Below are 57,671 nucleotides of genomic sequence, written 5' to 3'. Positions count from 1 at the left end.
CGCCGGGCCGGCTTTGTACCTGTATGCTTCCTTTGTGCAGTAACATAATCTGCTTGCAAAGACTGAGACCAATACCGCTGCCGGTTTTGCGTGTACTGAAAAATGGAATAAAAATTTTGTCCATCACTTCTTCATCCATACCTACACCGTTATCAGCAATCTTCATAACTGTTTTATGATCGCCCGATTCGTAAGCTGATAATACGATACGTGGTTCAGCTTTATCTTTTACAGCTTCAATGGCATTTACCAGCAAGTTAATCAGTACCTGTTCAATCAAATGCATATCCACTTCCAGTGTAATGGCAGGATCTTTTAAAATAATTTCCAGCTCAATATTTTTTTGCTCAAGCGTTGGCTGCATCAACTGGTGCAGGTTTTCAAAAAGATCGAGCACCTGTACTTTCTTTACATTAAGCGTGGTAATCTTATTCAGATTGCGATAGGTTTCTGCAAACTTCAGTAAACCTTCGCTACGGCGTTTAATGGTTTCAATGCCCAGCTCCAGGTCTTCCAGCGAGCCATCATTGTTTTGCAAATGCGGAGTGGAGAGTTGCAGCCGGTTTTTTAATGTGTCGGCCAGCGAAGAAATTGGCGCAACAGAATTCATGATCTCATGCGTCATTACACTCAGCAATCTTCTCCATGCCTGTGCTTCGGTTTCATCCAATGCTTCGTTTACGTTTTGAAAGGCAATAAGCTTGAATACTTTGCCATCGGTTTGAAAAGCCGTTGCAGACAGCAACAGTTTAAACGAAGATTTATCGGTATTCACTTTTACAATTCTGTTCTCTCCCGATTTTAAACTGATCACTTCTTTGTACAACGATTCATCTCTTTTTTCTAAGCTGTGGATTGTTTTTAAATAAGGAATACCAAGTAACCGTTTAAAGGTCTCGTTCATCCAGGCAATTTCACCTTCATTTATTTCGTACGAAAGGATGCCGGTATCAACCAACTCTAATATTTTTTGCAGGTACACATATTGTGTTTCCCTTTCTTTGGTAATTACTTTAAACGTGCTGTTGATTTCGTTAAAACCGGCACGCAAAGGTTGCAACTCGGCAGGCGCCTGCTTTACATTGAAGTAACGGGAGAAATCACGGTAGTGCACGCTCTCGGCAAATTCTTTTACTTCGTCTTGCGCCTTTTTTAATAAGCTATATAAATCGTATAACTGGAATAATAAAACAGGTGCAAGAAAAATCGTATAGAAATAATAAGCTTTCACCAATAGCCATGCAGCTACCGATAGTACCGCAAACAGCAGTATTACACGTATCAGTAAACGTCCTTCGTATTGTTTAAATATCATACTTCGTTAATCTTCTGTATAATGCTGTTCTTGTTAAGCCGAGTTCTTTTGCGGCTTTGGTGATATTGCCGTTATGTTTTTCAATTACTCGCAGGATGGTATTCTTTTCCACACTGCTTAATTTTAAATCGTGTTGTTCTTCTTCCTGCTGACGTGCTGTTTCAATAGGCGAAAAGATGATGTCTTCAGCTTGTAACGATTCACCATCGGCCATAATTACTGCCCGTTCAATACTGTATTGCAGCTCCCGCACATTACCGGGGAAATGATAGCTCATTAATTTTTCAACAGCCTTTTTATCCAGCTCCATTTTGGGCTTAATGTATTTATCTGCATAGATGTTGGCATAATGCTGTGCCAGCAGCTGAATATCTTCTTTGCGGTTGCGCAATGGCGGAACCGTTATTTCTACAGTATTGATGCGATAGATAAGATCTTTACGAAAGCGTGCTTCGTTTGCCAGTTCAGTTAAAGGGAGATTGGTTGCACAGATCAAACGGATATCAATGGGCACCGGCTCGTTACTACCCAGCTTTATTACTTGTCTGTTTTGTAAAACCGATAACAGCTTGGCCTGTTGCTGTAAGGTAATGTTGCCAATCTCATCTAAAAAAATGGTACCACCATTCGCTGCTTCAAAACGACCGATGCGGTCTTCTCTTGCATCGGTAAACGCTCCTTTTTTATGACCAAACAATTCGCTTTCAAACAAACTTTCTGTTAGTGCACCGGCATCAACTTTAATAAACGGTTTATTATTGCGTAACGATTTTTGCTGAATAGCCTGTGCAATCAAATCTTTACCTGTACCATTCTCCCCAAGTATCAGCACATTGGCATCCGTGGGTGCAATTTTTTCGATCTTCAAAAAAATATCACTCATCGCCTCGCTTTCGCCCAGCAGTTGTGTGCCAATGATGGAATCGGCCGAACGGGTTACTGAACTTGTATTTGTTTTCTGGCTGTTTCGCTTTTTAATGGCTTCGCCGATGGTGCTGATGAGTTTTTCGTTGTGCCAGGGTTTGATCATGAAATCGGATGCACCTTCTTTTAACGAGCGCACAGCCAGATCAATATCGCCATAAGCTGTAATCATAACAACTGCAGGTGAATTGGCAAATTCTTTGATCTTTCGTAACCAATACAAACCTTCATTGCCTGTATGAATGGTACTGTTGAAATTCATATCAAGCAAAATGAGATCGAACTCCTGCTTTGCTAACAGATGACGGATATTTTCCGGGTTCTTTTCAGTTACTACTTCTTTTGCCTCTGTCTTCAGCAGTAAGCGCACTGCAGTAAGTACATCGGTATCATCATCAATAACAAGTATGCGGGAATTTTTTAAGCTCATTTGCTGAATGGTCAAAAGTGAATAGCGAAACACAACGATGTAACAACGGCATCTGTTTGGGTTTCACAGCTACAAGTTTACCATAATCGTAAAGCATTAGCAATAAATAGCGAAGAAAAAAATGGCCGTACAAAAACTGTATCAAAACCGTACACCTGTTGTAGCAAAAGCGAACAGTTACAACAACCGGCTTAAAGTAACGTCTTGATTTTCATAGCTAAGTTGAGTTGGCACGGCTTTCACAGGTAACGGACAGTTCCTTATCATTAAACCTTTTCACTGTAACAGACCAATCATCCGGTCTTCAGCCAACCGGGTGGTTTTTCTGTAACAGTTATACAAGCAGAAACGTATTTTAGAATCATGGACAGAGTTATAGCAAAAAAGAAATGGAGCACCAAACGCCTCTTAACCATTGCCGGCATAGCCGGTATTGTTGCGTTAATTGCAGGTAGCATTTATTTTACTTCAGGTAAGTCGAGATTGAATGTTGATACCGAACGTATAACCATCAGCGAAATTAAAACAGGCAGCTTCCAGGAGTTTATTACAGTCAATGGTGTGGTGTTACCCATCAGCACCATTTATCTCGATGCCATGGAAGGTGGCCGTGTAGAAGAAAAATATGTGGAAGATGGTGCCATGATGAAAAAAGATCAACCCATTCTCCGTTTATCCAATACCGATCTTGAACTGCAGCTTGCCAATCAGGAAACACAGGTGTTTAATGTATTAACGCAAATGCAGATAAGTAAAAACAATGCAGAACAAAACTCCATTAACCGCCAGAACCAGGATGCAGAAGTGGATAATGCATTGAAAGAAGCTGAGCGTGTGTATAATCTCAACAAAAAACTCTTCGAGCAAAAAGTAATTGGTGCGCAGGAATTCCAGAGCAGTAAAAATTTGTACGAATACCAGTTACGCCGTAAAAAACTTACTGAGCAGATTATGAAAACAGATGCAGTGAGTATGAAGCAGCAGGTTGACCAGGCAGGCGAGAGCTATCAGCAAATGAAACGTACACTTACGTTGATGCGTAAAAAAGTGGGCGATTTAATTGTGCGTGCTCCTGTTGACGGCCAGCTGACTTCACTGGATGCAGAAATTGGTGAGAATAAAAACAAAGGACAACGTTTAGGACAAATAGATGTTATGAGTGGTTACAAAGTACGTGTTGATATTGATGAGCATTACATCAGTCGCATTTTTGCCGGCCTTGTTGGTAATTGCGATGTAGCCGGTAAAAACTACCAGTTGAAAATTAAAAAAGTATACACGCAGGTGTTGAATGGCCGTTTCCAGGTTGATATGGAATTTACCGGAGCTGTACCCGAGAGTATCCGTCGTGGACAATCGTTGCAGATACGGTTAGCGTTGAGTGATGAAACAAAAGCATTGCTGTTACCCAAAGGCGGTTTCTACCAGCAAACAGGAGGCAACTGGATTTTTAAAGTAAGCGAAAATGGTAAAACTGCATATAAAATCGATATACAACTTGGTCGCCAGAATCCTGACTATTACGAAATACTGCAAGGTTTAAAACCCGGCGATAAAGTAGTAACCAGCAGTTACGAAAGTTATGGCACCATGCAGGAATTGATCTTAAAAAAATAAAACAAACAAGATGAAACCGCATAGTTTATTTCTGTTGTTGTTCTTTTTACTTACAGGCGATGGATGGCTAACACCTGTAAATGCCTGCAATAAAAATAAAACTGCAAAAGCAGTGCTGCACAAAATTGCAGAAACACCAGGCTTTACCGAACTGGTTCCTTTTAATCACATGTTACTTTAACAAACGTAAAACCATATCATAGTATGATAAAGATTACAAACCTGGAGAAATATTACCGTACCGAAGAAGTGGAAACGGTGGCATTGAATAAACTTTCCTTCGAAGTTAAGGAAGGAGAGTTTGTTGCAGTGATGGGACCGAGTGGTTGCGGTAAATCAACACTGTTAAATATTGTAGGCTTGCTCGATGACCCCGATGGAGGCAGCTTCCTGTTTAACGGCATTGAAGTGGCAGGCTTCAATGAACGTAAACGGGCCGATCTGCGTAAGCACAATATCGGTTTCGTGTTCCAGAGTTTTAATCTTATTGATGAGCTTACTGTTTTTGAAAATGTAGAACTCCCGCTCATTTATACCGGTGTAAAAGCAGCCGATCGTAAAGTACGTGTTGAAGAAGTGCTGGATAAAATGCAGATCATGCATCGCCGCAATCACTACCCGCAACAGTTAAGCGGTGGTCAGCAGCAGCGTGTGGCAGTAGCAAGAGCAGTTGTTAATAATCCCAAGCTTATACTTGCCGATGAGCCTACCGGTAATCTTGATTCATCGAATGGTAACGAAGTAATGCAGTTGCTTACCGATTTAAACGAACAGGGTACAACCATCATCATGGTTACGCACAGTGAGCACGATGCCAAATACAGTCACCGTATTATCCGTATGCTCGATGGGCAAACGGTTACGGAAAATATACTCGTATAACCATAAGCCTTATCACCTTATCATCTTTCTATGTTTAAAAATTACATCAAAATAGCCTGGCGCAGTTTGTTTAAAAACAAATTTCATACAGGTATTAATCTTGTTGGTTTATTTATCGGCTTCAGTATTGGTATACTGGTGCTGTTGGGTGTATATGGTCAGTTCAGTTACGATAAAGGCCATGCTAACCGTAAAAAAATCTATCAGGCTTACCAGGTGTATAACAAAGAGTCGGGTTCGCAGATAGGCAATGTATTTGGTTATCCTGCAGCACCCATGTTTAAAGCCGAAGTGCCTGCCATTGATAAAGCAACACGCTATTTGTTCGGAAGCAATCTTATTGAGTATAAAGAGAAAGAGATCGACATCAGTACCATGTTGGTCGATGAAGATTTTCTGCAAATGTTCAGCTTCCAGGTGGTAAAAGGAAATGCGGTCAACCCTTTAAAAGATCTTACAGGCGTGGTACTCACTGAAAACGCAGCAAAGCGTGTTTTCGGCAACGAAGATCCGATTGGCAAAACCATACAATCGCCTTATGGTGGTGGTAAAAAGAAAGCAATGACGGTTGTAGCGGTGCTGAAAGATGTTTTTAATAACTCCAGCATACGCTTTGATGCGTTGGCTCGTATAGAAAATGCAAACAGTTACGCAGCAGATAAAAACAATTGGGATAATCAGCACCATGCAGTTTTTGTAATGCTGAAGGATAATGCCACACAGCAGCAGGCCGAGAAGCAATTAATTGCATGTAACCAGAAAAATTTGCCCGGCTGGTACGAAACGCTGAAGCAAGAAGGAGCTAAACCCGATAGCCGTGGCGATATTTTTGCCACACGGTTACTTCCGTTAAGTGAATTACATTTTTCGCCACGCATCAGTGGTTTAGGCAATGGTGTAAACAAAGCTGAAATTTATGTGGTGTTGCTGGTTGGCTTACTCATTATCCTCATTGCCTGTTTCAATTTTGTAAATATTAATCTTGCCAATGCATTTACACGTAGCAGGGAAATCGGCGTGCGTAAATGTTTGGGCGCAGCCAAAGAAGGATTGTTTGCTCAATTGTGGAGCGAAAGTTTCCTGCTTTGCTTTATTGCGTTTGTATTATCAATGTTATTTGTAAAAGTGCTTGTTGTTGTTATACAGGAACAAACAGGTGGCGGTATGCCGTTAGGCGAAATGATGTTAGAGCCTGCCTTCCTTTTACTTGCGTTGGGTTTGCTGCTGCTGGTTTCGTTTATTGCAGGCGGGTATCCTTCCTGGCTGATGAGTAAGTTCCAAGTGGTGGAAACACTAAAAGGAAAAGTAACCTTGAAACGAAAAAGTTTTGTACGCAGTGCATTGATAGTTGTGCAGTTTGTAATTGCCTGCATTATGATCAGCTGTACATTTATTATTTATCGCCAGTTTAAACATTTACAAACTGCCGATCTGGGTTTAAACCAGGAATATCTCATCAGTATTCCATTTCATAAACCCGAGAATGGAAGAAAAAATATTGAGAAACTCCGCACACGTTTAGCGTCTAATCCCGGAGTGTTGTCTATCTCCGGCAGCCACGTCAATATTGGCATGGGGCTCGATGGGTCTTCTACCAAATTAACGAACTCTTTTGGTTACAAAGGATCAAATATTACCACCAATGTCAATTTTGTGGATGCTGATTTTTTACAAACATTCGGCATCAAACCAATTGAAGGAAATGATATTGATATGCGTTATGCTGCTGATACCTTGCAGCAGGTAATACTCACCGAAAGTTCTGCCAAACAGTTTAACGAAAAGGAATTGGTAGGCCAGCAAATATTGGTTGACAGCGGTGCACCTGCATGGAATATTGTTGCCATCATTCCCGATTTTCATTTGTATTCGCTACGTGAAAAGAAAGAGCCGCTGGCAATGATCTACACAAAAAATACACCTGTGCGGTATTGTTTCGTACGTACCAATGCACAAAACGGCGAAGCTGTAATGGATGCATTGAAACGTGAAATGGCTATGCTGGAACCCGGCCGTGAGTTTAAAGGTTCGTTTGTAGATGAGAATGTAGAGAACTGGTACAAGCAGGAAAAAATGATGTCGCTCCTGTTTAGTATTGCGGCTGTTATTGCCATCGTACTTTCTTGCCTTGGTTTATTGGCAATGGTACTGCTGATTATTCAGCAGCGTGTAAAAGAGATTGGAGTACGGAAAGTATTAGGTGCAGATGTGTCAACACTTTCATTCATCATTTCCAAAGATTTTTTAAAGCTGGTGTTAATTGCAGTGTTAATAGCAACGCCTGTTGCCTGGTTGGTCATGAACAAATGGCTTGAATCGTTCCCGTACCGCATAGCTGTACAGTGGTGGATGTTTGTACTGGTTGCGCTTACAGCTTTGCTTATTGCCTTTATTACCATCAGTTATAACACAGTAAAAGCAGCAATGCAAAACCCGGTAAAAAGCTTGCGTACCGAATAAAAACCTATCATCATGTTTAAAAATTACATCATTGTTGCCTGGCGAAATCTTCTTAAAAACAAAACGTTTTCGTTGTTGAATATTGTTGGCTTGGCAGTTGGTCTTGCCTGTTTCATTCTTATTACAATGTACGTAATGGATGAGCTGAGTTACGACAAACACAATGAAAAGGCAGAGCGCATCTATCGCATCAATTCTGATATACGTTTTGGCGGAAATGATCTGCGGCTTGCAGTGTGCAGCGATCCCATGGGTGCTACACTTAAAAAAGATTATCCGCAGGTAGAACAGTTTGTGCGTATCTATAATTCCAACGGTTCAAAAATGCTGAAGAAAGGAACGGCATTTATTGAAGAAACAAAAGTGGCGCATGCCGATTCTACAATTTTTGATGTGTTTACGCTGCCGATGATTGCAGGTAATCCGAAAACGGCTTTAAGCGAACCCAACACAGTAGTAATAAGCAAATCGGCTGCTGAAAAATATTTTGGTACAGTTGATGCGATTGGTAAGGGTATTGAAGTAAATGATGAGCAGCATACGGTGTACAAGGTAACGGCAGTAATAAAAGATATGCCACAGAATGCGCACTTCAATTACGATTTCATTTTTTCAATGGACAATGTGGAATACGGATGGGGTAATTTTTTGAGCCATAATTTTCAAACCTATGTGTTATTACAGCCCGGCACCGATTACAAAGCATTTAATAAAAATTTTAAACAGGTAATTGATAAATATATTCTGCCGCAGGCAAAACAACTCATGCAGATCAACAGCATGGAAGATTTTGCACGCACAGGTAATAAGCTGGAGTATTCATTAATGCCAATGCTCGATATCCATTTGTACTCCGATCGTTTTCCGGAGCTTGGGGTTAACAGCAGTATTCAGTATGTATACATTTTTTCGGCTGTTGCATTATTTATTTTGCTCATTGCCTGTGTAAACTTTATGAATCTTTCTACAGCACGTTCCTCAAACCGTGCAAAAGAAGTAGGTATCCGTAAAGTATTGGGCACCGGAAAAAAATTACTCATTGGCCAGTTTCTTACAGAATCTACATTAATGGTATTTATTGGTTTGCTGATTGCGATTGGATTGGTTTGGCTGAGTATTGGTTACTTCAACAATATCGCCGGAAAAACGCTAGGTATAACCATGTTACTAAAACCTGGTTACTTGTTGTTTCTTTTATTGATACCGGTTGTAACGGGTGTGTTGGCAGGTTTGTATCCGGCATTTTTTCTGTCCTCATTTCAGCCAATTGCAGTATTAAAAGGGCGGACAGGCAAAGCGTTCAGCCGCAGTAATTTCAGAAGTGCGTTGGTGATATTCCAGTTCTTTACATCCATCGTACTCATCATCAGTACCATCGTTGTGTTTAAGCAGTTGAATTTTATACAAAATGCCAAGATCGGTTTCAATAAAGATCAGATGCTGATCGTGAATGGCACATGGGCATTGAATAATAACGCCGATGCATTCCGTAACGAAGTTGCAAAGATGAGTGGTGTAAAAGCATCTTCCTTTGCAGGATATCTTCCGGTAAGTAATTCGTCACGCAACGATAACACCTTTTCTACAGAAGCTGTGATGAATGAGAAGAACGGATTTAACATGCAGGTATGGAATGTTGATTATGATTATATACCGGTAATGGGAATGGAAGTGTTGAAGGGTAGAAACTTTTCAAAAGAGTATGGCTCCGATTCAACAGCTCTTATCATCAATGAAACTGCGGCAAAAATGCTGGGGTTCGATGATCCTGTTGGTAAAAAGCTGTATACTCTGGTCGGCAATGACAACGAGCTTGTGTCTTACACCATTGTTGCTGTAGTTAAAAATTTCAATTATGAATCCTTACGTAAAAACGTGGGCCCGCTTTCGATGCGTCTTGGTTATAACAAATGGGCAACTGCATTTAAGGTATCGGCAACCGATGTAACGGCGCTGCTGAAAAATATTGAAACAAAGTGGAAATCGATGGCTCCCGATATGCCGTTCAGTTACCAGTTTCTCGATGACTCGTTCGATAATATGTACAGGGCCGAACAACGTATTGGTAAAGTAGCATTGTCGTTTGCATTGCTGGCCATTTTTATTGCCTGCCTTGGTTTATTTGGCCTGGCAGCATACATGGCCGAACAACGCACAAAAGAAATCGGCGTACGTAAAGTACTTGGCGCATCGGTAACCAGTATTACAACTTTACTTTCAAAAGATTTTGTAAAGCTGGTTTGCATTGCATCGTTGATTGCATTTCCTGTAGCATGGTGGGCAATGAGCACCTGGCTGCGAGACTTTGCATACCGTGTAAGCATCAGCTGGTGGGTATTTGGATTGGCGGGATTTGTGGCCTTGTTGATTGCCGTGCTTACAGTGAGTTCACATGCAATTAAAGCAGCCTTAACCAACCCGGTAAAAAGTTTGCGAAACGAATAAAACAAAACGGTATGCTCCGAAACTATTTTAAAATTGCTTTCCGCAACTTATGGCGTAATAAGCTGTACAGTTTCATAAATATAGCTGGCTTGGCTATGGGCATAGCAGCATTCATACTTATACTGCAGTATGTAAGTTTCGAAAAAAGTGTTAACGGATTTCACCGAAACATTGCAACAACCTATCGCTTATTAAACGAAAACCCCAAAGGCGAAACATGGCCGCAGGTTGAACCGGGTTGGGCACAAAAAGCAAAAGAACGTTTTCCTGAAATAAAAGCATATTGCAGGTTTGAAGAAGGAGTAGGACAGGGTATTGTTCGGCGTACGACTGAAAATGCTGAGCCGTTCAGGGAAACAAATGTTGGATATGCAGAAGGGAATTTCTTTGAGTTTTTTAGTTTCAATTTACTGGAAGGTAATGCGGCTGCATTTAAAAAGCCAAATGTTGTTTTCCTGTCTAAGGCTGCTGTTAAAAAGTATTTTGGAAAGGATGAACCGATCGGTCAGTCGCTTATACTTTATAACCAGTTTGGAAAAGCAACATATACTGTTAATGGTGTGTACGAGATTCCGGTTAATTCAGATATCCGTTACGACATGGTTTTCTCTCTTGAAACCTTAAGTAATCCAGCCAATCTGAACGATAATGATTGGGCACAATTAGATAACCTCAGCTCCCAGTACATCAACACTTATTTTCAGATAAACGAAACAGCCGACTATAAAAAGCTGGAACAAAAGCTAAACACACTTCGCAACGAACTGAAAAAAGACAAAGATGGTCTTGTGTTTCGTTTGCAACCATTTGCCAATGTGCATTTGCCTGCATCCTTCAGCGATAACTATCAAACCACCGGTAACTTAAAATATGTTTATATTCTCAGCATCATCGCAATCCTTATTCTGGTAATTGCATGGTTCAACTATATTAATCTTTCAACCGCTAATGCATTAAAGCGTGCAAACGAAGTAGGTGTACGCAAAGTGGTTGGTGCATCAAGAGGTTCACTTGTTTTACAGTTTCTTGGCGAATCGGTATTGGTAAACATGATCAGCTTCGGGTTAGCACTTTTGATTGTACAACTGCTGCAGCCATTATTCAATACCATTATTGAAAAAGAACTTGCTTTTACATCGTTACTGTCTACGCCGGCATGGGTTGCAGGATTAGGTTTGCTTATTGTTGGTTCATTGTTGTCGGGTGCATATACAGCGTACAGTCTTTCGGGTTTTAATCCGGTTGAAACATTAAAAGGTAAACTGGTAAAAACAAATAAAGCAGTAGTACTGCGTAAATCGCTTGTGGTGTTCCAGTTTTCTATTTCTATTGGTTTGTTGCTTGTTACAGCATTTATTTACCGGCAGCTGAATTACATGCAGCATAAAAGTCTTGGTGTAAATACCGATCAGCTGTTGGTCATTCGTGGTCCGCAGGTAGATAAAGACAGCACCTACAAGCAACGCCGCACAGCTTTTATCAATGCTCTTGCACAGCAAAGTTTTGTAAAAGATTATTCGTTGAGTGGCAGTGTACCGGGTAATGGATACAATTTCGCAACATCAGGATTTTCGCAGCCGGGCTCGAGAAAAGGCGATGAGCTAAAATCATTTTCTTTTGCCTTGATCGACGACCGCTATCTCAATACTTATGAAATAGGTTTGAAGGCAGGTCGCACATTTACGCAGCCGGAAACCATGGTTGAGTGGAATGACAATGACAAAGTGCTGATGAATGAAAAAGCAATTGAAGAACTCGGCTTTAAATCGGCAGAAGAAGCGTTAAACACAAAAGTGCAGTGGGATGAACGCAAGCTGCAGGTAATTGGTGTTGTAAAAAATTATCATCACGTGGGATTGCAAAAAGCAATCGATCCGATTATCTTTTATCCGCAGAGTAACAGCGCCTATTTTACAGTACGTCTGCAAACAGACAGGATAAAAGATAATGTTGCACAGATGGAAACATTATTCAAATCGTATTTCCGCAACAATCCCTTTGAGTATTTTTTTGCTGATGAGAATTTCAACAAGCAATACATTTCCGAGCAACAGTACAGTAAGTTATTTACAACTGCTTCGGTATGGGCTATTGTTATTGCCTGCCTCGGTTTATTTGCCCTCGCAACTTATACAGTAGAAGCACGCACCAAAGAAATTGGTGTACGCAAAGTGCTGGGTGCAAATGTGTTTACGATTGCCCGTTTATTATCGAAAGATTTTTTACAGCTGGTATTTATTGCGTTTGTAATTGCAGTGCCGGTTGTGTGGTATACCATGTATCGCTGGCTCGAAAATTTTGCGTACAAGGTTCAGCTATCGTGGTGGGTATTTGCAGCGGCAGGCATTGTGGCGATTGGGATTGCCCTGTTAACGATCAGTTTTCAGGCAATGAAAGCTGCTTTTGCAAATCCGGTAAAAAGTTTACGAACAGAATAAGCCTTATCATCTGCAGTGCATTTGCAACTGTAAAACTGTATATACTATGTTCAGGAATTATTTAAAAACAGCCTTCCGGAATCTTGCGAAGAACAAAGTGTATTCGTTCATAAATATTGCCGGATTAAGTATTGGGCTTGCATGTGCAATGCTGATTCTTTTGTACACCAAAGACGAAGCCAGTTACGATCGGTTTCTTCCTGGTGTAAACAATATTTACCGTATTGTATCTAAAGAGGTCAATCCCGATGGAAGTATTCTGATGCAGAGCGGCAACACCGGTAGCTTTCATGGTCCGGCCTTTGCATCGGGGGTGCCGGAAATTGTTTCCTTTGTACGTTTCCAGGGCGATTATGTAAATATCAAGAAGGGAACAGAAGTACTTGGTCAGGATGCACATCGTGTAGACAGTAATTTCTTTTCCATTATGCAGTTTCCATTAGTGTATGGCAATGGTAAAACAGCTCTGCAACAACCCGATGCAATCGTGCTGAGTGAAACAGTTGCCCGTAAATTTTTCGGTTCTGCAGATGTTGTTGGTAAAACCTTACAGTTGCAACGTAACGGCACGTTTAAACCATATACTGTAACAGCTGTAGCGAAGGATTGTCCGCAGAACTCGTCGATTAAATTCCAGATGCTAACAAAAATGGAATTGAGTGCCGAAGAAATTTCGGATCGTATGAACTGGTTCAATTTCTTTCTCAATACGTTTGTAGTACTGGCGCCGGGTGCCGATGCAAAACAGGTAGAGAAAAAGATGATGCGGTTTTATGAAATGGATGCCAGGGAAACGATTAAAATTGTAGCGGAGAAATACAATTACAAAGCCAAAGCACAATACACGCTGCAGCCTTATACCGATATTCATCTGAGTAAAGAGTATCGTGCCGATAACGGAATGGTTGGCGCCAGCAACCCGATGTATTCTTATATTCTGTCGGGTATCGCCTTGTTTATTTTGCTGATCGCCTGTATCAACTTTGTAAACCTTACAGTAGCCCGTTCGTTAAAACGTGCAAGAGAAATTGGTGTACGCAAAGTTATTGGCAGCGATCGTCGTCAACTTATCGGACAGTTTTTAGGTGAATCGTATATTCTTTGTTTTATTGCATTTGTACTCGCATTGGGCATTGCACAGCTATTGTTGCCTTTCTTCAACGATCTTTCAAATAAAGCGTTGTCGCTTACTTATCTTTTCGATGTAAAACTGGTAAGCAGTTACGCAGCGTTGTTTTTAGTTACCGGATTTTTAGCAGGATTTTACCCGGCGCTGGTACTTTCCGGTTTTAACCCTGTGGAAACGCTGTACAATCGTTTCAGGTTAACAGGAAAGAATTATTTACAACGATCGTTGGTTGTATTACAGTTTTCGTTAGCTACGCTGCTCATTATTGCAACCGTTGTTATGTACAGGCAGTTTCAGTTCCTGGTTTCGAAAGATCTTGGGTATAACGATAAACATGTACTTACTGTTCCGAATGTTACAGGTAATAAAATTGCTGTTTTTCGGCAGGAGTTATTAAAGAACCCTAATATTGAACAGGTTGCTATTCGTAATAATGGATTCAATGTAACATTAGCAAGGATAAATGGTAACAAGGAACTGGAGTTTACAATGGATTGGGTTGATGCTGATTATTTGCCGCTGTATAAAATACCTGTTATACAAGGTCGTAACTTTTCCCGTTCGTTTTCGTCTGATACTGCTTCTGCAGTGATAGTAAATGAGGCTTTTGTAAAAGCTGCAGGCTGGAAAGATGCTGTTGGACAGGTAGTTGATTTTTGGTACAATAACAAAAAGTATACAGTAGTAGGTGTGGTTAAAGATTATCACTACGCAGCCTTAAACGAAGTTATCAAGCCGCAGTTGCTGTGTAATAACGAAGACAATTTCGGCCTTGCTGTCATCCGTATTAAAGAAGGTTCAGCAGCAGCTGTGTTGCCGTTTATTGAGCAACAATATAAAAGCATTGTGCCTTTGCAACCGTATAGTTACGAGTTTAAAGACATCAGCAATCAACGACAATATGAGGCTGAAGCCAAGTGGAAAAAAATGCTGTTGTTTGGAGCGGTTCTTACCATTTTTATTTCCTGCATAGGTTTATTTGGATTATCTGTATTAGCAGCAGAAAAGCGGTTAAAAGAAGTCGGGGTACGTAAAGTGTTGGGTGCATCTGTAACAACAATTGCAACAGCTTTGTCGAAAGATTTTTTATTGCTCGTGGTAATCTCTCTTTTTATTGCTATGCCAATTGCATGGTTACTTGCAAATAAATGGCTGCAGAATTATCCGTACAGGGCAGCATTAAGCTGGTGGTTGTTTGCAGCTGCAGGCGCAGGCGTTGTACTGCTGGCATTACTTACTGTTTCGTTCCAGGCCATCAGGGCAGCAATGGCAAAGCCGGTAAAAAGTTTACGCACCGAATAACTCAACAGAAAAACAAGAACCTTATCGCATGATCCGCAATTATTTTAAAGTAGCGTGGCGCAATTTGTGGAAGAATGAATTGTTTTCCATCATAAATATTTTGGGGCTAGGGCTTTCCATTCCTTTTGCACTGCTCAGTCTAATGCAGGTGCAGAGTGCTTACGAATATGATAATTTTCATCCGTACCCCGATCGCACATATCGTATCATTAGCGATGTTAAGGATAATGTTGGCGGAAAAATTAAATATGCTTTATCGCCACAAACAGTAGCAGAACAACTGCAGCAGGATTATCCTGCTGTAGAAAAAGCAACTTATGTGGTGCGTGATTTTGGTTGGGAATTAAACAATCGTATTAAAACGCTCAACGTAAATACGATTTATATTGAACCTGCTTTTTTTGATGTGTTTGGTTTTAAACTTGCATCGGGTACATCACCGGTTGAACCCAACAGTTTGGTATTAACAGAAGAAAAAGCTCTTGCTTTTTTTGGTACAACAGAAGCTGTGGGGCAAGTGCTTACTCATTCCGATTATGGCGATCTTACAGTAACAGGTGTACTGAAGCCTTACAAACGGAATACGCATTTGCGTAGCGATGTGATGGTGTCGATGGCTACGTATAAAAAGTTTTCTAAAGACACAGTGCTCACATCGCTCAAAGGATTTACGTATGTACTGCTGAAACCAAATGCAAACAAAGCCAATCTTGATGTGGCATTAACAACAGTTGCTGCAAAGCTCAACATGCATGCAGTTGCAGGTGCTGCAAAGGAGCAACTGGCTTTTCGCAAACAGGCAATTACTTCTATTGCTCCCGATTTTGAAGATTTGCGTGGTAACTCTTATGTTGATTCAATGCTTGATCTTTCAGTGAACTTTGGTTTTGCATTAGCCTTGTTGTTACTTGCGGGGTTTAACTATGTTAATCTTACATTGGCTCGTTCGCTCAGCCGTGCAAAAGAAGTAGGTGTAAGAAAAGTAGCCGGTGCATTGCGTTATCAGTTGGTGGGGCAATTTATTTGCGAAGCAGTATTGGTTGCAATGCTGTCGTTGGTGCTCGGGTATATTGTGTTGAAACTGATGGAGCAGTTCAGTTATGTAAACTGGTTTACATGGGATGTAGATAACCATTATGTGTTGTGGGGAACATTTATCATTTTCAGCATTTTCATTGGTGTGTTAGCTGGTTTTATCCCAGCCCGTATACTTTCCCGTTTTCAGCCGGCGAAAGTTTTAAAGGGTACAATCGCTCCCTCTACATTTGGAAGAATGGGTTTACGTAACAGCCTTGTTGTGATCCAATTTGTTGCAAGCTCCTGTTTCATTTTTGTAATGGCAACATTCTATAACCAGTTTCGCTACATGGCAACCGATAACGATAATTTTAACCGCAAACATATTTATAATGTTTCGGTAAAAGGCGATTACCGTTTGCTGCAACAGGAACTGACAGCAAATAAAAATATTGAACAGATCGGGTTGGTATCTACGCCGTTTGGCGGAACTACTGCGCAGGCTACTGTCAAAAAAAATAAACAGGAGCAGTATGCAGAGGCAAGTTACTATGCAGCCGATGCTGGCTTTATCAACAATATGAAACTGCAGTTTGTTGCAGGTAACAATCTGCCTGCATCAACCGGTGATTCTGTCTCAAACTTTGTAGTGGTGAATGAACAGTTGCTTGCCACACTCGGACTCGGCACTGCCCAGGAAGCTGTTGGCAAAACAATTCTGCTGAACAATGACCGGGAAGTGATGATCAATGGTGTAGTGAAAAACTTCTGCTATTATATTTACCAGTTTGCATCAAACCCATTGGTGTTACAGTACAATCCTGAGCAATTTCATGTGTTAAGTATTCAAACAAAAACTGAAGTAGATGATGCAGTGTTTAAATCGGAGATAGCAGCAGTTTGGAAAAAATATCATCCGCACGAAGAACTGGCTTTCTCTAACTATCAAAAAGAAATGTACGACCGCTATTTCCCTGGCAGAGATATGAAGTTCATGGGTATGTTTTGCCTGGTTGTACTCATCATTGCATTGATGGGACTGTTGGGTATTGTAACCTATCATACCGAAAAAAGGGTAAAGGAAATCGGTATACGGAAAGTAATGGGTGCATCGGTACCTGTTATTGTAAAAGAACTGTCGAAGAGTTTTGTAAAACTGATCATCATAGCAGCAGGAATCGGGTTGCCGGTTGGTTATGCAATCTGTTATTTTTTCATCAGCCTGTTTGCATACAGCCCGGGTGTAAACCTGTTGCTGTTGTGCACCCTGTTCTGCTGTATTTTTTCAATAGCCTTGATCACCATTGCCTATAAATCAATTTACGCAGCAATTGCAAATCCGGTAAAAAGGTTACGAACAGAATAATTTTGAAGCAAATGTTATTAGAGTTAAAAAATATTTTCAAATGGGTTACTGTTGGTGGTAACCGGGTCTTTTTATTAAAAGATGTAAACCTTCAGGTGCAGGAAGGTGAATTCATATCCATTATGGGGCCGTCGGGTTCGGGTAAATCAACCATGCTCAATGTAATTGGTATGCTCGATGGGTTTGATGAAGGCGAATATAACTTTCTGCACGAAAGTGTACACAAGCTGAAAGAAAAGCAACGAGCCCAACTGTACAAACAATACATCGGTTTTGTATTTCAGCAGTATCATTTAATAGATGAGTTAACGGTGTATGAAAATATTGAAACGCCGTTGCTGTACCAGGATGTAAAAAGCAGCGAACGGAAAGCGATGGTGGCCGATATGCTCGATCGTTTCAATATTGTTGGTAAGAAAGATCTGTTTCCTGCGCAGCTTTCCGGTGGACAACAGCAGCTCGTAGGCATTGCCCGTGCGTTGATTGCAAAACCCAAACTTATTCTTGCAGATGAACCAACGGGTAATCTTAATTCCAAACAAGGCGAAGAGATTATGGATTTGTTTACACAACTCAACAAAGAAGGTGTAACCATTATACAGGTTACGCACAGCGAAAAAAATGCAGCTTATGCAGGCAGAACCATTCATCTGCTCGACGGAAGAATTGAACAACAGGTAACTAATTAATAAACGAATTATGCGGATCATCAGCTTAAGTGTGTTTTTATTATTGTGCATGTTTGTTACACGTGCACAGGAAATGAGTTTGCAGCAATGTATTGATACGGCTTTGAAGCGGAATATTCTTGTACAGCAAACAGGGTTGCAGATGCATGCAGCAGAGGTAAATAAAAACCAGGCGAAAATGAATTTATTGCCCAACGTAAATGGTAACTGGAATTACGGCAACAATTTTGGGCGTAATGTTGATCCTATTACCAATACCTACACCAATAACCAATTATCATCTTCCAATGCCGGGTTAGATGCAGGTGTAATTTTATTCAATGGAATGCGTTTGCAAAACTTAATTCAGCAAACCAACTTTTCGTACAAAGCTGCTGAGCTTGATTACAAACAGGCGCAGGATAATTTGTTGCTGAATGTTACATTGGCGTATATGCAGGTGTTGCTGAGCGAAGATATACTGACAGTATCAAGAACACAGTTGCAGGTTACCAAAAAGCAAATCGAGAGGATGGAGGTGCTGGTGAAAGAAGGATCTGCAGGCAGTTACCAGTTAACCGATATCAAAGGACAGCAGGCAAATGAGTTGATCGCAATTGTAAATCTTGAAAACAGTTTGCAACAGGCCAAGCTTACACTGTGCCAGTTGATGAATGTGCCGTATGCAGCAGGCTTACAACTACAACGAGGTATTCAGTTAAACAATACGCTCTATACGCAAACAGCTGCTGATGTAATTGCAGCTGCAATGGAATATATGGCGTTGGTCAAGGCCAATCAGTACCGGATTAAAAGTGCAGAGAAAAATATACAGGTGGCGAAGAGCGGTTATTACCCAACCATCAGCTTAGGTGCAAGTGCGGGCAGCAGTTATTCGAGTTTGTTTACAAGGCTTACACCTACCACTGTTTCGGAAATAGAAACCGGAACCTACATCAAAAATGGAGCTGCACGCACACCGGTGTATCGGGAGATGCAGAATTTCTCTTCGTCTTCGGTACGGTATTTTAAACAAATGGAAAACAACATCGGTTTCTTCACCGGCATTAGTATGCAGATTCCGCTGTTTAATAATCTGCAAACAAAGAACAGGGTACGGCTTGCAAAACTGACCTTGAAAAATACAGAACTGGAAGCCGATAACACTGTATACCAGTTAAAGCAGAATATTGAGCAGGCATGGGTAAATATGGAAGCAGCCTATAAACGGTTAACAGCATTAAATGAGCAGCAGCTGAATTACGAAGAATCGTTTCGTGCTGCTGAAGTACGGTTTGAAAACGGCGTGATCAATGCCGCTGAATTTTTAATTGCCAAGAATAATCTTGATCGCACAAAGATTAGCCTCGTGCAGGCGAAGTACGAATACAGTTTCCGAACAAGGCTGCTCGATTTTTACCAGGGTAAAACTATGTAATAGAAAAGTATGATATACAACTCAGCCAGATTTACGATGCGATGGAAAATCTGTTGGATGAAAAAGAAGGAGAACTAAAGTGGGATGAACGGGGGCGGATTGGGTTTAGAAAAAATAATTGCTGCTAGAAACATTTTGCCCTCGGGCTGCCGGATTGCAGCGGCACCGCAGCGTAGCGGAGGTACAGCAAAAAGCCGGAACCACAGCTGCCAAAAGATCTAAAGCTCAGAGCCCCAACTCCCAATCCCCAATTCCTCAAGGGTTCAGGCCGCCCCGGCATCCCACCCAATCCCCAACATGTCAAGTTTTTCCGCTTTTCGAACATTATCTATACTTTTTTGTATAGATTAATCTGTACTTTTGTGTACAGATAGTAATTGTTCAAGATTTTAGGATAACAGATTAAACAAATCGAATCATGAGTGAGATGCTCAATACACTGGAGCAAACGGCCCTGAGTGAGTACAAATATGGTTGGGTAACCGACATTGAAGCCGACGAGGCGCCTCCCGGACTTAGTGAAGACATTGTGCGTTTCATCAGCGCCAAAAAGAACGAACCCGAGTGGATGCTCGAATGGCGACTCAAAGCCTACCGTCATTGGTTGAAAATGACCGAGCCGGAATGGGCCAATGTGAAGTACCCCAAGGTAGATTACAACGCCATTAAATATTACAGCGCTCCCAAGCAAAAGAAAACCCTCAACAGCCTCGATGAAGTAGACCCTGAATTAAGAGCTACGTTCGAAAAGCTGGGTATTTCATTGGACGAGCAAAAGCGTTTGAGCAATGTGGCGGTTGATGCGGTGATTGATTCTGTTTCAATTGCTACCACTTTTAAAAAGCAACTCGCCGAGCTGGGCATTATTTTCTGCAGCATGAGCGAAGCCGTGCAGGAACATCCGGAACTCATCAAAAAATGGTTGGGTTCGGTTGTGCCGATGACCGATAATTATTTCTCTGCCTTAAACAGTGCGGTGTTCAGCGATGGTAGTTTCTGCTACATTCCAAAAGGTGTAAAAAGCCCGATGGAGTTAAGCACGTACTTCCGTATCAATGCTGAAAATACCGGACAGTTTGAACGTACATTGATTGTTGCCGAAGAAGGCAGCTATGTAAGTTACCTCGAGGGTTGTACAGCGCCGATGCGTGATGAAAATCAATTGCACGCTGCAGTGGTAGAAATTGTAGCACTCGATAATGCAGAAGTAAAATATAGTACCGTACAAAACTGGTACCCCGGCGATAAAGATGGCAAGGGTGGTATTTACAACTTTGTTACTAAGCGTGGTATTTGCGCCGGTGTAAATTCAAAGATCAGCTGGACGCAGGTTGAAACCGGTTCTGCAGTTACATGGAAATACCCTTCCGTCATATTAAAAGGCGATAACAGTCAGGGTGAATTTTATTCGGTTGCTGTTACCAACAATCATCAGCAGGCAGATACCGGCACCAAGATGATGCACATTGGTAAGAACACCAGAAGCCGCATTGTATCGAAAGGTATTTCTGCGGGCTTCAGTCAAAACTCTTATCGTGGGTTGGTGCAGGTGGGGAAGAATGCGGTGAATGCAAGAAACTTCTCTCAATGTGATAGTTTGTTGCTCGGTGATAAATGCGGTGCACATACATTTCCATACATTGAAGTAAAGAACAGTACTGCACAGGTAGAGCATGAGGCCACTACTTCAAAAATTGGTGAAGACCAGATCTTCTATTGCAACCAACGTGGTTTAGATACTGAAACTGCCGTTGCATTGATCATTAATGGTTTTGCTAAAGAAGTAATGAACCAGTTGCCGATGGAGTTTGCTGTGGAAGCACAGAAACTGTTGGCCATTTCATTAGAAGGAAGTGTTGGTTAAACCCCCTCCGCCCCCTGAAGGGGGAACTGTTAACACTCAAAGTGAATGTTACAGGTTAAAATTTAAAAGTTCTTTTTTTGTTGATCAGCGATAGAATAGAAATGAAACTTCTGTTGCGTCGCACACTTCAACGTAAGAATCATTATTCAACTAAATAAAAGCGAGTTCGTGTTCATTCGTGTAATTCGTGGCAAAAAATAGAAATCATGTTAAGTATCAAAAATTTACAGGCAAGGATTGAAGAGAAGGAAATCTTAAAAGGTATCAACCTTGAAATTAAAGCAGGCGAAGTGCATGCCATCATGGGACCAAACGGAAGCGGTAAGTCAACCTTGGCTTCTGTACTGGCCGGTCGTTCTGATTATGAAGTAACAGGCGGCAGTGTAGAGTTCAACGGAAAAGATCTGTTGGAACTTTCTCCCGAAGACCGTGCACGTGAAGGTGTGTTCCTTGCGTTTCAATACCCCATTGAAATTCCCGGTGTAAGCACCACCAACTTTATTAAAACTGCAGTGAATGAAGTGCGCAAGTATCGTGGTGAAGAACCAATGGATGCGGTGCAGTTTCTGAAGAAGATGAAAGAAAAGATGAAGCTGGTTGAAATTGATCAGTCTTTATTAAGCCGTTCACTCAACGAAGGTTTTAGTGGTGGTGAAAAGAAGCGTAATGAAATTTTCCAGATGGCAATGCTGGAGCCAAAGTTTGCCATCCTGGATGAAACAGATAGTGGTTTGGATATTGATGCCCTGCGAATTGTTGCAGAAGGTGTAAACAAACTGAAATCGAAAGACAATGCGACATTGGTGATTACGCACTACCAGCGTTTGCTTGATTATATCGTTCCGGATTACGTACATGTATTATACAAAGGACGTATTGTTAAAAGTGGTGGTAAAGAATTGGCGCTGGAGCTGGAAGAAAAAGGATATGATTTTATTAAAGAAGAACTGGGAGAAGAAGTAGAAGCGTAACCCCCCAACCCCTAAAGGGGAGTTTAATAACACTCTGATTAATATTGAAGTGTTTGTTGAACTAAGAACAAAAGAAGAAGAGTTAGTACAATTGATAACTTATAAAACAAAGCCCGAACTCCCGCCATCCTGAGCGAAGTCGAAGGAAGGAGAGGGAACGAGGGTGAGGCCAAGATGTCAGAATTAAAAGAATTAATACAGGATAAGCTCAACAAAGAATCATTCAGTGGAAACGGTTCTTTAAAAGCATTAAGCCAAAAAGGATTGGAACTGTTCAATGAGCAGGGCATTCCAACTGTGAATCACGAAGAGTGGAAGTACACACGCATCAGCGCTGTACTCAACAAAGATTTTTCGTATGCAGTTGATGCAACAGCTGTTACTGCAAAAGATGTGGATGCGTTTCGTTTGCCCGGCCATGAAGCTGCGAATGAGCTGGTGTTTGTTAATGGTATTTATCATGCAGAGCTTTCAAACATCCGTTCATCGGCTGATGAACTGGTGATTCTTCCGTTAAGTGAAGCGGTGAAAGGCGAATACAAAGCGATTGTTGATGCGAACCTTGGTCACAGCGCCAATTACCATACCGATGGCATCAATGCATTAAACAACACGTTTGCCTACCAGGGCTTGTTCATTGCCGTAAAGAAAAATAAATCAGTTGAACATCCCTTGTACTGTTACTACATCAACGATGCAAGAACAGTCAATGTATTGTCGCAGCCACGCACCTTAATTTATGTAGCAGCCAGTGCCGAAGTGCAACTGGTGGAAGAAGAAGTAACCATCGGCACCAGCGATTCATTCATTAACAAAGTGAGTGAAATTGTGGTGGAAGAAAATGCGCAGGTTTCAATTTACAAAATACAGAACGAAGACAGTCACAGCAGTTGTGTAAAAACAACGCATGTGCGTCAGTTGGGCGTAAGTAAAGTGAACTCTGTTACCATTACACTCAACGGTGGTGTTATTCGCAACAACCTCAACTTTATTTTAGAAGCGCCCGGTTGCGAAAGCAATATGTATGGGTTGTATTGTGTGAAAGGAAATACACATGTCGACAATCACACGATTGTAGATAATCAACAACCACACAGCTTAAGCAACGAATTGTATAAAGGCATCATCGATGAAAATGCAACAGGTGTTTTCAACGGCAAGATCTTTGTTCGCCAGGATGCACAAAAAACTAATGCATACCAAAGCAACAAGAACGTGTTGTTAAGCGATACGGCAACTGTGAACACCAAACCACAGTTGGAGATTTTTGCTGATGATGTGAAATGTTCACATGGTTGTACCATTGGTCGCTTGGATGATGAAGCGTTGTTCTATTTACAAGCCAGAGGTATTGGTGAAAAAGCAGCGAAGGCATTGTTGTTACATGCATTTGCAGTGGAGATTTTGGACAAGATCGAACTGGAACCGATTCGTCAGTATGTTGATCAGATCATTTCTGAGCGTTTGGATTTTGAAATTTGAATAACTAACCACAGAGGCACAGGGACACGGAGATGAATACAAACGAATATAGTTTGAATAGTATTTCCGGAGCAATTGTAGATTGCTCAATTCGTGTTCATAGAGAATTAGGGCCTGGTTTGCTTGAAAGTGTTTATGAGGTTTGTTTAATGAAAGAGCTTATTACTGAAGGATTGACAGTTAGAAGGCAGGTTGCATTGCCTGTTTATTATAAAGGTGAAAATATCGGGCTTGATTTTAAAATTGATTTATTAGTTGAAGAGGAAGTAGTTGTTGAGCTAAAAGCAGTTGATACTTTGCTTCCGATTCACGAAGCCCAATTATTAACCTATTTGAAATTGTCGGAAATGCATTTGGGTTTACTAATAAATTTTAATGTGAAACTTTTAAAAGATGGGATAAAGCGTATGGTTTGGTAAACTCTGCGTCTCTGTGTCTCTGTGGTGAAAAAATGATACAAACTTTAGAACATACCGCTTTTGATGTACAGGCTATTCGCCAACACTTCCCGGTGTTGAACCGTGTGGTGAAAGGAAAGCCATTAGTATATTTTGATAATGCTGCGACAACACAAAAGCCACAAGTGGTGATTGATGCACTGGCAGATTATTACAAAAACTACAATGCCAATATTCACCGTGGTATTCACTCACTGGCCGAAGAAGCAACAGCTGCTTACGAAGCAACGAGAGATACGGTGCAGCAATTCATCCATGCGAAAGAGCGTGAGGAAATTATTTTCACAAGGGGCGTAACTGAAAGCATCAACTTAGTTGCTTACACGTGGGCACGCACCAATCTGAAAGCAGGAGATGAGATCATCATCAGTGGCATGGAACATCACAGCAATATTGTTCCCTGGCAATTGATTGGAGAAATGACCGGTGCAAAATTGAAAGTGATTCCGGTTAATGACAGCGGAGAATTGATTATGGAAGAGTTTCATCAGCTCTTAACTGAAAAAGTGAAGTTGGTTTCTGTTGTTCATGCATCTAATTCATTAGGTACCATCAATCCTGTTAAAGAAATCATTGATGCAGCGCATAAAGTTGGTGCAGTAGTGATGATCGATGGTGCACAATCAACCGTGCATCTGGATATTGATGTGCAGGAACTGGATTGTGATTTCTTTGCGATCAGTTCGCACAAAGTATATGGCCCAACAGGGATTGGTGTATTGTACGGTAAGCGTGCATTGCTCGAAGCTATGCCTCCGTTTATGGGTGGTGGTGAAATGATCAAAGATGTGTCGTTTGAAAAAACAACCTGGAACGATCTGCCATATAAGTTTGAAGCAGGTACTCCCAATATCGCTGATACTGTTGCATTGAAAGCTGCACTTGATTTTGTAAGCGGCATTGGTAAAGCAACTATTCGTCAACATGAAGATGCTTTGTTGAAGTATGCAACAGAACAATTGCAATCGATCGATGGCATTCGTTTAATTGGTACTGCAAAACAGAAAGTAAGTGTAGCATCCTATGTAGTGGAAGGCGTGCATCCGCAGGACTTAGGTATCCTGTTGGATAATCAGGGAGTGGCTGTGCGTACAGGGCATCACTGTACACAACCGTTGATGAACCGTTTTGGTATTCCCGGTACTACAAGAGCAAGTTTTGCGATGTATAATACCAAAGAAGAAGTAGATGTAATGATCGCAGGCTTACATAAAGCAATTAAGTTATTACGATGAGCGAAATAAAATCAATAGCAGAAACAGAAGAAGAAATTGTGGATGAGTTTTCGTTGTTTGATTCATGGGATGAGAAATATGAATACATCATCGACATGGGTAAGAAATTGAAGCCGCTGGAAGACGAACATAAGAAAGACGAAAACAAGATCAAAGGTTGCCAGAGTACGGTATGGATGGTAAGTGAGTTGAAGGATGGAAAAGTGTACTACCGTGCAGAAAGCGATGCAGTGATTGTAAAGGGATTGGTGAGTATGCTCATTCGTGTATTGAGCGGACATGCACCACAGGAGATCATCAATGCAAAGCTCGACTTTATTGATAAAATCGGTATGAAGCAACACCTGGCACAAACAAGAAGCAATGGCTTGCTGAGCATGGTGAAACAAATGAAACTGGATGCTACTGTTTACCAGGCAAAGGCAGGAATGAATTAAGAAGAAGTAAAACGATTTGTGATGGACAAAGAAGCACTGAAAGAAAAGATCATCGAAAAACTGCAAACAGTATTTGATCCCGAGTTGCCGGTGAATATCTATGATCTTGGATTGATCTATAATATCGACATCAACGATAAAGGTTATGTCAACATCACGATGACGTTGACAGCACCCAGTTGCCCTGCAGCCCAATCGTTGCCTGTGGAAGTAGATCAGAAAACCAGAGAAGTGGAAGGTGTTACCGATGTAAACGTGATGATTACCTGGACGCCGAAGTGGGAGAAGAGTATGATGAGTGAAGTGGCAGCTTTGGAATTAGGATTTATGTAGAGTGGCTCACGGATTACACAGATGAACACTGATATCTTCTGTTAATTCAATGGGCAAATTAAAATAGTAACAATCACCCACAGATTACATCCGTGTATTTCTGTGTAATCTGTGAGCAAAACTTAAAATATGGCAATGATCTCATTAGATAGTTTAATGGGCAACCAAGGTCCCAGCTATCCCGAACAAATTGCAGCTCCTTATCGCAAGGAGTTAGTTGATGCAGGCTTTGAGCAAATGATGACGGTGGAAGATGTGGAGAAAGTTCTCGCAGGTAATCCTGGCAAAACGATCCTGGTTGTATTGAACAGCGTATGCGGTTGCAGCGCAAGAGTGAGCCGTCCCGGTGCATTGCTCAGCTTTTTTAATCACGTGGTGCCCGATATAAAAGCAACACTGTTTGCAGGTATGGAAAAAGAAGCGGTTGTGCATTTCCGTGAGAAATACCTCAACGGTGTTACACCTTCTTCACCCAATGTACTGTTGTTGAAAGATGGCAACGTATTGTTGCACCTGCAACGTCACCAGATAGAAACAACCGATGCCGGTACCATTGCTGATGCATTGATCGCTGCTTACAACGAACACTGCACAAAGCAAACAACCGATGCAGAGCGTGAAGAGTTAAGAACGTATTTCAAAAATTTATACCAGGTAGATCCATTAGCAACACAGGAATAACATCTTAATTGTAAAGCATGAAAATTACTTCATCAGAAGAATACGGAATCAGGATCCTCATCCGCATTGCATCGGCTAATCCCGTTGAAGGTTTGAGTATTCCGCAATTGAGTGAAGCGGAGAAGCTGACGGAACCGCATGTGGCAAAGATTTGCCGCACCCTGCGTATGGAAGGGTTTATTAACAGTACACCCGGTTACAAAGGCGGGTATGTGTTGGCCAAGCCTGCAGAACAGATTGTGATTAATGATGTGTTGAAAGCATTGGGTGGAACCTTGTTCGATCAACAGTTTTGTGATGCACACACAGGGCTTGGACGTTTGTGTACCAACTCAGTGGATTGCAGCACACGTTCGCTTTGGAAAATGATTCAGTACACACTCGATAATCTCCTCAATAAATTAACGCTGAAGGATCTGATGGTGAATGAAAAAGAAGTGGAGTTGAAACTGGAAGCGATTTTACAGCGGAATATGGAAGAGTTGTTGAAGTAACTTTCTTGTGTTTTTTTAGATATGACTTTCAATTATTTTAAAAGATTCTGGGACGAATCAACTGGAGACCCTCTTACTGATTCATGGGGAACATCAACTTACTATTTTGAAACAGATTCCAATGGCGAGGTCCTTAGGCAAATAGAAGTATATGAAAATGGGAAAGTGTTGAAGTATGATCAAAATAATGTTGAAGATGAATACGGTGCACTTTCGAATAATACTTTAGATGTCGATGAATTCAAAGATTTCAAAATAGAAAAAACAGAATTTGAAGAAGTGTGGGCTCACCAGGAGTAAATCTCTGTGACAGCTGTACAAGAATTCAGGAGATCCCTCGTTCCTCGGGATGACAAGTACAATTGAGCTTATATCTTCCAATCCACAATCTCATTCACCCATTCTTCTTTGTAAGGCGTTGTGATCTTAATGTAGTTGTCGGTGTAACCTTCCATCATACCATTCTTGCTATGTCCTTCAAATAATACGGGTCTTGTTTCACCTGCATGTTGTTCGGTAAAGTATTGCATCTTCATGTAAGAAAGATTGCGAAGTGCTTTGTTACGTTCGTAACGGGTGGTCGTCGGTACAACTGGTCCTAGCGTTAATGCATGGGTATTATCCCGCTCGGAATAAGTGAACACATGTAAATACGATACGTCGAGCGAATGAAGGAACTCAAATGTTTCCTTAAACAGTTCGTCGGTTTCGCCCGGGAAACCGACGATCACATCCACACCAATACAGCAATGCGGCATCAGTTCTTTAATCAAGGCCACACGTTCGGCATAGAGTTCACGCTTGTAACGGCGGCGCATCATACCTAAAATAGTATTGCTTCCGCTTTGCAGCGGTATATGAAAATGCGGCATGAACTTTTTGCTCCTGCTTACAAATTCAATAATCTCGTTGGTGAGCAGGTTCGGTTCAATCGAAGAAATGCGGTAACGTTCAATACCTTCCACTTCATCTAACTGCTGAATAAGATCAAAGAAATTTTCTTCACGGTTATAAATGGAAAGCGAACCATTTCCATCAGCACCTTTGCCAAAATCACCAAGATTTACACCCGTCAACACAATTTCTTTACTGCCGCCAGCTGCAATTTCTTTGGCGTTGGCAATTACGTTCGCCACATTATCACTTCTGCTTTTGCCACGTGCCTGCGGAATGGTGCAGAACGAACAGGTATAATCGCAACCGTCCTGTACTTTTAAAAATGTACGTGTACGGTCGTTGATGGAATACGATGCATTGAATCCGCTCACATCTTCAATTTCGCAACTGCTGATCTTTGCACTATCGCCTTTCGCCAATTCTTTAATGTGCGAAACAATATTGAATTTTTCTGCAGCGCCCAACACTAAATCAACACCGGGAATCTCTGCTATTTCTTTTGGTTTTAATTGCGCATAACAACCGGTGATTACCACTAAACTTTCCGGCGACTTGCGTTGAATACGGCGAACAAGCTGGCGACATTCTTTATCAGCATTATCGGTAACAGAGCAGGTATTGATAACATACACATCGGCCAGGTCATCAAACTCTTTTTTCTCAAAACCTTCACTCTCCATCTGCCGGCTGAGTGTGGATGTTTCGGAATAGTTGAGTTTACAACCCAATGTGTGAAATGCGACTGTTTTTGCTGCTGCCATAAAGGGCTGCAAAGATAGCAAAGAACTGAGAAAGGATTGTAATGAATGATCGAAAACCCACCCCTGTCTGTCTTTACCAGTGTGTAACACACCGATGCCCCTTCGAAGGCGGGGATATATATTCCGCTGTGGAAAAACTAAAATGCTTGCTTCCCTCCAAAAGGTTGGCAACCATAGACTAACCCCTTATTTTTGCCGCCCTTGTTTTTCTATGGATAACCGTAATACCAAAACATATTTACTCTTTCAGCCGAAGCATTTGTTTACCAAGCGGCCCATGCTGGAGATCAGGCAACTGATTAAAACGCCCACCGGTGTAACGCCGGGTGAGCAGCCGCTGAACCGTGCACACCTGAAAGTATATTTCCCGAATTTAACCGATGAAGGAATAAAAACACTGCTCGGATTTTCGAAATGGGAATGGCAGAAAACCGAAGCCGATATTGTCGGACAATCGCAATACATCAAAGATGAAAAAGAACGGGCCTTGATGCAGAAAAAAGCAATGACCCGTAAACTGCAATCGATGATCAGTGCAGTGCGGCAATTGCAAGGCGTAGAGTTTTATCATCCTGCTGCGCAAACAGTGAAATGTGTTTTTTATGCGTATCCTGTTGAATTGGCTTTTCATGCAACAACAAATGAAGAGCAATATCAATTAGAAGTGTATGTGGTGAAAGGGAAAGAACGCATGCCGTTAAGTGCATTTAAACGGTATCATTTTTTAGTAGAGACAGAATCCTGTTATTATCAACTCACTTCAAAAAGTCATGATGCTATTGAATGGTTGCAGCAACAGGATGCAACGAAGTGGACAACCAATGATCCTGCTGCATTTGAACAGGTGTTGAATAAATTAAGAGAGTGGGAGTTGAAAGTAGATGCATCCGTTATTGCAAAAGGGGAAGAGTTGATTGCAGAGCCGCAGCCGCAGGTAATGCTCAGCGAACTCAATAATACATTCTTAAAACTCGAACCACGGTTTGTGTACGATGGGTATGTGGTTGATGGTCCGTTTGAAGAAATAACCAAACAAACTTCAGGAGATAAAACAATTTCGATTGTTCGGCATAAACAGAAAGAAGTGGAGTTGGTGGGGTTTCTTCGTTCACTCCATGAAAAGTTTACCAATCAAAGCAATGGTTTTTTCTATTTGAATTTTGCAGAAGCGCAAAAGAAAGGTTGGTTCCTGAAAGTGTATCACAAACTGCTTGAGTTGAATATCGACTTGCTCGGTATTGATCTGATGAAGCATTTCCGTTACTCGCCGCATATTGCAGAAACGGTGATCAGTAAACAGGAAGTGGAAGGGAACTGGATTTGCGTAGCCATGACGGTGAAGTTTGGAAAAGAAGCCATACCATTAAACTATCTGCAAAAAAGTTTAATGAACGGACAGAAAGCAGTGATGTTGAAAGATGGAAGCCTGGGGGTGTTGGGTGAAGAATGGTTGAAGCAATACGGCATGATGATCCGCCACGGTAAAGTGCGCAAAGAAGAATTACTGGTGCCGAAGTGGTTGCTGATGAGTGAAGCAACAGGTGAAACATCTGCAGATGCATCGATTCAAACAGACATCAGTGCAACGTGGTACAGCAAATGGAAGCAATGGGAAAAGCAGGAAGCTCCATTGTATGCATTGCCCAAAGGTTTAACGGTGCAACAGTTGCGTCCTTATCAACAGAAAGGATATGAGTGGTTGCGTTTGTTGTCAGAGATCGGTGGCAGCGGTTGTTTAGCCGATGATATGGGTTTGGGTAAAACATTACAGACGATCACTTTTCTCTTGCATAAAATTGAAGAGCAACCAACCGATCAACACTTGGTTGTTGCTCCTGCAAGTTTGTTGTACAACTGGCAAAAGGAATTAGAAAAATTTGCACCAGATGTAAAGGCGGTTGTGTTTCATGGTGCAGGCAGAGATGAAGAAGAATTGAAAGATGAAACAAACCGCATCATCATTACCAGCTATGGAACATTAAGGCAGGATGTTGAACTGCTGCAAACCATTCCGTGGAATACGGTGGTGGTGGATGAAAGTCAGAATATCAAAAACCCATCTGCACAAATAACCAAAGCAACATGGCAGTTGGTTGCAAAAACAAAAATCGCCCTGAGCGGTACACCGGTGATGAACGGTACAGGTGATCTTTTCAGCCAGATGCATTTTCTGTTACCCGGTTTACTGGGCAGCAACGAATTTTTCAGAAGAGAATATGCGATTCCTATTGAGCAAAAAGCTGATGCAGAAAAAGCAGCTGCTTTGCAAAAACTCATCCGCCCGTTTGTATTACGCCGAACCAAAGAACAGGCAGCGCCCGATCTTCCTGCCAAAACAGAATCGATTCTCTGGTGTGAAATGGAAGCCGATCAGCGTGCAGCGTACGAAAGCATTAAAGAAAATGTGCGTGGCAATATTTTAATGGACATCAGCGAAAACGGGTTGAACAAAGGCAAGATGAGTGTGCTGGCTGGTTTGACAAAGCTTCGCCAGATCTGTAACAGTTGCGAACTGGTTACTGATGAAGATGTGTTTGCGTACGACAGTATTAAAACCAAAGTGCTCATAGATGAATTGAAAACCATCATACCGCAACATCGTGCATTGGTGTTTAGCCAGTTTACTTCCATGCTCGATTTGCTCGAACGTGATCTGCAAAAAGAAGGCATCAAATACATTCGCCTCGATGGACAAACAAAAATTGCTGAGCGACAAGAATTGGTCTCCGAATTTCAGAAGGAAGCAAGCGATGTAGCGGTATTCCTGTTGAGTTTGAAAGCAGGCAATGCCGGTCTTACATTAACGGCTGCTGATTATGTATTCCTCTTCGATCCCTGGTGGAATACAGCAGTGGAGAACCAGGCCATCGATCGTACACATCGGATCGGTCAGCAATCGCATGTGTTTGCCTACCGCATGATCTGTAAGGACAGTATTGAAGAAAAGATCATGAAAATGGCGGCAGGGAAAAAGAAATTAGCGGAGGATCTGATCACAGCCGAAGAAGGATTTGTAAAGAGTTTAACGCTGGATGATATTAAGTATTTGTTAGAATAAGTTTTTAGTTTCTGGTTTATAGTTTTTGGTTGGGTGAGTCACCCGCCGTTGTTTTGGGTAGCACAACTGCACATCTCACCGAAAAACAATATTATTGTACAGCAAACACAAACATGAAAAAAGCGCTTCCATATCTGCTGCTGATTCTGTTACTGCTGGCAGCCGTACTCATCCGTCGCTGCAATAGTAAGGATCAGCTAACTGATAACGATAAACGAAAACCACGAACAGAAGATGTAAGCGATAACGATCGCAAAACAGATAATCAGAAAACCAACCTGGATGTTTTTCGTGATCCGTCAGCTGATTATTATTTCACCAAGCATGCACGTTGCCGTATGAAGTGCAGGCATATTACGCAGGAGGAAGTGAAAGAAATTGTACAGAAAGCCGAAGTGAATTACAGGAAGAGTGAACTGGATGCAGCGCAAGGTCCGAAGTATGCATTGGAAGGAATTACTTCACGAGACAGGCAGTATGTACGTATTATTGTTGCTCCGAAACAACGGCATTTAACCATTGTAACGGTGATTGATTTAGAGAATGAGTGGGCGTGCCCGAGTTGTAAGTAATGATCTGTCATCCCGACGAAGGAGGGATCTGCCGGTCATTTGTATATAGCCAAACAGATGTCTCCTTCGTCGACATGACAATATATACATGAAAATTTTACTCAAACCACTGCAAATCCTTTACGTCATCTACGCCATGATCCTTTTTCTGATCATGATGATGATGGTTGTTCCATTTGTACTCGTTGCTTCTTTCTTTGGTAAGATCAAAGGGGGCAATGCAGTCATGCGCATTGTGCATTGGTGGGCGGATGTATGGTTGTTCCTGATCGGAATTTCTCACAAACGAATTGTTGAACAGGAGATCAGGGCACATCAGCCGTACATCTTTGTCAGCAATCACAATTCATACATGGATATACCGCAGATGCTGAAAGCCATTCGTCAGCCCCTGCGTATTCTGGGAAAAGCGGAAATGGGAAAGATACCGGTGTTCGGTCTCATCTACAATGCAGCTGTTGTACCTGTGTTGCGTGGCAGTGCAGAAAACAGGGCTAAGAGTGTAAAGACGCTGCGTTCGGTATTGAGTCATGAAATATCCATCTACATCGCTCCCGAAGGCACTTTTAACATGACTGATAAGCCATTAATCGACTTTTACGATGGTGCTTTTCGGTTGGCTATTGAAACGCAAACACCCATCAAACCTCTGCTCTTTTTAGATGCAGTGGATCGGTTGCACTGGCGCAGCATTTTTTCGTTGACCCCCGGTAAGCTGCGGACAGTTTACCTCGAAGAAATTTCCCCGGAAGGCTACACACCGTTTGATGTACAGGCGTTCAAACAAAAAGTGTACGATGTAATGGAGACTAAACTGAAGGAATACAAGGCAAGTTGGGTGGTGAATGGTGAATTGTGAATGGTCAATTTCGGCTTCCAATAATTTTGCTGCTACATTCAGGTCTTACTCACTAAATTGCGTATTCACCATTCACTATTGACCATTCACCGTGTACGCAGAAATCATCATACCACTCGCTCTTCCGAAAAATTATACCTGGAGCATTCCCGATCGTTTGCAGGAACAGGTACGTGTGGGTGTACGGGTGGAAGTGGAACTGCGGAAAAAACGTTATGCCGGCGTTATTAAAACATTACACAACAACAAACCTGCGGCATTCGACCCGAAATTTATTCTGAATGTGCTGGATGTTGAACCCATCATCCACGAAGAGCAGTTGAAATTGTGGCAATGGATAGCGGATTATTATTTGTGCACAGAAGGTGAAGTGATGGCAGCTGCATTACCTGCGCATTTTAAACTCAGTAGTGAAACCATCTTGGTTTATAATGAGGAGATCGGCGAAGATTTTTCTACACTCGATCATGATGAGTATTTAGTGGCAGAAGCATTGCTCATTCGCAAGGAGCTGAAGTTGCCAGAAGTGCAGCAGATACTCGACAGTTCGCATATTTATCCCGTTGTAAAACGATTGATTGAAAAGCGTGTTTGTTTTGTGTGGGAATCGTTGAAAGAAACCTACTCGGCCAAGAAAGAAACCTTCGTCTTACTCAATCCCCAATACGATAATGAAGATCAGTTGAGCGAACTGCTCAACAACTGGAGTCGTGCACCCAAGCAAATGGAATTACTGTTAAGCTATCTGCACCTGATAAGAACAGAAGGCGAAGTAAGCAAAACAGCTTTGCTCAAAAAAAGTAAAGCCAGTGATGCACAGTTGAAGGGATTGGTAGAGAAAGGAATTTTATTTTTAGAAAAACGTGCTGTTGATCGTTTACTCAACTTGCCAAGGAATATATCCATCGATTTTGAATTAACGTCTGCACAACAAACATCGTTAGATGAAATACGCAAGTCGTTCGAAGCAAAGCCTGTTTGTTTATTGCACGGTGTAACTGGTAGTGGCAAAACGCAGCTATACATTAAACTTATTGAAGAATATATCCGCAAAGGAAAGCAGGTGTTGTACCTGTTGCCGGAAATTGCTTTAACTGCACAGATTATTCGCCGGTTGCAGAAGCATTTTGGTGGTTACATCGGTATTTATCACAGCAAGTTCAACCAGAACGAACGTATTGAAATCTGGAACAAGATCAAGAATGGCGAAATGAAAGTGGTACTGGGTGCAAGGAGTTCGCTCTTTCTTCCATTTGCTGATCTGGGTTTAATTGTTTGTGATGAAGAACACGACAGCAGTTACAAACAACAACAACCTGCACCACGCTACAATGCAAGAGATGCGGCTGCTTATTATGCCTCTGTGTTTGGTGCCAAAATGTTGTTAGGAAGTGGTACGCCTTCAGTAGAATCGTATTACAATACGCATGTTGGAAAATATGGTTTGGTAGAATTGATGGAGCGTTTTGGAGAAGGTGCATTGCCAACTATTGAACTGGTTGATACCAAACCATTATTCAAACAAACAAAAGAAAAAGTAATGATTGCTCCTGCTTTGCAGGAAGCCATTGAAAAATCCCTGGCGAAAGAGAAGCAGGTTATCTTATTTCAAAACCGTCGGGGTTACACGCCACACCAGGTTTGTAAAACCTGCGGCTGGATTCCGCATTGCCGTTATTGCGATGTGAGTTTAACCTATCATAAGTTCAAGCATAAACTGCAGTGCCATTACTGCGGTACTGTTTATCCAACCGTTTCAACATGTGAAGCATGCGGCAGTCACGATTTTATGCAGCACAATTTTGGAACTGAGAAAGTGGAGGAGCAATTACAAGAACTGTTTCCCAAAGCAAAGATTGCACGTATGGATTATGATACGGTGAGTGGCAAGACGGCACATGATCAACTCATACAACAATTCGAACAACACCGCATTGATATTTTAGTAGGTACACAAATGGTGGTGAAGGGTTTGGACTTTGAAAATGTAAACCTGGTGGGTATTCTTGATGCAGACAGTTTGTTAAGCTTCGCCGATTTTCGTGTGAACGAACGTGCTTTTCAATTGATGGAGCAGGTGAGCGGCCGTGCCGGACGAAAAGATGCAGATGGACATGTGATGATACAGGTGGCCAATACCAATCATCCTGTATTGCAGTTTGTAAAGGCACATGATTACAAATTGTTTTTCTCTGTTGAGTTGCAGGCAAGGCGACAGTTTTATTATCCGCCGTTTACACGCATTATACAGATTACGTTTAAGCACAAGCAAAAAGAAACCGTAGAAGCAGCGGCACAATTAGTTGGCGAAAACATGCGACCCTTGTTTGCCAATTATATGGTTGGCCCGGCAGAACCGGTGGTGAACAGGGTGCGTAACCAGTACATCATGGAACTGGTGTTAAAGCTGCCGAAGGATGCACACTTGATTCATCAATGCAAAGAAATGATTCATGCACAAACGGTGCTGTTGCATAATCATCCCAATTTTAAAAGTGTGGTGTTGATAGCGGATGTGGATGCAATGTAAAAGCTAAAGACAGCACCAGATTCCTCCTTTGTCGGGAAGACAGCAATGAAGATTAGTAGTGCAGCATTTCAACTTCAGTATAAAGATCAATCAACTTGTCATCCTGAGGAAAGAAGGATCTGCTGATTGTTTTATCGTTAGTTTACTTAATCAACCTCTTCGCCAAATCGCCACCCTCGTCTTCCGTATTCTGCGTTCTGTACTTTCTCTTACCTGCTGGTTATGTAAAAACCATCCGCCTAACAAACCAATTACACTTCCAATAACGGTGTCAAGCAGGCGGGTTGCAATTAGATAATTCGGATCGGCATTCATGGCACTGCCGGCTTCTGCTAAAAACAAGGTAAGCGGTGTAATAAGAATCACAGCTAATCCGTAATGTCGCACAATCAGCATTTCTACAATAAACTGCAACAGCATAATGCTGATGCAAACAGTTAATGCTGTCAGTTCTAATTGCAACAGTACCCACGCTACACCCAAGCCAATAAATGTTCCGAGTATACGCTGGATACTTCTTTGCCATACATGCTGCAGGCTGATGCCTTGCATTACTGCTGCACAGGAAATAGGAACCCAATAGGGTTTTTCGAGTTTCAGTAAATGACTTGCCAATAAGGAGATGGCCAGTACCACACCAATAATGATCGATTCAACCAATTTTGTATACGGATTGGTTACAAGCGAAGTTGTATCCTGTGTGAACTTTCCTTTTTTGATAATGTATAAACTGTAAAAGAAGGCCAACACGCAGGTAAGCATGCCGCTCATAACGATGAGGCCGATACGTGTAGGGATGGTATTAAAGTCGAATTGCATGCTGCTGGCAATAGCAGCAATCATCACAAAGAAAAAGCCACCCGGTGGTTTCATTTGAAAGTAACGGGTAACCCAATGAGCTGCAAACGCAATGACGCCCAGCACCAATGCCGATATGTACGGGTTAAAGCTTGCTGCAATACTCACACCAAAGGAGAATGCAAGACCAAACGAGCAAACCACAAGGGTGATCATGCGCTGTGCAATAGAGGCAGAGGAAGGCAGGTAAAGGATCACCATGCCGCCGGTACTGGCAAGTATACCATAATCGAGCCGGTAAAAAAACAAACCAATCAGTAACGGAATGCCCACACACAATGATGCCAGTACAGGAATATGCCAGAGCCGCTCCGATTTTTTCAACTCGAGCAGTGCAATAAACTCATTCTTTACCAATTGTTTAAACGAAGCAGGCATAGTACAAAGCTAAATGATTTGGAGAGTTACTGAAAAATGACAATTGTATTAACGGGAAGTTCCTTAGCTTTGCATTTGACCAAATGGTCAAACCAATTGATTAAACTATGCAGTTATCCTCCGATACAGAAAAAATGATCCTGGAAACGGCCCGTAAGGAGTTTGAAACCAAAGGATACAATGGTACACGCATGCAAAGCATAGCCGATGCTGCCGGTATCAGTAAAGCTTCGTTGCATTACTATTTCCGCAGTAAGGACAATTTGTTTGAAAAGATTTTTAATGATGCCTTGGATGAATATGTTCCGTTGATCAGTACCTGGGCCGATGACCAGTTGAACTGGGAGGAAAAGATCAAGCGCTTTACACACGACCTGGTACATTTTATCAAGCAGGGAAAAATGCTGTTTATTATCCGTGAAGTAAACCGTGATCCTTCGATTCTGGAAGAGCGTATTAAACGGGCAAAAGCACAAAACAAATTTGTTACCTACTTCGATAGTGTACAGGCAGAAGGAAAGATCAGGAAGATCGACACCCGGCACTTGTATGTTCTGCTTAATTCTATTTGTTGTTTCCCGGCCATTAATCAACAAATGTTGCAGAAAGCGTTAAGGCTTTCACCAAAGCAATACGATGAGTTGATGCAGTCGTATGCAGAAGTGGCTGCAGATTTTTTTATTCACGCAATCAAGAAAATGAAATAAGGAATGTTGAAGAGACTATTTACAGGCATCGTTGCCTTTTCAGGCATTGCTATCGCCAACGCACAACAGCTGCGCTTAGAACAAATGGTGGATAAGGCCATAGAGCATTATCCCGCAACCAAACAAAAAGAATATGTAAGGGCGTTAGGAAAAGAATCGGAGAAGATGATTCACAGCAACGAATTTCCGCAGGCAAGTGTAACGGGGCAGGCCACTTACCAAAGTGAAGTAACGAAGTTTAATTTTCCCGGTATTGTTGGGCCTAAACCTGATAACTACAATATCGGAGTTGATTTGCGTTATCCTTTAACGGAGTTTGATGTGTTACGCACAAGAAAGGAAATTGAAAAAGAAAAAACAGAGAATGGACTTCATCAGCTCGATATTGAATTGCAGAAAGTAAGGGAGCGTGTTACAGTTATTTACGGAAATATTTTATTGCAAAAGGAGAATAAAAAGATTTTGCAGGTTCGTAAATCGGAACTGGAAACACAACGAAAGAAAGTTGCCAGTGCAGTAGCAAACGGAGCCGTATTAAAGAGTAACCTGTTGATTCTTGAATCGGAAATTTTAAGTACTGAACAAAAACTGACAGATATTGATGCAACAGTTGACGGACTTACACAGGAGCTTTCGTTATTAACAGGAACTGCAGTTACAGCTGCAAACGAGTTTTTAATGCCTGCAACCGAAACTATTCAAACTGCTGTTAACCGTCCTGAATTAAAATTGTTTCAATCGCAGTTAAACTTGCTTGGTATGCAGGATAAATTGTTGAAGAAAGAGAACAGGGCCAAACTGTTTTTATTCGGACAAGGCTTTTACGGACGGCCCGGTTACAATTTTCTCAACCAGAGTTTCAGGCCATATGGTATTGCAGGTGTTGGTATTAACTGGAGTATTAACAACGCAGCTACCCAAAAAATAAAACAACATTCTATTGCTATCAATAAGCAGATTGTTGCGCAGCAGCAGGCAACGTTCGAATTAAACCTGCAGACAGCGATGAACCAGAAACAAACAGAGATCAATAAATATCAATCCATCATTTTAAAAGACCGTGAAATTGTAAACAAGCGCAAAGAGATTCTGCAGGTCGCTTCCAGTCAGCTCGAAAACGGCGCCATCACCTCAACCGAGTACGTAACAGAACTCAATGCAGAAAACACAGCTGAACTGAATTTACTTTTTCATCAGGTGCAACAGGCCATTGCCAAAGTGCAGTACAATGCGCTGGCAGGTTATTAATATTCATCACGATAATAATTAAATACAATGCAGGAAGAAGTTGTAAAAAAATCAAAATTAAAACCCGTTAATCTCGCTATCATTCTTATTGTTGTGGCAGTTGCTGCATTCTTTGGCGTACGTGCATGGATCAAAGCCCAGCACCACGAAACAACAGATAATGCGCAGGTGGATGCAACCATTACATCGGTACGCAGTGCTGTATCGGGTTTTGTAACAGAAGTACGTTTTGCCGATAACCAGTTTGTAAAGAAAGGCGATACGCTGGCGCTGATCGATAACAAAGATTACAAAGCAAAAGTGATGCAGGCAAAGGCAATGCTGCTGAGTGCAGAGGCGCAAACAGGTATTTCCCGTTCGGCAGCAATGGCTGCGAAGCAAAATGCATCTGCATCAGCTATTAATTCATCAGCATTGCAATCCAACATTAATGCAGCACAGGCACGTTTAGAAAAAGCACAAAAGGAATTAGCACGTGTTGAAAAAATGTTTGCAGAAGGTGCAGCCACGCAACAACAACTGGATGCTGTAAAAGCAGAGTGGCAAAGTGCCAATGCAATGGTAGAAATGGCGCAACGTCAGTACGCTGCAGCTACAACACAGGCAACAGGTACACAATCATCAGCACAGGCGCAAGAGGGACAGGTGAGTGTTGCAACTGCATTGGTGCAACAGCGTATTGCAGAATTGGAATTGGCAGAAACACAGTTACAACACACGGCAATCATTGCTCCATACGATGGCGTTGTATCAAAGAAGTCGATTGAAGTAGGACAGTTGATCCAGTATGGTCAGCCGGTTTGTTCTGCAGTTGAGATCAATAATCTTTGGGTGGTTGCAAACTTTAAAGAAACACAACTCAATAAACTGCGTACAGGCGAAAAGGTAAAGATCAAACTGGATGCATATCCTGATCTGAAACTCACCGGTGTAATTGAATCGATTGGTGGAGCAACAGGTGCCAGGTTTGCATTGCTTCCCCCCGATAATGCAACCGGCAACTTTGTAAAAGTTACACAGCGCATGCCCGTTCGCATTAAGTTAGATAAAACAGAGGATAAAGAACATTTGCTGGCACCCGGTTTAAGTGCTTTTGTTGATGTAGAAATAAATTAAGTATGCAGGCAAAAGAATTAACGCAATACCCAGTAGGGGCAGAGCGTGCAATATTAATTGTTACAGCCATCAGTGCATCGTTGTTACAACTGATCGACACATCCATTGTAAACGTTTCGCTGCGTGAAATAAGTGGAAGCCTTGGTGCTACCACTACCGAAATTGCGTGGGCTGTAACATCGTATGCTATTTCGAATGTGATTATGATTCCGTTGGCAAGTATGCTCAACAACTTGTTTGGTAGAAGAAATTACTTTACCATTTCAATCCTCATCTTTACCATTGCTTCTTTCTTTTGTGGTACGGCCGATTCGTTGGTAACATTAGTAATCTGGCGTTTTATACAAGGTATTGGCGGCGGTGCTTTGCTTACAACCGGACAAACTATTATTGTTGAAGCATTTCCTCCGGAAAAGATTGGAACAGCCAATGCCATTTTTGGTATGGGTGTTATTCTTGGTCCAACTTTTGGACCAACGCTTGGCGGTTACCTTACCGATAATTTTTCCTGGCACTGGATTTTCTTCATCAACATTCCGATTGGTTTTGTAGCAGCGTATTTATCATGGCGATTTGTAAAAGATAAAATTGGTGCCATGAAACCGCCCAAGATCGATTGGGCAGGTATTGTTTTATTGGTAATGGCGGTGGGTGGTTTGCAGTATGTGTTAGAAGAAGGAACAACAAAGGATTGGTTTGAAAGTAAAGAGATCGTTATTCTTTCGCTCATTACTGCAATTAGTTTTATTGCATTTATCTGGCGGGAGTGGACCTACGAATTTCCTGCAGTGAATATCCGTTTACTGGCAAGCTGGAATCTTGCATTGGGATCGGTATTGAATTTTATTGTGGGATTGATCTTACTGGCAACAGTTTTTGTGTTTCCTTTATTTGCACAAATCGGTTTGGGATGGACGGCAACCATGACGGGTAACTTTCTTATCTCCGGTGCGTTGGCATCGGCAATATCCATGTTGGTGGTTGGGCGGTTAATGGCGAAAGACATTAATCCGAAAACGATCATGATCGCCGGGGCTTTTATGATCTTTGGCTTTGCAATATTGATGAGTTTTTCTTCGCCCGATTCGAGCGAACATAATTTCTTCTGGCCATTTATTTTACGTGGGTTTGGAATTGGTTTTATGATGTCGCCGGCAATGGTGCTTTCGTTGAAAGGATTGAAAGGATTAAATCTTGCGCAAGGTGCCGGTTTGAGCAATATGATCCGCCAGTTGGGTGGTGCTGTTGGTATTGCTATTATGAACGTGTTTCTTACACATCGTAATGCACAGAACGATAATTACCTCGTGCAGCATTTTAATATTTATAACGAACCTTTTCAGGAAAAGGCAAATCTGCTTACGCAGAATTTTGCAGCACAGGGCTATTTTAAGGATGATGCACAGCAAATGGCGTATAAACTGCTCGATGCGTCTTTATTCAAACAACAATCCATCATCAGTTACAATAATGTGTTCTGGACGGTGGGGCTGGCAGTGATCATCTGCATCCCCGTCATCTTACTTATACGCAACAGCAAAGAAAAAATGGGTGAAAAGATAGAAGTACACATGGAGTAACAGAACTGCTTAAAATTTTTTTATGAACAAACTGATTATAGCAACCGATCTCAGCGAACAACGTGAACTGCTGTTTAACTATGCATTGAAGCTGGCAGAAAAAATGCATGCGGAAGTTGAGTTAATGACCATCATTAATAAAAATATCGAATACATGCCCACCGATATCAGTATGAATTTTGATGACCAGTGGGAAGCTCGTCAATACGTCGCCAACAATATACTTACACAGGTAAAAGAACAGCACCCGGAAGTAAAATCGGATGTAGTGGTATTTATCGGCGATCCAAAGCAGGATATTATTAACCACGCTATTGAGAGCAAAGCAACCATGATCATACTGGGTACACATGGCCGCACTGGTATGTCGCATACGTTAATCGGCAGTACGGCCGAGTATGTGGTTCGTCATTCGCCCATACCTGTGTTGGTAGTGCCCATGAAGAATTATGTGCATTGATTAAACGATGATGATACAAACAGGTTACAAATGCAAAACCCTCCATTACGGAGGGTTTTGACTTAGAGTAAATTTTTTCCATCAAAAGGTAAATAGTCGATTTTTAATAGGGTTGATGGATAGTTTACGTTTACATGGATACGAATTCTAAACTTTTAGTTTTCAAAGGATTTAAATTTTCTGTCAGTTCGAATAGAGTACGGATTTTCAATCAGGAATTGGATTCTTAACTTCTGATACAAATTTCGTTACAGTTCAGCTTACTTTCTAGGGTACTTTTGACCGATTTTTTTCCGTAAAATTTCATCGGAATTTTACGACATATTAATTTTTCTATTCAGGTCTTGTTGATGAATACAAATAAAAAATCCCTCCGGTAAGAAGGGATTTTGAAAGAATGTGTTGTTGTGTTTAGTAACGACGACCGCCGCCGCCGTAGCCACCGCCACCTCTGTTACCACCACCACCGCCGGGACGATAACCACCGCCACCGCCGCCAGGACGATAGCCGCCACCGCCACCACCGGGGCGATAACCACCACCGCCGCCGCTTCCGCCACCTGGTCGGTCTTCGGCTTTCTTCACAACAAGAGGTTTCTTGCTGCGGCCCAGCTGAATATCGTTTAAAAGCTCAATGGCATCATTACCATCTGCTTCATTTTCCATTGTTACAAAACCAAAGCCACGGCTTTTTCCGGTTTCACGGTCAATTGAAATTTTGGCCGATACTACTTTGCCAAACTTTTCAAAGATTTCTTCTAATTCGGCGTCATCTACATCATAGGGTAAGCCGGCGACAAATAAATTCATTTTCTAATTTTTTGTAAAGCTAATTAAACTGTTGATTGCTTCCTCAAGATAAGCAGTTTAAGTCAGAAATCTGACTGTTTCAGTTATTTTCAACCATTTGGCTGTAGTAGTAAACATGTACGCCGGCGTTGTTTTGTTTGTTTGCACGGATCATTGCTTTTGCTACATCAGCAACATTAATGCCTTTGTAATTGGACGGTGTAAGAAATTTAAATAACCGAAAAAGTGCAATCCCGATTTTTTCTCCCGTGCGTTGTTCGGTGCGGTTGCCCAACAAAAACGATGGACGGAAAATGTGCAGGCTGTTAAAATTGAATCCTGCAATTACATCTTCTACTTCGCCTTTTAAACGGGGATAGAAAAAGCGGGAACTGCTGTTGGCACCAATTGCAGAAACCAGTAAATATTGTTGAAAGCCGGCAGCCTTTCCAAAACGTGCCGCATTAACCGGAATATCGAAATCGATAGTGCGGTACAATGCTTTATCGCCTTTCACCTGTGCCATGGTCGTACCGATGCAGCAGAAAATACAATTGCCCGTTCCCAGTTGTTGCTGGTATTGTTCGTAATTTGAAAAATCGGTAATACATACTTCCAGTTTAGGATGTTGGAGGTTGACTGTTCGCCGCACAAGAATGCGTACAAGATCAAATGCATCGTCGTTTAATAGTTGTTGAACCAATGATGACCCTACTAATCCGGTGGCGCCAATTACAACTGCAGTTTGTCCGTTCATAATTGCTTTATTTTGCAAGTACATGCAAATTCACGAAAATCTTTCACTCCGGCAATACAATACATTCGGTATTGATGCAAAAGCAAAACTATTTGCCGATTTTAATTCGGTAACACAGCTGCAGGAAATTCTGCAATACGTTCATCATCTTTCGCCACGCATACCCCGCATGATACTCGGTGGCGGCAGTAATGTTTTGTTTACACAGGATGTGCATGCATTGGTACTCAAGAATGGTATTACAGGCATTGAGCTGGTAAAAGAAGATGAACAGTTTGTATATGTAAAAGTGGGTGCAGGTGTAAACTGGCACAGCTTTGTGCTGCATTGTGTGCAGCAGGGTTGGGCAGGCGTGGAGAATTTAAGTTTGATACCGGGTAATGCGGGCGCAAGTCCTATGCAGAATATTGGTGCCTATGGTGCTGAAATAAAAGATGTGTTTGAAGAGCTGGAAGCTTACCATCTCAATGACAAAACTGTAGTACGATTTTCTGCTGCTGATTGTGCATTCGGTTATCGTGAAAGTGTGTTCAAGCGAAAGTTTAAAGACCAGTTTGTGATACTAACGGTTACGTACAGGCTTAGAAAAAATCCCATCTTTCAAACGAGCTACGGTGCTATTAATGAAGAGCTGGAAAAAATGGGAGTGAAGGAGTTGAGTATTGCTGCTATCTCGCAGGCGGTGATCAATATCCGCTCTTCGAAGTTGCCCGATCCGAAACAGATTGGTAATGCAGGAAGTTTCTTTAAAAATCCATCCATCAGCAAAGAACAATACGATCAGCTGAAGAATGAGTTTGCACAGCTTGTTGCTTATGTAAATGCAGATGGTACCATGAAACTGGCAGCCGGTTGGTTAATTGAGCAATGCGGCTGGAAGGGGTATCGCAAAGGCGATGCAGGTTGTCATGCAAAACAGGCATTGGTATTGGTGAATTACGGTAAAGCAACCGGTAAAGAAATTTATGAGTTGAGTGAAGAGATTTTGCAAAGTGTAAAAGCAAAGTTTGGAGTGGAGCTGGAACGGGAGGTGAATATTGTGTAAAGCCGCAAGCTGTTAGCTGCTCGCTGCATGCAAGTACAAAAGCAGAGCGAGTAGCCTTCTTAACTCACTACCCAGCTCATCACTAAATCGTGCAGAAAACGATAGTGTACAGTTAAGGACATTGATTCGTGTTTACGAAAACTGCAGATGAGTTTTCCTTCTTCATCAGAGCCTTCAATGTTTTCAATGTGCATATGTTCCCGGAAATCTACACCACCATCGCCATACCATTTAAACAACGATTCTTTTGTGCTCCATAGCAACGATGTCAGTTGCAGCAACTGTTGTGCACTCATCTGCTCATCGAGCAACATTTTTTCACGCTCGGTTAAAAACTTATGACTCACCCGCAGAATTTTATCCGATGCTTTTTCAATATCTACACCTACCCGTTGTGTTGAGCTAACGATGGCTGCTGCATAATCGCCGCAATGCGAAATAGAGAAATGGTATTTCTCATCGGGCAGAAATGGCTTGCGGGTATCGGCAATTAAAATTTCTTCCAACGGAAAATCTTCAAACAACATCGGTAACAGGTAACGGCCTGCAAGGTGTTGTAAACGTTTGTGCGGATGCGATACATCCCGCTTCAGCGGTACTTTTTCCAGAAAAAATTCTTCCGGTTCTTCGATGCGCCAAAGACCGGCTTTGGTTCCGCTGTTGATAGTATGTTGATAAACGAGTGCCAAATGTAGAATTTAGAAATTAGCTTGCGGGTTCAGTATTTCAATGCCTACAAATCTAAAGAGAAGTATATGATTTTATCGGATAAAAGAATCCTGGAGGAAATGGAGAAAGGAACAATTAAGATTGAGCCGTACGACAGAAGCTGTCTTGGTTCCAATTCGTACGATGTGCATTTGGGAAGTACACTTGCTACCTACAAGGAACACATGATTGATGCCAAGAAGCACAACGAAATTGAATACTTCGAAATTCCTGATGAAGGGATTGTTTTATATCCGCATATCTTTTATTTGGGTGTAACGCTGGAATACACCGAAACACATGCACATGTTCCTTTCCTCGAAGGCAAATCATCTACCGGTCGTTTGGGTATCGATATCCATGCAACTGCAGGCAAAGGTGATGTTGGCTTTTGTGGCAACTGGACACTCGAAATTTCTGTTAAGCAACCCGTGAAGGTGTACAAAGGGATGCCGATTGGTCAGCTCATTTATTTCCCTGTTGAAGGAGAAATTGAAGTGAAGTATAACCAGAAAGCCAATGCCAAGTACAGCGGCCAGCCAAACAAACCGGTTGAAAGTATGATGTGGAAGAATAAGTTTTAGGCTTACTGGAACAAGGCATAAACAGCAAAGCTGGCCAGCCAGTGTTCGCCACCATAACCTCCGTTTACAATATTGGGCAATGCAGCTGTAAGATGATTGATGGCAGCACGCATCAATTGTTTTTTGCGAGGGTCACCTGCAGGTAATGCTTTGGCAATGCCATTCATACACCAGCTGCGGCTAAAGCAAAGACCATCGAGGTGTACAATCTGATAATCATTTCTGTCTGACACTACGGGTAAAATACCCAAGTGCTTTAATGATGCTGCAGTGATGTATTGATTAAACCAGGGAATAAAATCTTTTTTCGGTAATACTCTTCGCATCAGGTCGGCTACTTCCAGTGATGGCGAAAGAAAATCAGATCCATTGGGTTCCCACGATGCAGGTGCATTTTTATCTTTTTTGTAAATGGTTAAAGCGCTTTGTACAATGGTTAGTTCAAATGCAGTGTTGCGTGCTGCTCTGGCATAATCAAGTGCAAACACCAATCCGAAAGCAGTATTTGGATGAACACCTGTTCTGTTGGGATAGGTTTGCTTGGGTAAAAATTTCGTCCACAGTTCAACAATCTTTATAGTGAGGGGTTGCAGGTTTGCGTGCCATGTTTTTGCATCGGCATCATCCCATTGAATTAATTCTTCATCGAGCTTTAACAGCCATGCCCAACCATAGGTACGTTCCCAGCTTGCAGCAAGCGGCAGATCAAAATACTTCACTTCTTTCAGAATATTTTCTGCAGCAAAACTCCTGTTGAGAACAGTGCGTATGGTAGTTGCATTTTTGAGGTTGGGAAATGCTTTCAACAGTTTCACCAGCATCCAATGCCCGTGTATCGATGAGTGCCAGTCTAAACAGCCGTAAAACGATGGATGCAATTCATGTGGTTTTAATACATGATCACTGTCGCTGTTAGAAAGATGGTTGGTTTTGTTAGGGTATTCCTGTTCAATACATTTCAACGGAAGCGAAGCAAGATGTGCTGCTCCTTTTTCTGTTAACAGAAAACCGGAACTGTCTTTTTTAATGGAAAAGAAACTGCTTTCCTGTGCGCCGGCAACGAAAAATGAAAACAGAAAAATGAGTGATAAAAATGTAAAGCGCATGCAGTTGAATTAAGCAGTGATAGAAACAGGATTGCTGTAAGCAAAGATAGGACTTACTTAAGCCCGTATTTATGCCGGTACGCCAACACCCAGCCTGTTACCTCGCCATAACTTTCAATGCCTTTGCGTTGGCGGTTTTGCTTCAGGTAGTAATCGTAAAGTTTATCAGTCCAATCGCTGATGAAGGTGCGATGATCGTATACAAACTTCTTATACGCTGCCAAGTCTCGTTTCACACCGGGGTGCAGTTGCTCGCCAAATTGTTTTGCTGCAGTTGAATCAACAGCCCTGAGGTTACCCCATGCATATAAAAACATGTCGAGATAGCTGGAGTATTGCATCAAGGTATCGGGTGAATGTGTGGCCGAAAGAAAACCAACAAAATTGGCTTCGCTTTCGCTGGCGTAACCAATCTGGTGCGCCATTTCATGACAAACAACATAAGGTTGCAGGAAGTTGGGGATTGCTGTATTCACCTGTCCTTCGCCGGTGAATGGGTTGTAATATCCCTGGAACCCTACATAGTTGCCTATCTTCCCAAACATCGATGGTTTTAGCGATGCCTGCTTGTACCGTAGAAATGAAAATTGTTTTTCAAGTGTTTGATAGCCTTGCAATGCCGATTGAAACATGCGGTCGTTTTGCATGATGGTATCTTTCTTCTGCAGGCAAACCTGTTTGCGGCTGTTTACCTGCGTAAGAAGGTATTGATTGAGATCGATGAGCTCTTGCTTTTTAAACTTGCCGTTTTTTAACCCAAGCTGCTGTTCAATTCCCTGTCGATAGTAATTCAGCCCCCAGAAAAGATAAAAATAGACATACACAAACAGCAGGATCATGCCTGCTGTAAGTAAAGGCGCCAATTTTTTTCGCCAGCTGTCGGTTTTATGAAACAGGCGAACAACAAATTTGCCCAGTTGCCAAAGTACCGTTACTGCAACAATGCTGTACAACACATCGCCCAGGCTAAAGGGAAGCCAGCCAAAAAGCAACCGTAAAAAACGGCTCAGCCCGGGGTAAAACCCGTTGGCATAATTCTTCTCAATCCACACATGGTTGCCCGATACAAAAAATATAAACAGGGCAAGGATGAGGAGCGCTATGAGCAGCGATAGACGTATAAGTTTGCCGTAGGTCATCGAAATCAAATGTACGGTAGAAACCGGTTTGCCGGTTTGCAGCAAACAAGGTTTAGCATTTGATTGTCAATGAACAAGACTTGCGGGTAGGTTAATCTCAGCAACCGGATTATTGACGAAAGCCCGCTACTTTTATCCCAATCCCCGGTGCAACCCTGTTTGGCCTTGGTTCTTGCTGAAAGAAAACCAATATTTCCTTTGGCAGCAATCTGTATTTCGGTTACCTTTGCAAACTCTTTAAAAAGGGGTATTATGTCGAGCCGCCGGGAATTTGAAATAGCATTTGTAGGGTTAAAACCCGGCACGCATCAGTTTCATTACGAAATTGACGACAGGTTCTTTGAAGAATTCGGAAAACAGGACTTTAAAAACTGTAAAGCAAACGTAAAGCTGGAATTAGAAAAGAATACCGGGTTTATGCTGCTGAAGTTTGAGGTAGGAGGTGCCGTTGGCGTTCTTTGCGACCGTTGCGGAAACGATTTGCCTTTGGAACTGTGGGACGAATTCGAAATGCTGGTGAAAATGACCGATGAACCGGAGAAGATGAATGAGGAAGAGGAAAGTCCGGATGTGTTCTATATTTCACGTACAGAAAGTCATCTGCATGTGAAAAACTGGATCTTCGAGTTTATTAACCTCAGCATACCCATGCAAAAGATGTGCAGGGAAAGTGAGATTGGCGGACCGCACTGCAATAAAGAAGTGCTGGCCAAGCTGGCTCAGATGAACCCGCAGGAAAACGAAAATAAATCCCTCTGGAAGGGGTTAGATAAATTTAGAAACGAGTAAAATTTAAAGATATGCCAAATCCAAAGCGCAGACATTCACAACAACGCAGTGCGAAACGTCGTACACACTATACAGCAGTGAGTGTTACTTTAACAAAAGACAGCACTACGGGCGAAACACATCCCCGTCATCGTGCACACGTGAGCGAAGGTAAACTGTACTACAAAGGAAAATTAGTAGCTGAAAAAGCTCCCGCAAAAGCATAAGCTTTTATAATTAACTTACCTGCATGGTCATAGGTATTGACATGATGGGTGGCGACTACGCCCCTCAGCAGCCGCTGTTGGGCGTAGATTTGTTTTTAGCCGATGCTACCCCCGGAATTAAATTGCTGCTGATTGGCGATGAAGCCATCATGCGCAGGCATTTTGTTTCGGTACCTCCCAATATTGCTTTTTTGCATACCACCGAAGTTGTAGACATGCAGGAATCGCCAACAAAAGCTTTACGGGATAAGCCCAACTCTTCCATGAACAAAGGAATGCAGTTGCTGGCCGAAGGTAAAATTGATGCATTCATCAGTGCCGGGAACACCGGAGCCATGATGGTGGGGGTATTTTATACTATCCGTGCCATAGAAGGTGTGCAGCGTCCAACTATTTCAACAGTTATTCCTAAAGTTGAAGGTGGTTATGGGTTAATCCTCGATGTAGGTATGCAGGCCGATTGTAAACCGGAGAATTTATTGCAGAATGCCATCTTAGGCAGCATCTACGCACAAAACATTCTTGAAATTGAAAACCCTGCGGTGGGGTTAATTAATATTGGTGAAGAAGAAGGAAAGGGAAACTTGTTGGCACAAGCTGCTTACCCGTTGTTGAAAGAAAGTAAGCTCATCAACTTTATTGGTAATATTGAAGGCCGTGAAATTTTAACCGGTAAAGCCGATGTAATGGTGTGTGATGGATTTACAGGCAATGTGATTTTAAAACTGGGCGAATCGATCTTTGATATTTCAAAATCACGCAACCTGGATGAGGATGATTATTTCAAGCGTTTTAATTTTGAAACATACGGCGGTACACCCATTCTCGGAATAGATAAACCGGTAATTGTGGGTCATGGTATTTCCACATCAAAAGCATTCGTAAACATGATTCATCTTGCAACAAAGATGATTGAAACGAAGCTGCTGGAAAAAATGAAAGAAAAATTTGTGAGCGAGGAATTGGAGTAGAATGCTTGCTGCTGTTGGGTTTGAAGAAATTACACAGCAACAGGAAGAAAAAAGTACAAACATTTTAGTTTAAAAAATTTGGAGGCAATTGTAATTACCCTATTTTTGCACTCCCAAAAAAACGGAAACGTTTTGAGATTCCGTAGCTCAGTTGGTAGAGCACGACACTTTTAATGTTGGGGTCCTGGGTTCGAGTCCCAGCGGGATCACAGAAAACAAAAGCCTCCACACGGAGGCTTTTCTGTTTATACTACTTTTGTACGTATCAAAATACAAAGCATGGATTTTCAGGATAAGGTGGTGGTTATTACAGGTGGTAGCGATGGCATTGGTAAAGCATTGGTAACATTATTCCTCAGTAAAGGCGCTAAAGTGGCAACCTGTGGAAGAAACAATGATAAACTGTATGCCTTGCAGCAGGAGTTTGCAGGTAGGCCCATTCATACATTTGTTGCAGATGTAAGCAATGAACAGGATTGTAATCGTTTTATTGCTACAACCGTAAAAGCATTCGGCGGTATTGATGTATTAATCAACAACGCAGGCTTATCCATGCGTGCTTTAATCATCGATTCAGAAACATCGGCCTATAAACGACTGATGGATGTAAATTTCTGGGGTACTGTTTATGCTACAAAGGCAGCATTGCCGTATATCATTCAACGAAAAGGATCTGTTGCAGGTATTTCGTCAATAGTTGGTAACAGAGGTATTCCCGGACGCAGTGCATACTCTGCATCAAAATTTGCCATGCAAGGTTGGCTCGAAGCGTTGCGTGTTGAAATGAAAGACCATGATGTAAATGTGTTGTGGGTATCGCCGGGTTTCATTGCCACTAATATCCGCTCGGTTGCATTGGATGGTTCGGGTAAACCAATAGGCGAAACACCGATGGACGAATCGAAACTGATGAGTGCTGAAGAATGTGCCCAACATATTTTTAATGCCATTGCCAAACGGAAACGTGCGGTGGTGTTAACCTTTACCGGTAAAGCAACGGTATGGATGAGTAAGTTTCTTCCCCAATTAGCCGATAAATACATTCACAAATTTTTCTTTAAAGAAGGAAAGCTGATTAAATAAATTTGTGCGCTGTTAGAAAGATGAATGCCGCTTTCTGCAACTGATTATTGTTTATCTTTCGTTTCAACTCTTTTTCGCATCAATGGCTTTACTAACCCTCACATCAGACATCGGAGAGCAGGACTACCTTGCCGGGGCCGTAAAAGCAGTATTGTTGCAACAAGATCCTTCGTTTCAACTGATTGATATTACCCATCAGCTTTCGCCATTTAACGATCCGCAGGCTGCCTATATCATCCGCAATGCAACCAGGTTGTTTCCGCAGCACAGTTTTCATCTTATTTTGGTAAATCTGTTTCAGTATCAACCCGATCATTTGCTGTTGGTAAAACACAACAGCCAGTATTATCTGCTGGCCGATAATGGCCTTATTACGATGATACTGGAAGAAACGCCCGAACAGGTTGTTGCCTTACCACTCGATAAAACAAAACCACGCAATACCCTTGCTTGTGCCGAAGTGTTTGGAAAAGCAGTACTGCAGCTGGCAGCCGGTAAAACATTGCCCGAAATTGGTGATGCCTCCGTATCGATCCAGGTACGCAACCCGGTGCGGCCGCTTACCAACAGCCAGTACATCGAAGGGCAGATCATCTCCATCGATCACTTTGAAAATGTAATCGTCAATATAACTCAGGAAGAATTTGAAACGCAACGCAAAGGCCGGCGCTTTAAAATTGTGTTTAAGCGGGATGAAGTGATTGACCGCATCAGCGAAACCTATGCAGATGTACCCGAAGGCGAAAAGCTGGCATTGTTTAATGCAGCCGGCTACCTGGAAGTAGCCATTAACAAGGGTAATGCAGCAGGGCTGTTGGGATTGCAGGGCTTCTCCGAAAAAAGTACCAGCCAGTACACACAAAGCCGTCTGCTTTATCAAACAGTACGGGTTTACTTTGAGTAAAGTATCGGCTCCTGCATGTTATGCTGTACAAGTGAGTGACACAACGAAGATGCCCATTGTTCGGTACGCTCATCAGCCAAAAAATCAATTGATCAGGTTCTGCTGTTAAAAGCTTGTTGAAATAGTGGTTTATACACTCATCTCCTTATTTTTGCCTGCTTCCCGCCATAGCGGGCCAATACTAAACCTAAGCTTCATATGAATTTTCAAAAGGTCAACAACATTACAGGCTGGATCATTGGTCTTATTTCCTGTGCAGTTTACGTGTTAACAATGGAACCCACAGGTAGTTTGTGGGATACAGGTGAGTTTATTTCCTGTGCATACAAACTGGGTATTCCGCACCCTCCGGGCGCACCGTTGTTTATTATGCTCGGTCGTTTGTTTACATTGTTTACTCCCGGCGATGCAGCCATTGGTGTAAACCTCCTTTCTGCATTGTCAAGTGGTTTTACCATTATGTTCCTTTTCTGGACCATCACACACTTCGGCCGCAGATTGGTACAAAAAGGAAACGAAGAAATCCAGGGTGTACAGTTGTTTACCATTATGGCAGCAGGTGCAATTGGTGGTTTAGCTTATACCTTCAGCGATTCGTTTTGGTTTAGTGCTGTAGAAGGTGAAGTATATGCATTATCATCTTTCTTTACTGCAGTAGTGTTCTGGATGATTTTGAAATGGGAACATGAAGATACATTGGCTGGTGATGATGATGTAAAACGTACATCGGCCGAACGTTGGATCGTTTTGATCTTCTTTATGATGGGTTTAAGTATTGGTGTACACTTGTTAAACCTCTTAACCTTGCCTGCAATTGTGATGGTGTACTATTTCCGCCGTTACAAACCTACATGGACAGGTGGTATTATCGCTTTCCTTATTGGTTGTGCAATTACCGGGTTAGTGCAAAAAGCAGTTATCCAGTGGAGCATCAGTGGTGCAGGTTTGTTCGATCGTATGTTTGTTAACAGCTTCGGATTGCCTTTCTTTTCAGGGTTTATTTTCTTCTTTGTGTTATTGGCTGTACTCATCTGGGTTGGCTTACGTTGGGCAAAAGAAAATCATTACCGTTTCTTACGTTTAGGTTTGTGGAGTTTTGCATTTATGCTCATCGGTTACTCAGCATACATCACAACAATGATTCGTGCCAATGCCGATCCCGGTATTGATATGAACGATGTAAACAATCCGCTGGCATTGGTTAGTTACCTCAGCCGTGAGCAGTATGGTGATGTGCCTTTGCTGAAAGGACAGAAGTTTACTTCGGAAGTGGAAGAGTATGCAGAAGATGGTGACAGTTACCAACGTGTTGGCGATAAATATGAAGTAACAGGTAAAAAACGTAAGCCTGTTTATCCTGCCGATCAAACAATGGTGTTCCCCCGTGTGTGGGATGCAAGTAACGATCAAGGACATGCAGATTACTACGCTCAGTTTTTAGGTATTGGTAAAATGCGTGACCAACAAGGTCGCATCAGTTACGAACGTGATCCGAATATGGCCGATAACTTTAAGTTCTTCTTCGGTTACCAGGTGAACATTATGTACTTCCGCTATTTCATGTGGAACTTCGCCGGTAAACAAAACGATGTACAGGGCTTGGGCGAACGCCGCAACGGTAACTGGATAAGCGGTATTTCATTTTTAGATAATGCACGTTTGGGCAACCAGAAATTAATGCCCGACAGCCTCAACGATAATAAAGCAAACAACAAGTATTACTTGTTACCTTTTATACTCGGCATACTTGGTATTCTGTATCAGTATTCAAAACATCAGAAAGATACACTCATTGTTGGCTTGTTATTCTTCTTTACCGGTCTTGCAATTGTATTGTATTTGAACCAGGCTGGTCCGCAACCACGTGAGCGTGATTACGCATATGTTGGAAGCTTCTATGCATTTGCTGTTTGGATTGGTCTTGGATTTATACAGGTAAAAGAATGGTTTGAGAAAATAGTAAAGGGTGCAGCAGGTACTTACCTTGCAGCAGCACTTTGTTTACTGGCTGTACCGTTGTTAATGGCACAACAAAACTGGGACGATCATGACCGTAGCAAGAAAACCATTGCGCCGGATCTTGCAACCAACTATCTCGAAAGCTGTGCACCAAACGCCATCCTGTTTACAGTGGGCGACAACGATACCTATCCGTTGTGGTATGCACAGGAAGTAAAAGGTATCCGTCCCGATGTGCGTGTAATCAACACCAGCTTGTTAGGAACTGATTGGTACATTAACCAGCTTCGTTATAAAGTAAACGAAAGCGATCCGATTGATGTAATCTGGAACGAAGAACAGATTGCTGGTGATAAACGCAATGTGAGCTATTACATTCCTGTATCGCAAACAGACAGCAGCTACCACGATCTGTATAAAATGATGAAAGAGCAGGTGGGCAGTGATGCTGAAACAAAAATGTATCGTTCGCCACAAGGTGGTGAGCTGCTTAACTACTTCTTCAGTAACCGTTTTTCTGTACCGGTGAATGAAACAGTGGTTCGTCAGAACAAAACCGTTAATCCTTCGGATAGTGTAGTAAAAGAATTGCGTTTCCAGGTAGGTAAATCTTATCTCTTTAAAAACGATGCCGCAATTCTCAACATCATCGCAGCAAACAACTGGAAACGTCCGATTTACTTTACACAACCTTACCAGCTTGGTTTTGATGATTATCTGCGTCAGGATGGTTTAACCTTCCGCCTGGTGCCTGTGGCAAATGCAAGAGCTACAGCGAATACAGACTGGATGTTTGATAAAGTAATGAACAAGTTTAAGTACGGCGGTGCACAGAAAGAGGATGTTTATTTTGATGAAGAGAACCGAAGACACATGGTGAACATCCGTAACGCTCACACAATTCTTGCAATGAACTTACTGGCTGCCGGCCGTAAAGAAGATGCAAAGAAAATTCTGCAACGTGCCGATCAGATGATCAAAGATCAGAACGTACCGTATGCATTGGCATCACGTTATGGTAACGATCATAACGAGAAGAGTTTCTACTTTGCGTTAACGGCTTTCCAGGCAGGCGATATTGAATTGGGTAAACGTGTAATGGAAAAGGTGAAGAAAGATCTGCAGCAACAGATCGCTTTCTATGAAAGTTATGTTGATGGCGATGGCACTACACCATCTGAATACGAATACCAGGTAGCCAAACAATTGATTGAGGGTATTGACCAGGCAGTGAAGCAATATGTACAGGGTGTTAAACCGGGTGCAGATACGCTGCAAAGCAAGGAAGTACCACAAACAATAAAGAATACGACAGACACACAGAAAAAATAAAAAAGAAACCCCGGTAAATCCGGGGTTCTTTTTTATGTACAGTTTGAATGCTGTCCTGAAGGAGGTGAATTGTGTTTATCGTGTTTTTACATATTCGGCTTCCAGGCCCTGCACCATTGTTACAATGTACTTCACAAACTTGGTGCTTTGTTTATCGATCTGTTTGCTAAGCGGCCGGTACATGCCGATTGATGAAATGCCAACCCGTTGAAAATTTACCCCCTCGCTGATATCGCTGCTGAGAGTTGGTTGCAAACTTGTGCGTGCCGAAGGAATATATACCCAGCCAAACGGAACTGCAAAACCTGTAGCCGTTAGTATTGTTGCAGTGCTTAAGCCCGCAATGCTGATGGCAGTGCCGATAATGTTTTCTTTAGTGCCAATGAATTTTACCCGTACTACTTTCAGTTGACAACTGGTGGTGGTTGCTCCGCTGTTGAGCGAAAGTTTAAACGGATGTTGCTCGCTGTTGTACACCTCCACAAACTTTGTCATCTTTTTAATCAGCGCCTGCCGGTACTCGTATTGCTGCACCAGTTTAAGATCGAGCTCGAGGTGCAGTGTATCAATGGTTGCTTTTGGTTTCAACAACAATTTGGGTTGGCTGCAGGATGTACAAACGAAGACAAAACAAACCAGGCTAATGACAAAATGAACGGTGCGACGCATGAATATGTGTTTTTTCTGCTCGTAAAATAAACAAACGCCTGTAAAAACGGCAAGAACTTTTCGGGTTCGGTTTTTGTTATTTCTCTGTCACGCTTCCAAACGGCAAAAAGCAATTGCTGTTTTTGAAGTAAATTGTATAGTTATGATTGGACACTTTTTTTCAAAATATGATCCTGCGGAGAATGGGAAATCGAAGTTTGAGCAGTTGCTCGACTTATTTACACAATTGCTGACATATACCAGTGGCGATGTTGCAGAGGCATTGGATTGGCTTAACCAGCTCGATCGTAAGTTTCAACTCACCAACGATGAATATGGCATTGGCGATTTCATCGATGATCTGAAGCAGCAAGGTTATCTTGATGAAAACCCTGCTACAGGCGAATTTAAAGTAACAGCAAAAACAGAGCAGACCATCCGCAAGCAATCGCTGGAAGAAATATTCGGTAAGCTGAAGAAAACAAAACAAGGCAATCACCAAACATTTAAACCGGGACAAGGCGATGAAATAAATCCTGAAACAAGACCTTTCCAGTTTGGCGACACATTGGAGCAGATTGATTTTACCAATTCTATCCGCAATGCACAGATCAATCACGGCATTGATAGTTTTATGATGCGTGAAGATGATTTGGAAATCCGTGAAACAGATTTCAAAACGCAAACATCAACCGTGTTGATGATTGATATTTCGCATTCGATGATTCTCTATGGCGAAGACAGGATTACGCCTGCAAAGAAAGTAGCCATGGCGCTGAGCGAATTGATTCAAACGAAATACCCCAAAGACACATTGGACATTGTGGTGTTTGGCAACGATGCATGGCCCATTGAAGTAAAAGATTTGCCTTACCTGCAGGTGGGGCCTTATCATACCAACACTGTTGCAGGACTGGAACTGGCGATGGATATATTGCGCCGCAGAAGAAATCCGAACAAGCAAATCTTCATGATCACCGATGGAAAACCAACCTGTTTAAAAATTGGTAAGAAATATTACAAGAACAGTTTTGGCCTCGACAGGAAAGTGGTGAACCGTTGTATTAATCTTGCAGCACAATGCAAAAAGCTGAAAATACCGATTACCACGTTTATGATTGCTACCGATCCTTACTTACAAAAATTTGTACAGGAGTTTACCGAAATGAACAACGGCAAAGCCTTCTTTGCATCACTGGATAAACTGGGTGCATTTATTTTTAAAGATTTCGAAAGCGGGA

At 42.0% G+C, this 57,671-nt stretch carries 48 protein-coding genes and 1 tRNA gene (2 of these 49 only partly in view); 39 read left to right on the top strand and 10 right to left on the bottom strand.

The window, feature by feature from the left end:
* Positions 1-1,315 carry the 5' portion of a sensor histidine kinase gene (locus IQ13_RS18565; RefSeq protein WP_144888129.1) on the bottom strand. 29 nt of this gene lie to the left of the window's left edge, so 1,315 of the gene's 1,344 nt are visible here — the first part of the coding sequence; it begins with the start codon at positions 1,313-1,315; its stop codon lies off the left edge, out of view.
* Entirely contained in the window at positions 1,305-2,669 is a 1,365-nt protein-coding gene (locus IQ13_RS18560; protein ID WP_144888128.1) for a sigma-54-dependent transcriptional regulator, read from the bottom strand. The genes IQ13_RS18565 and IQ13_RS18560 overlap by 11 nt, the downstream gene beginning before the upstream one ends.
* Before the next feature lie 363 nt (positions 2,670-3,032).
* Here IQ13_RS18560 and IQ13_RS18555 point away from each other — a divergent pair, with 363 nt between their 5' ends.
* The 20 genes from IQ13_RS18555 (at position 3,033) to IQ13_RS18460 (ending at position 27,686) form a co-directional block, all read left to right on the top strand.
* On the top strand, positions 3,033-4,286 hold the full coding sequence (locus IQ13_RS18555; protein ID WP_144888127.1) for an efflux RND transporter periplasmic adaptor subunit: 1,254 nt from the start codon (positions 3,033-3,035) through the stop codon (positions 4,284-4,286).
* 10 nt (positions 4,287-4,296) lie between these two features.
* Positions 4,297-4,467 (top strand): hypothetical protein, encoded by a 171-nt coding sequence (locus tag IQ13_RS21420; protein WP_158637441.1) that lies wholly within the window; start codon positions 4,297-4,299, stop codon positions 4,465-4,467.
* 23 nt (positions 4,468-4,490) lie between these two features.
* Complete coding sequence (locus IQ13_RS18550) at positions 4,491-5,168, top strand: ABC transporter ATP-binding protein (protein WP_144888126.1); 678 nt, start codon at positions 4,491-4,493, stop codon at positions 5,166-5,168.
* 30 nt (positions 5,169-5,198) lie between these two features.
* Positions 5,199-7,628 carry an ABC transporter permease gene (locus tag IQ13_RS18545; RefSeq protein ID WP_144888125.1) on the top strand — a complete coding sequence of 810 codons (2,430 nt, stop codon included), beginning with the start codon at positions 5,199-5,201 and terminating at the stop codon, positions 7,626-7,628.
* 12 nt (positions 7,629-7,640) lie between these two features.
* A complete protein-coding gene (locus IQ13_RS18540) occupies positions 7,641-10,073 on the top strand; it encodes an ABC transporter permease (RefSeq protein ID WP_144888124.1) in 2,433 nt (810 codons plus the stop codon).
* Positions 10,074-10,084: 11 nt separating this feature from the next.
* On the top strand, positions 10,085-12,511 hold the full coding sequence (locus tag IQ13_RS18535; RefSeq protein WP_144888123.1) for an ABC transporter permease: 2,427 nt from the start codon (positions 10,085-10,087) through the stop codon (positions 12,509-12,511).
* Positions 12,512-12,557: 46 nt separating this feature from the next.
* Positions 12,558-14,942 (top strand): ABC transporter permease, encoded by a 2,385-nt coding sequence (locus IQ13_RS18530; protein WP_144888122.1) that lies wholly within the window; start codon positions 12,558-12,560, stop codon positions 14,940-14,942.
* Positions 14,943-14,970: 28 nt separating this feature from the next.
* The gene (locus tag IQ13_RS18525; RefSeq protein ID WP_144888121.1) at positions 14,971-17,325 is read left to right on the top strand and encodes an ABC transporter permease; all 2,355 of its coding nucleotides are present in this window, start codon (positions 14,971-14,973) and stop codon (positions 17,323-17,325) included.
* Positions 17,326-17,336: 11 nt separating this feature from the next.
* Complete coding sequence (locus tag IQ13_RS18520; RefSeq protein ID WP_144888120.1) at positions 17,337-18,014, top strand: ABC transporter ATP-binding protein; 678 nt, start codon at positions 17,337-17,339, stop codon at positions 18,012-18,014.
* Positions 18,015-18,024: 10 nt separating this feature from the next.
* Positions 18,025-19,431 (top strand): TolC family protein, encoded by a 1,407-nt coding sequence (locus tag IQ13_RS18515; protein ID WP_144888119.1) that lies wholly within the window; start codon positions 18,025-18,027, stop codon positions 19,429-19,431.
* A 418-nt stretch (positions 19,432-19,849) separates the two neighbouring features.
* The gene (gene sufB / locus IQ13_RS18505; protein WP_144888118.1) at positions 19,850-21,295 is read left to right on the top strand and encodes a Fe-S cluster assembly protein SufB; all 1,446 of its coding nucleotides are present in this window, start codon (positions 19,850-19,852) and stop codon (positions 21,293-21,295) included.
* A 206-nt stretch (positions 21,296-21,501) separates the two neighbouring features.
* A complete protein-coding gene (gene sufC, locus IQ13_RS18500; protein WP_144888117.1) occupies positions 21,502-22,266 on the top strand; it encodes a Fe-S cluster assembly ATPase SufC in 765 nt (254 codons plus the stop codon).
* 174 nt (positions 22,267-22,440) lie between these two features.
* Positions 22,441-23,748: a Fe-S cluster assembly protein SufD gene (sufD, locus tag IQ13_RS18495; protein WP_144888116.1), complete on the top strand. Its 1,308-nt coding sequence runs from the start codon at positions 22,441-22,443 to the stop codon at positions 23,746-23,748.
* A 32-nt stretch (positions 23,749-23,780) separates the two neighbouring features.
* The gene (locus IQ13_RS18490; RefSeq protein ID WP_144888115.1) at positions 23,781-24,167 is read left to right on the top strand and encodes a GxxExxY protein; all 387 of its coding nucleotides are present in this window, start codon (positions 23,781-23,783) and stop codon (positions 24,165-24,167) included.
* Between the two features lie 32 nt (positions 24,168-24,199).
* Positions 24,200-25,441, top strand: coding sequence for a cysteine desulfurase (locus IQ13_RS18485; RefSeq protein WP_144888114.1), 1,242 nt, complete (start codon positions 24,200-24,202; stop codon positions 25,439-25,441).
* Positions 25,438-25,878: a SufE family protein gene (locus IQ13_RS18480; protein ID WP_144888113.1), complete on the top strand. Its 441-nt coding sequence runs from the start codon at positions 25,438-25,440 to the stop codon at positions 25,876-25,878. The genes IQ13_RS18485 and IQ13_RS18480 overlap by 4 nt, the downstream gene beginning before the upstream one ends.
* Positions 25,879-25,899: 21 nt before the next feature.
* Positions 25,900-26,211, top strand: coding sequence for a DUF59 domain-containing protein (locus IQ13_RS18475; RefSeq protein ID WP_144888112.1), 312 nt, complete (start codon positions 25,900-25,902; stop codon positions 26,209-26,211).
* A 129-nt stretch (positions 26,212-26,340) separates the two neighbouring features.
* On the top strand, positions 26,341-26,892 hold the full coding sequence (locus IQ13_RS18470; RefSeq protein ID WP_144888111.1) for a BrxA/BrxB family bacilliredoxin: 552 nt from the start codon (positions 26,341-26,343) through the stop codon (positions 26,890-26,892).
* Positions 26,893-26,909: 17 nt separating this feature from the next.
* A complete protein-coding gene (locus tag IQ13_RS18465) occupies positions 26,910-27,386 on the top strand; it encodes an RrF2 family transcriptional regulator (protein ID WP_144888110.1) in 477 nt (158 codons plus the stop codon).
* A 21-nt stretch (positions 27,387-27,407) separates the two neighbouring features.
* Positions 27,408-27,686, top strand: coding sequence for a hypothetical protein (locus tag IQ13_RS18460; protein ID WP_144888109.1), 279 nt, complete (start codon positions 27,408-27,410; stop codon positions 27,684-27,686).
* Between the two features lie 68 nt (positions 27,687-27,754).
* Here IQ13_RS18460 and mtaB read toward each other — a convergent pair whose 3' ends face one another.
* Positions 27,755-29,044 (bottom strand): tRNA (N(6)-L-threonylcarbamoyladenosine(37)-C(2))-methylthiotransferase MtaB, encoded by a 1,290-nt coding sequence (gene mtaB / locus IQ13_RS18455; protein ID WP_144888108.1) that lies wholly within the window; start codon positions 29,042-29,044, stop codon positions 27,755-27,757.
* 211 nt (positions 29,045-29,255) lie between these two features.
* On the opposite strand from mtaB, the gene IQ13_RS18450 reads away from it, so the two are divergent.
* From IQ13_RS18450 to priA, 4 genes are all read left to right on the top strand, one after another.
* The gene (locus IQ13_RS18450; protein ID WP_158637440.1) at positions 29,256-32,102 is read left to right on the top strand and encodes a DEAD/DEAH box helicase; all 2,847 of its coding nucleotides are present in this window, start codon (positions 29,256-29,258) and stop codon (positions 32,100-32,102) included.
* A 113-nt stretch (positions 32,103-32,215) separates the two neighbouring features.
* The gene (locus IQ13_RS18445; RefSeq protein WP_144888106.1) at positions 32,216-32,674 is read left to right on the top strand and encodes a DUF4258 domain-containing protein; all 459 of its coding nucleotides are present in this window, start codon (positions 32,216-32,218) and stop codon (positions 32,672-32,674) included.
* Between the two features lie 88 nt (positions 32,675-32,762).
* Positions 32,763-33,533: a lysophospholipid acyltransferase family protein gene (locus IQ13_RS18440; protein WP_144888105.1), complete on the top strand. Its 771-nt coding sequence runs from the start codon at positions 32,763-32,765 to the stop codon at positions 33,531-33,533.
* 91 nt (positions 33,534-33,624) lie between these two features.
* Positions 33,625-36,063: a replication restart helicase PriA gene (priA, locus tag IQ13_RS18435; RefSeq protein ID WP_144888104.1), complete on the top strand. Its 2,439-nt coding sequence runs from the start codon at positions 33,625-33,627 to the stop codon at positions 36,061-36,063.
* Between the two features lie 150 nt (positions 36,064-36,213).
* Here priA and IQ13_RS18430 read toward each other — a convergent pair whose 3' ends face one another.
* Entirely contained in the window at positions 36,214-37,299 is a 1,086-nt protein-coding gene (locus IQ13_RS18430; RefSeq protein WP_144888103.1) for an FUSC family protein, read from the bottom strand.
* A 107-nt stretch (positions 37,300-37,406) separates the two neighbouring features.
* Here IQ13_RS18430 and IQ13_RS18425 point away from each other — a divergent pair, with 107 nt between their 5' ends.
* Genes IQ13_RS18425 through IQ13_RS18405 form a run of 5 tightly spaced genes read left to right on the top strand, consistent with a single transcriptional unit; the run spans position 37,407 to position 42,410 of the window.
* Positions 37,407-38,006 (top strand): TetR/AcrR family transcriptional regulator, encoded by a 600-nt coding sequence (locus IQ13_RS18425; RefSeq protein ID WP_144888102.1) that lies wholly within the window; start codon positions 37,407-37,409, stop codon positions 38,004-38,006.
* 3 nt (positions 38,007-38,009) lie between these two features.
* A complete protein-coding gene (locus IQ13_RS18420; protein WP_144888101.1) occupies positions 38,010-39,254 on the top strand; it encodes a TolC family protein in 1,245 nt (414 codons plus the stop codon).
* 27 nt (positions 39,255-39,281) lie between these two features.
* Positions 39,282-40,370, top strand: coding sequence for an HlyD family secretion protein (locus IQ13_RS18415; protein WP_144888100.1), 1,089 nt, complete (start codon positions 39,282-39,284; stop codon positions 40,368-40,370).
* 2 nt (positions 40,371-40,372) lie between these two features.
* Positions 40,373-41,950, top strand: a complete 1,578-nt coding sequence (locus tag IQ13_RS18410) for a DHA2 family efflux MFS transporter permease subunit (RefSeq protein ID WP_144888099.1) — start codon at positions 40,373-40,375, stop codon at positions 41,948-41,950.
* Positions 41,951-41,972: 22 nt separating this feature from the next.
* Positions 41,973-42,410 carry a universal stress protein gene (locus IQ13_RS18405; protein ID WP_144888098.1) on the top strand — a complete coding sequence of 146 codons (438 nt, stop codon included), beginning with the start codon at positions 41,973-41,975 and terminating at the stop codon, positions 42,408-42,410.
* A gap of 411 nt (positions 42,411-42,821) precedes the next feature.
* On the opposite strand, the gene IQ13_RS18400 is transcribed toward IQ13_RS18405, so the two are convergent.
* Together IQ13_RS18400 and IQ13_RS18395 are read right to left on the bottom strand one after the other, a co-directional pair.
* Positions 42,822-43,220 carry an RNA recognition motif domain-containing protein gene (locus tag IQ13_RS18400; RefSeq protein ID WP_144888097.1) on the bottom strand — a complete coding sequence of 133 codons (399 nt, stop codon included), beginning with the start codon at positions 43,218-43,220 and terminating at the stop codon, positions 42,822-42,824.
* A gap of 79 nt (positions 43,221-43,299) precedes the next feature.
* A complete protein-coding gene (locus IQ13_RS18395; protein ID WP_144888096.1) occupies positions 43,300-43,956 on the bottom strand; it encodes an NAD(P)H-binding protein in 657 nt (218 codons plus the stop codon).
* 22 nt (positions 43,957-43,978) lie between these two features.
* Here IQ13_RS18395 and murB point away from each other — a divergent pair, with 22 nt between their 5' ends.
* Positions 43,979-45,001, top strand: a complete 1,023-nt coding sequence (gene murB, locus IQ13_RS18390; RefSeq protein WP_144888095.1) for a UDP-N-acetylmuramate dehydrogenase — start codon at positions 43,979-43,981, stop codon at positions 44,999-45,001.
* Positions 45,002-45,060: 59 nt separating this feature from the next.
* Here murB and IQ13_RS18385 read toward each other — a convergent pair whose 3' ends face one another.
* A complete protein-coding gene (locus tag IQ13_RS18385; RefSeq protein WP_144888094.1) occupies positions 45,061-45,690 on the bottom strand; it encodes a 4'-phosphopantetheinyl transferase family protein in 630 nt (209 codons plus the stop codon).
* Between the two features lie 66 nt (positions 45,691-45,756).
* Here IQ13_RS18385 and dcd point away from each other — a divergent pair, with 66 nt between their 5' ends.
* The gene (dcd, locus tag IQ13_RS18380) at positions 45,757-46,293 is read left to right on the top strand and encodes a dCTP deaminase (protein ID WP_144888093.1); all 537 of its coding nucleotides are present in this window, start codon (positions 45,757-45,759) and stop codon (positions 46,291-46,293) included.
* Between the two features lie 2 nt (positions 46,294-46,295).
* On the opposite strand, the gene IQ13_RS18375 is transcribed toward dcd, so the two are convergent.
* Both IQ13_RS18375 and IQ13_RS18370 read right to left on the bottom strand, forming a co-directional pair.
* The gene (locus IQ13_RS18375; RefSeq protein WP_144888092.1) at positions 46,296-47,399 is read right to left on the bottom strand and encodes a DUF2891 domain-containing protein; all 1,104 of its coding nucleotides are present in this window, start codon (positions 47,397-47,399) and stop codon (positions 46,296-46,298) included.
* A gap of 53 nt (positions 47,400-47,452) precedes the next feature.
* Entirely contained in the window at positions 47,453-48,538 is a 1,086-nt protein-coding gene (locus IQ13_RS18370; RefSeq protein WP_144888091.1) for a DUF3810 domain-containing protein, read from the bottom strand.
* Positions 48,539-48,790: 252 nt separating this feature from the next.
* On the opposite strand from IQ13_RS18370, the gene IQ13_RS18365 reads away from it, so the two are divergent.
* The 7 genes from IQ13_RS18365 to IQ13_RS18335 all read left to right on the top strand — a co-directional run bounded on the left by IQ13_RS18365 (position 48,791) and on the right by IQ13_RS18335 (position 55,782).
* Positions 48,791-49,327, top strand: a complete 537-nt coding sequence (locus IQ13_RS18365; protein ID WP_144888090.1) for a YceD family protein — start codon at positions 48,791-48,793, stop codon at positions 49,325-49,327.
* An 11-nt stretch (positions 49,328-49,338) separates the two neighbouring features.
* Positions 49,339-49,533 (top strand): 50S ribosomal protein L32, encoded by a 195-nt coding sequence (rpmF, locus tag IQ13_RS18360; protein ID WP_144888089.1) that lies wholly within the window; start codon positions 49,339-49,341, stop codon positions 49,531-49,533.
* A gap of 23 nt (positions 49,534-49,556) precedes the next feature.
* Entirely contained in the window at positions 49,557-50,504 is a 948-nt protein-coding gene (plsX, locus tag IQ13_RS18355; protein ID WP_144888088.1) for a phosphate acyltransferase PlsX, read from the top strand.
* 136 nt (positions 50,505-50,640) lie between these two features.
* Positions 50,641-50,713: transfer RNA gene (locus IQ13_RS18350), tRNA-Lys, on the top strand.
* A 70-nt stretch (positions 50,714-50,783) separates the two neighbouring features.
* The gene (locus tag IQ13_RS18345; protein ID WP_144888087.1) at positions 50,784-51,587 is read left to right on the top strand and encodes an SDR family oxidoreductase; all 804 of its coding nucleotides are present in this window, start codon (positions 50,784-50,786) and stop codon (positions 51,585-51,587) included.
* Between the two features lie 82 nt (positions 51,588-51,669).
* On the top strand, positions 51,670-52,491 hold the full coding sequence (locus tag IQ13_RS18340; protein WP_144888086.1) for an SAM hydrolase/SAM-dependent halogenase family protein: 822 nt from the start codon (positions 51,670-51,672) through the stop codon (positions 52,489-52,491).
* 198 nt (positions 52,492-52,689) lie between these two features.
* Complete coding sequence (locus IQ13_RS18335) at positions 52,690-55,782, top strand: glycosyltransferase family 117 protein (RefSeq protein ID WP_144888085.1); 3,093 nt, start codon at positions 52,690-52,692, stop codon at positions 55,780-55,782.
* 75 nt (positions 55,783-55,857) lie between these two features.
* Here the strand turns inward: IQ13_RS18335 and IQ13_RS18330 are convergent, their stop codons facing one another.
* The gene (locus IQ13_RS18330; protein WP_144888084.1) at positions 55,858-56,451 is read right to left on the bottom strand and encodes a hypothetical protein; all 594 of its coding nucleotides are present in this window, start codon (positions 56,449-56,451) and stop codon (positions 55,858-55,860) included.
* A gap of 142 nt (positions 56,452-56,593) precedes the next feature.
* Here IQ13_RS18330 and IQ13_RS18325 point away from each other — a divergent pair, with 142 nt between their 5' ends.
* On the top strand, positions 56,594-57,671 hold the 5' portion of the coding sequence (locus IQ13_RS18325; protein ID WP_144888083.1) for a vWA domain-containing protein. The gene runs 20 nt beyond the window's last position; the window shows 1,078 of its 1,098 coding nt (coding positions 1-1,078); its start codon is at positions 56,594-56,596; the stop codon falls past the right edge of the window.

The organism is Lacibacter cauensis (genome assembly GCF_007830055.1).
In the GTDB taxonomy this organism is placed as follows: domain Bacteria; phylum Bacteroidota; class Bacteroidia; order Chitinophagales; family Chitinophagaceae; genus Lacibacter; species Lacibacter cauensis.
This window is presented reverse-complemented; position numbering and strand designations above follow the sequence as displayed.

Bases quoted from the DNA above. Each gene is read 5' to 3' on its own strand.
- IQ13_RS18480 (WP_144888113.1), top strand. From the start codon at position 25,438: ATGAGCGAAATAAAATCAATAGCAGAAACAGAAGAAGAAATTGTGGAT.
- sufD (WP_144888116.1), top strand. From the start codon at position 22,441: ATGTCAGAATTAAAAGAATTAATACAGGATAAGCTCAACAAAGAATCA.
- IQ13_RS18460 (WP_144888109.1), top strand. From the start codon at position 27,408: ATGACTTTCAATTATTTTAAAAGATTCTGGGACGAATCAACTGGAGAC.
- IQ13_RS18535 (WP_144888123.1), top strand. From the start codon at position 10,085: ATGCTCCGAAACTATTTTAAAATTGCTTTCCGCAACTTATGGCGTAAT.
- IQ13_RS18545 (WP_144888125.1), top strand. From the start codon at position 5,199: ATGTTTAAAAATTACATCAAAATAGCCTGGCGCAGTTTGTTTAAAAAC.
- IQ13_RS18370 (WP_144888091.1), bottom strand. From the start codon at position 48,538: ATGACCTACGGCAAACTTATACGTCTATCGCTGCTCATAGCGCTCCTC.
- IQ13_RS18420 (WP_144888101.1), top strand. From the start codon at position 38,010: ATGTTGAAGAGACTATTTACAGGCATCGTTGCCTTTTCAGGCATTGCT.
- IQ13_RS18425 (WP_144888102.1), top strand. From the start codon at position 37,407: ATGCAGTTATCCTCCGATACAGAAAAAATGATCCTGGAAACGGCCCGT.
- IQ13_RS18415 (WP_144888100.1), top strand. From the start codon at position 39,282: ATGCAGGAAGAAGTTGTAAAAAAATCAAAATTAAAACCCGTTAATCTC.
- IQ13_RS18555 (WP_144888127.1), top strand. From the start codon at position 3,033: ATGGACAGAGTTATAGCAAAAAAGAAATGGAGCACCAAACGCCTCTTA.
- IQ13_RS18520 (WP_144888120.1), top strand. From the start codon at position 17,337: ATGTTATTAGAGTTAAAAAATATTTTCAAATGGGTTACTGTTGGTGGT.
- IQ13_RS18410 (WP_144888099.1), top strand. From the start codon at position 40,373: ATGCAGGCAAAAGAATTAACGCAATACCCAGTAGGGGCAGAGCGTGCA.
- IQ13_RS18550 (WP_144888126.1), top strand. From the start codon at position 4,491: ATGATAAAGATTACAAACCTGGAGAAATATTACCGTACCGAAGAAGTG.
- IQ13_RS18525 (WP_144888121.1), top strand. From the start codon at position 14,971: ATGATCCGCAATTATTTTAAAGTAGCGTGGCGCAATTTGTGGAAGAAT.
- IQ13_RS18475 (WP_144888112.1), top strand. From the start codon at position 25,900: ATGGACAAAGAAGCACTGAAAGAAAAGATCATCGAAAAACTGCAAACA.
- IQ13_RS18560 (WP_144888128.1), bottom strand. From the start codon at position 2,669: ATGAGCTTAAAAAATTCCCGCATACTTGTTATTGATGATGATACCGAT.
- IQ13_RS18430 (WP_144888103.1), bottom strand. From the start codon at position 37,299: ATGCCTGCTTCGTTTAAACAATTGGTAAAGAATGAGTTTATTGCACTG.
- IQ13_RS18440 (WP_144888105.1), top strand. From the start codon at position 32,763: ATGAAAATTTTACTCAAACCACTGCAAATCCTTTACGTCATCTACGCC.
- IQ13_RS18365 (WP_144888090.1), top strand. From the start codon at position 48,791: ATGTCGAGCCGCCGGGAATTTGAAATAGCATTTGTAGGGTTAAAACCC.
- IQ13_RS18405 (WP_144888098.1), top strand. From the start codon at position 41,973: ATGAACAAACTGATTATAGCAACCGATCTCAGCGAACAACGTGAACTG.
- IQ13_RS18485 (WP_144888114.1), top strand. From the start codon at position 24,200: ATGATACAAACTTTAGAACATACCGCTTTTGATGTACAGGCTATTCGC.
- IQ13_RS18445 (WP_144888106.1), top strand. From the start codon at position 32,216: ATGAAAAAAGCGCTTCCATATCTGCTGCTGATTCTGTTACTGCTGGCA.
- IQ13_RS18340 (WP_144888086.1), top strand. From the start codon at position 51,670: ATGGCTTTACTAACCCTCACATCAGACATCGGAGAGCAGGACTACCTT.
- IQ13_RS18375 (WP_144888092.1), bottom strand. From the start codon at position 47,399: ATGCGCTTTACATTTTTATCACTCATTTTTCTGTTTTCATTTTTCGTT.
- plsX (WP_144888088.1), top strand. From the start codon at position 49,557: ATGGTCATAGGTATTGACATGATGGGTGGCGACTACGCCCCTCAGCAG.
- IQ13_RS21420 (WP_158637441.1), top strand. From the start codon at position 4,297: ATGAAACCGCATAGTTTATTTCTGTTGTTGTTCTTTTTACTTACAGGC.
- sufC (WP_144888117.1), top strand. From the start codon at position 21,502: ATGTTAAGTATCAAAAATTTACAGGCAAGGATTGAAGAGAAGGAAATC.
- IQ13_RS18450 (WP_158637440.1), top strand. From the start codon at position 29,256: ATGGATAACCGTAATACCAAAACATATTTACTCTTTCAGCCGAAGCAT.
- IQ13_RS18515 (WP_144888119.1), top strand. From the start codon at position 18,025: ATGCGGATCATCAGCTTAAGTGTGTTTTTATTATTGTGCATGTTTGTT.
- murB (WP_144888095.1), top strand. From the start codon at position 43,979: ATGCAAATTCACGAAAATCTTTCACTCCGGCAATACAATACATTCGGT.
- IQ13_RS18540 (WP_144888124.1), top strand. From the start codon at position 7,641: ATGTTTAAAAATTACATCATTGTTGCCTGGCGAAATCTTCTTAAAAAC.
- mtaB (WP_144888108.1), bottom strand. From the start codon at position 29,044: ATGGCAGCAGCAAAAACAGTCGCATTTCACACATTGGGTTGTAAACTC.
- sufB (WP_144888118.1), top strand. From the start codon at position 19,850: ATGAGTGAGATGCTCAATACACTGGAGCAAACGGCCCTGAGTGAGTAC.
- IQ13_RS18530 (WP_144888122.1), top strand. From the start codon at position 12,558: ATGTTCAGGAATTATTTAAAAACAGCCTTCCGGAATCTTGCGAAGAAC.
- IQ13_RS18490 (WP_144888115.1), top strand. From the start codon at position 23,781: ATGAATACAAACGAATATAGTTTGAATAGTATTTCCGGAGCAATTGTA.
- IQ13_RS18330 (WP_144888084.1), bottom strand. From the start codon at position 56,451: ATGCGTCGCACCGTTCATTTTGTCATTAGCCTGGTTTGTTTTGTCTTC.
- IQ13_RS18465 (WP_144888110.1), top strand. From the start codon at position 26,910: ATGAAAATTACTTCATCAGAAGAATACGGAATCAGGATCCTCATCCGC.
- IQ13_RS18335 (WP_144888085.1), top strand. From the start codon at position 52,690: ATGAATTTTCAAAAGGTCAACAACATTACAGGCTGGATCATTGGTCTT.
- IQ13_RS18345 (WP_144888087.1), top strand. From the start codon at position 50,784: ATGGATTTTCAGGATAAGGTGGTGGTTATTACAGGTGGTAGCGATGGC.
- IQ13_RS18470 (WP_144888111.1), top strand. From the start codon at position 26,341: ATGGCAATGATCTCATTAGATAGTTTAATGGGCAACCAAGGTCCCAGC.
- IQ13_RS18395 (WP_144888096.1), bottom strand. From the start codon at position 43,956: ATGAACGGACAAACTGCAGTTGTAATTGGCGCCACCGGATTAGTAGGG.
- IQ13_RS18400 (WP_144888097.1), bottom strand. From the start codon at position 43,220: ATGAATTTATTTGTCGCCGGCTTACCCTATGATGTAGATGACGCCGAA.
- dcd (WP_144888093.1), top strand. From the start codon at position 45,757: ATGATTTTATCGGATAAAAGAATCCTGGAGGAAATGGAGAAAGGAACA.
- rpmF (WP_144888089.1), top strand. From the start codon at position 49,339: ATGCCAAATCCAAAGCGCAGACATTCACAACAACGCAGTGCGAAACGT.